Annotated in this window: 51 protein-coding genes and 3 pseudogenes (1 of these 54 only partly in view); 44 read left to right on the plus strand and 10 right to left on the minus strand. The window is 45.3% G+C overall.

Translation table 11 applies throughout. The annotated features are described in order from the left end of the window. Nucleotides 1–43: 43 nt before the first annotated feature. The 8 genes and pseudogenes from zwf to ACHHV8_RS02395 all read left to right on the plus strand — a co-directional run bounded on the left by zwf (nucleotide 44) and on the right by ACHHV8_RS02395 (nucleotide 7524). The gene (gene zwf, locus ACHHV8_RS02360; protein ID WP_395156403.1) at nucleotides 44–1564 is read left to right on the plus strand and encodes a glucose-6-phosphate dehydrogenase; all 1521 of its coding nucleotides are present in this window, start codon (nucleotides 44–46) and stop codon (nucleotides 1562–1564) included. A 111-nt stretch (nucleotides 1565–1675) separates the two neighbouring features. Continuing rightward, on the plus strand, nucleotides 1676–2008 hold the full coding sequence (locus ACHHV8_RS02365) for a hypothetical protein (RefSeq protein WP_395156405.1): 333 nt from the start codon (nucleotides 1676–1678) through the stop codon (nucleotides 2006–2008). 166 nt (nucleotides 2009–2174) lie between these two features. Further along, complete coding sequence (locus tag ACHHV8_RS02370) at nucleotides 2175–3239, plus strand: metallophosphoesterase family protein (protein ID WP_395156407.1); 1065 nt, start codon at nucleotides 2175–2177, stop codon at nucleotides 3237–3239. Nucleotides 3240–3291: 52 nt separating this feature from the next. Then, nucleotides 3292–4869: a peptide chain release factor 3 gene (locus ACHHV8_RS02375; RefSeq protein WP_395163404.1), complete on the plus strand. Its 1578-nt coding sequence runs from the start codon at nucleotides 3292–3294 to the stop codon at nucleotides 4867–4869. Between the two features lie 26 nt (nucleotides 4870–4895). Beyond that, nucleotides 4896–5435, plus strand: coding sequence for a CcdC protein domain-containing protein (locus ACHHV8_RS02380; protein WP_395156409.1), 540 nt, complete (start codon nucleotides 4896–4898; stop codon nucleotides 5433–5435). A 214-nt stretch (nucleotides 5436–5649) separates the two neighbouring features. Further along, a pseudogene (locus tag ACHHV8_RS02385) lies at nucleotides 5650–6099 on the plus strand (glycosyltransferase); the annotation flags it as partial. A 51-nt stretch (nucleotides 6100–6150) separates the two neighbouring features. Further along, nucleotides 6151–6749, plus strand: a pseudogene (locus ACHHV8_RS02390) (glycosyltransferase family 4 protein). Between the two features lie 16 nt (nucleotides 6750–6765). Continuing rightward, nucleotides 6766–7524: a YheC/YheD family protein gene (locus tag ACHHV8_RS02395; RefSeq protein ID WP_395156411.1), complete on the plus strand. Its 759-nt coding sequence runs from the start codon at nucleotides 6766–6768 to the stop codon at nucleotides 7522–7524. 61 nt (nucleotides 7525–7585) lie between these two features. Here ACHHV8_RS02395 and ACHHV8_RS02400 read toward each other — a convergent pair whose 3' ends face one another. The 6 genes from ACHHV8_RS02400 to ACHHV8_RS02425 form a co-directional block, all read right to left on the minus strand. After that, a complete protein-coding gene (locus ACHHV8_RS02400) occupies nucleotides 7586–9091 on the minus strand; it encodes an ATP-binding protein (RefSeq protein ID WP_395156413.1) in 1506 nt (501 codons plus the stop codon). 1 nt (nucleotide 9092) lies between these two features. Next, on the minus strand, nucleotides 9093–9824 hold the full coding sequence (locus ACHHV8_RS02405; protein ID WP_395156415.1) for a winged helix-turn-helix domain-containing protein: 732 nt from the start codon (nucleotides 9822–9824) through the stop codon (nucleotides 9093–9095). A gap of 257 nt (nucleotides 9825–10081) precedes the next feature. After that, nucleotides 10082–11728: an ABC transporter substrate-binding protein gene (locus tag ACHHV8_RS02410; protein WP_395156417.1), complete on the minus strand. Its 1647-nt coding sequence runs from the start codon at nucleotides 11726–11728 to the stop codon at nucleotides 10082–10084. A gap of 111 nt (nucleotides 11729–11839) precedes the next feature. Beyond that, complete coding sequence (speB, locus tag ACHHV8_RS02415) at nucleotides 11840–12817, minus strand: agmatinase (RefSeq protein ID WP_395156419.1); 978 nt, start codon at nucleotides 12815–12817, stop codon at nucleotides 11840–11842. Nucleotides 12818–13009: 192 nt separating this feature from the next. Beyond that, nucleotides 13010–13621 (minus strand): transglutaminase-like domain-containing protein, encoded by a 612-nt coding sequence (locus ACHHV8_RS02420; RefSeq protein ID WP_395156421.1) that lies wholly within the window; start codon nucleotides 13619–13621, stop codon nucleotides 13010–13012. A gap of 87 nt (nucleotides 13622–13708) precedes the next feature. Next, nucleotides 13709–14272: an ANTAR domain-containing response regulator gene (locus ACHHV8_RS02425; protein ID WP_395156423.1), complete on the minus strand. Its 564-nt coding sequence runs from the start codon at nucleotides 14270–14272 to the stop codon at nucleotides 13709–13711. Between the two features lie 364 nt (nucleotides 14273–14636). On the opposite strand from ACHHV8_RS02425, the gene ACHHV8_RS02430 reads away from it, so the two are divergent. The 6 genes from ACHHV8_RS02430 to ACHHV8_RS02455 all read left to right on the plus strand — a co-directional run bounded on the left by ACHHV8_RS02430 (nucleotide 14637) and on the right by ACHHV8_RS02455 (nucleotide 19896). Next, nucleotides 14637–15641 carry an ABC transporter ATP-binding protein gene (locus ACHHV8_RS02430; protein ID WP_395156425.1) on the plus strand — a complete coding sequence of 335 codons (1005 nt, stop codon included), beginning with the start codon at nucleotides 14637–14639 and terminating at the stop codon, nucleotides 15639–15641. An 18-nt stretch (nucleotides 15642–15659) separates the two neighbouring features. Further along, nucleotides 15660–16658, plus strand: a complete 999-nt coding sequence (locus ACHHV8_RS02435) for an ABC transporter ATP-binding protein (protein ID WP_395156427.1) — start codon at nucleotides 15660–15662, stop codon at nucleotides 16656–16658. Nucleotides 16659–16682: 24 nt separating this feature from the next. Continuing rightward, nucleotides 16683–17633 carry an ABC transporter permease gene (locus ACHHV8_RS02440; RefSeq protein WP_395156429.1) on the plus strand — a complete coding sequence of 317 codons (951 nt, stop codon included), beginning with the start codon at nucleotides 16683–16685 and terminating at the stop codon, nucleotides 17631–17633. Between the two features lie 16 nt (nucleotides 17634–17649). Continuing rightward, complete coding sequence (opp4C, locus tag ACHHV8_RS02445) at nucleotides 17650–18576, plus strand: oligopeptide ABC transporter permease (RefSeq protein WP_395156431.1); 927 nt, start codon at nucleotides 17650–17652, stop codon at nucleotides 18574–18576. A gap of 62 nt (nucleotides 18577–18638) precedes the next feature. Beyond that, nucleotides 18639–19013, plus strand: a complete 375-nt coding sequence (locus ACHHV8_RS02450; RefSeq protein WP_395156433.1) for an MFS transporter — start codon at nucleotides 18639–18641, stop codon at nucleotides 19011–19013. Then, the gene (locus tag ACHHV8_RS02455) at nucleotides 18904–19896 is read left to right on the plus strand and encodes an MFS transporter (protein WP_395156435.1); all 993 of its coding nucleotides are present in this window, start codon (nucleotides 18904–18906) and stop codon (nucleotides 19894–19896) included. Before ACHHV8_RS02450 ends, ACHHV8_RS02455 begins: the two co-directional genes overlap by 110 nt. Here the strand turns inward: ACHHV8_RS02455 and ACHHV8_RS02460 are convergent. Further along, nucleotides 19883–20194 carry a hypothetical protein gene (locus ACHHV8_RS02460; protein ID WP_395156437.1) on the minus strand — a complete coding sequence of 104 codons (312 nt, stop codon included), beginning with the start codon at nucleotides 20192–20194 and terminating at the stop codon, nucleotides 19883–19885. The two genes, ACHHV8_RS02455 and ACHHV8_RS02460, sit on opposite strands and share 14 nt — an antisense overlap. Nucleotides 20195–20389: 195 nt before the next feature. Between ACHHV8_RS02460 and ACHHV8_RS02465 the strand changes: the two genes are divergently transcribed. The 4 genes from ACHHV8_RS02465 (at nucleotide 20390) to ACHHV8_RS02480 (ending at nucleotide 24685) form a co-directional block, all read left to right on the plus strand. Continuing rightward, complete coding sequence (locus ACHHV8_RS02465; RefSeq protein ID WP_395156439.1) at nucleotides 20390–21487, plus strand: LacI family DNA-binding transcriptional regulator; 1098 nt, start codon at nucleotides 20390–20392, stop codon at nucleotides 21485–21487. Nucleotides 21488–21585: 98 nt separating this feature from the next. Then, the gene (locus tag ACHHV8_RS02470; protein WP_395156441.1) at nucleotides 21586–22746 is read left to right on the plus strand and encodes a Gfo/Idh/MocA family protein; all 1161 of its coding nucleotides are present in this window, start codon (nucleotides 21586–21588) and stop codon (nucleotides 22744–22746) included. Nucleotides 22747–22829: 83 nt separating this feature from the next. Continuing rightward, on the plus strand, nucleotides 22830–23552 hold the full coding sequence (locus ACHHV8_RS02475; RefSeq protein WP_395156443.1) for a ThuA domain-containing protein: 723 nt from the start codon (nucleotides 22830–22832) through the stop codon (nucleotides 23550–23552). A 29-nt stretch (nucleotides 23553–23581) separates the two neighbouring features. Then, nucleotides 23582–24685 carry a Gfo/Idh/MocA family protein gene (locus tag ACHHV8_RS02480; protein ID WP_395156445.1) on the plus strand — a complete coding sequence of 368 codons (1104 nt, stop codon included), beginning with the start codon at nucleotides 23582–23584 and terminating at the stop codon, nucleotides 24683–24685. A gap of 137 nt (nucleotides 24686–24822) precedes the next feature. Here the strand turns inward: ACHHV8_RS02480 and sspI are convergent, their stop codons facing one another. Further along, nucleotides 24823–25026, minus strand: coding sequence for a small acid-soluble spore protein SspI (sspI, locus tag ACHHV8_RS02485; protein WP_395156447.1), 204 nt, complete (start codon nucleotides 25024–25026; stop codon nucleotides 24823–24825). Nucleotides 25027–25068: 42 nt separating this feature from the next. On the opposite strand from sspI, the gene ACHHV8_RS02490 reads away from it, so the two are divergent. The 8 genes from ACHHV8_RS02490 (at nucleotide 25069) to ACHHV8_RS02525 (ending at nucleotide 34021) form a co-directional block, all read left to right on the plus strand. Continuing rightward, a complete protein-coding gene (locus ACHHV8_RS02490; protein ID WP_395156449.1) occupies nucleotides 25069–25860 on the plus strand; it encodes a potassium channel family protein in 792 nt (263 codons plus the stop codon). Between the two features lie 9 nt (nucleotides 25861–25869). Then, the gene (locus ACHHV8_RS02495) at nucleotides 25870–26685 is read left to right on the plus strand and encodes a TrmH family RNA methyltransferase (RefSeq protein ID WP_395156451.1); all 816 of its coding nucleotides are present in this window, start codon (nucleotides 25870–25872) and stop codon (nucleotides 26683–26685) included. A gap of 296 nt (nucleotides 26686–26981) precedes the next feature. After that, a complete protein-coding gene (locus ACHHV8_RS02500; RefSeq protein ID WP_395156453.1) occupies nucleotides 26982–27338 on the plus strand; it encodes a helix-turn-helix domain-containing protein in 357 nt (118 codons plus the stop codon). A 3-nt stretch (nucleotides 27339–27341) separates the two neighbouring features. Beyond that, the gene (locus ACHHV8_RS02505; RefSeq protein ID WP_395156455.1) at nucleotides 27342–27527 is read left to right on the plus strand and encodes a hypothetical protein; all 186 of its coding nucleotides are present in this window, start codon (nucleotides 27342–27344) and stop codon (nucleotides 27525–27527) included. Between the two features lie 606 nt (nucleotides 27528–28133). Then, nucleotides 28134–28790: a hypothetical protein gene (locus ACHHV8_RS02510; RefSeq protein WP_395156457.1), complete on the plus strand. Its 657-nt coding sequence runs from the start codon at nucleotides 28134–28136 to the stop codon at nucleotides 28788–28790. Next, nucleotides 28787–30862, plus strand: a complete 2076-nt coding sequence (locus ACHHV8_RS02515) for a coiled-coil domain-containing protein (RefSeq protein ID WP_395156459.1) — start codon at nucleotides 28787–28789, stop codon at nucleotides 30860–30862. The genes ACHHV8_RS02510 and ACHHV8_RS02515 overlap by 4 nt, the downstream gene beginning before the upstream one ends. After that, complete coding sequence (locus tag ACHHV8_RS02520; RefSeq protein WP_395156461.1) at nucleotides 30862–32541, plus strand: hypothetical protein; 1680 nt, start codon at nucleotides 30862–30864, stop codon at nucleotides 32539–32541. The genes ACHHV8_RS02515 and ACHHV8_RS02520 overlap by 1 nt, the downstream gene beginning before the upstream one ends. A 163-nt stretch (nucleotides 32542–32704) precedes the next feature. Beyond that, nucleotides 32705–34021 carry a hypothetical protein gene (locus ACHHV8_RS02525; protein WP_395156463.1) on the plus strand — a complete coding sequence of 439 codons (1317 nt, stop codon included), beginning with the start codon at nucleotides 32705–32707 and terminating at the stop codon, nucleotides 34019–34021. Nucleotides 34022–34373: 352 nt separating this feature from the next. Here the strand turns inward: ACHHV8_RS02525 and ACHHV8_RS02530 are convergent. Beyond that, a pseudogene (locus ACHHV8_RS02530) lies at nucleotides 34374–34808 on the minus strand (transposase); the annotation flags it as partial. 307 nt (nucleotides 34809–35115) lie between these two features. On the opposite strand from ACHHV8_RS02530, the gene ACHHV8_RS02535 reads away from it, so the two are divergent. After that, complete coding sequence (locus tag ACHHV8_RS02535; RefSeq protein WP_395156465.1) at nucleotides 35116–35484, plus strand: Mu transposase C-terminal domain-containing protein; 369 nt, start codon at nucleotides 35116–35118, stop codon at nucleotides 35482–35484. Next, a complete protein-coding gene (locus tag ACHHV8_RS02540) occupies nucleotides 35472–35711 on the plus strand; it encodes a hypothetical protein (RefSeq protein ID WP_395156467.1) in 240 nt (79 codons plus the stop codon). The genes ACHHV8_RS02535 and ACHHV8_RS02540 overlap by 13 nt, the downstream gene beginning before the upstream one ends. Before the next feature lie 143 nt (nucleotides 35712–35854). On the opposite strand, the gene ACHHV8_RS02545 is transcribed toward ACHHV8_RS02540, so the two are convergent. Continuing rightward, complete coding sequence (locus ACHHV8_RS02545) at nucleotides 35855–36373, minus strand: helix-turn-helix domain-containing protein (protein ID WP_395156469.1); 519 nt, start codon at nucleotides 36371–36373, stop codon at nucleotides 35855–35857. 323 nt (nucleotides 36374–36696) lie between these two features. On the opposite strand from ACHHV8_RS02545, the gene ACHHV8_RS02550 reads away from it, so the two are divergent. The 16 genes from ACHHV8_RS02550 to ACHHV8_RS02625 form a co-directional block, all read left to right on the plus strand. After that, nucleotides 36697–36969 carry a hypothetical protein gene (locus ACHHV8_RS02550; RefSeq protein WP_395156471.1) on the plus strand — a complete coding sequence of 91 codons (273 nt, stop codon included), beginning with the start codon at nucleotides 36697–36699 and terminating at the stop codon, nucleotides 36967–36969. Between the two features lie 37 nt (nucleotides 36970–37006). Next, nucleotides 37007–37801, plus strand: a complete 795-nt coding sequence (locus ACHHV8_RS02555) for a hypothetical protein (RefSeq protein ID WP_395156473.1) — start codon at nucleotides 37007–37009, stop codon at nucleotides 37799–37801. Beyond that, nucleotides 37773–39854 carry a hypothetical protein gene (locus ACHHV8_RS02560; RefSeq protein ID WP_395156475.1) on the plus strand — a complete coding sequence of 694 codons (2082 nt, stop codon included), beginning with the start codon at nucleotides 37773–37775 and terminating at the stop codon, nucleotides 39852–39854. The genes ACHHV8_RS02555 and ACHHV8_RS02560 overlap by 29 nt, the downstream gene beginning before the upstream one ends. Before the next feature lie 4 nt (nucleotides 39855–39858). After that, nucleotides 39859–40794 carry a TniB family NTP-binding protein gene (locus tag ACHHV8_RS02565; protein WP_395156477.1) on the plus strand — a complete coding sequence of 312 codons (936 nt, stop codon included), beginning with the start codon at nucleotides 39859–39861 and terminating at the stop codon, nucleotides 40792–40794. Nucleotides 40795–40871: 77 nt separating this feature from the next. Continuing rightward, entirely contained in the window at nucleotides 40872–42647 is a 1776-nt protein-coding gene (locus ACHHV8_RS02570; protein WP_395156479.1) for a TniQ family protein, read from the plus strand. Between the two features lie 14 nt (nucleotides 42648–42661). Next, the gene (locus ACHHV8_RS02575; RefSeq protein ID WP_395156481.1) at nucleotides 42662–44707 is read left to right on the plus strand and encodes a TniQ family protein; all 2046 of its coding nucleotides are present in this window, start codon (nucleotides 42662–42664) and stop codon (nucleotides 44705–44707) included. Continuing rightward, nucleotides 44694–44903 carry a hypothetical protein gene (locus tag ACHHV8_RS02580; RefSeq protein ID WP_395156483.1) on the plus strand — a complete coding sequence of 70 codons (210 nt, stop codon included), beginning with the start codon at nucleotides 44694–44696 and terminating at the stop codon, nucleotides 44901–44903. The genes ACHHV8_RS02575 and ACHHV8_RS02580 overlap by 14 nt, the downstream gene beginning before the upstream one ends. An 83-nt stretch (nucleotides 44904–44986) precedes the next feature. Further along, on the plus strand, nucleotides 44987–45436 hold the full coding sequence (locus ACHHV8_RS02585; RefSeq protein ID WP_395156485.1) for a hypothetical protein: 450 nt from the start codon (nucleotides 44987–44989) through the stop codon (nucleotides 45434–45436). Nucleotides 45437–45458: 22 nt separating this feature from the next. Then, nucleotides 45459–45785: a hypothetical protein gene (locus ACHHV8_RS02590; RefSeq protein ID WP_395156487.1), complete on the plus strand. Its 327-nt coding sequence runs from the start codon at nucleotides 45459–45461 to the stop codon at nucleotides 45783–45785. A gap of 301 nt (nucleotides 45786–46086) precedes the next feature. Continuing rightward, nucleotides 46087–47535 (plus strand): Wadjet anti-phage system protein JetA family protein, encoded by a 1449-nt coding sequence (locus ACHHV8_RS02595; protein ID WP_395156489.1) that lies wholly within the window; start codon nucleotides 46087–46089, stop codon nucleotides 47533–47535. After that, nucleotides 47513–48121: a DUF4194 domain-containing protein gene (locus ACHHV8_RS02600; protein ID WP_395156491.1), complete on the plus strand. Its 609-nt coding sequence runs from the start codon at nucleotides 47513–47515 to the stop codon at nucleotides 48119–48121. Before ACHHV8_RS02595 ends, ACHHV8_RS02600 begins: the two co-directional genes overlap by 23 nt. Next, on the plus strand, nucleotides 48090–51488 hold the full coding sequence (locus ACHHV8_RS02605) for an ATP-binding protein (protein ID WP_395156493.1): 3399 nt from the start codon (nucleotides 48090–48092) through the stop codon (nucleotides 51486–51488). Before ACHHV8_RS02600 ends, ACHHV8_RS02605 begins: the two co-directional genes overlap by 32 nt. Before the next feature lie 38 nt (nucleotides 51489–51526). Beyond that, nucleotides 51527–52837, plus strand: coding sequence for a Wadjet anti-phage system protein JetD domain-containing protein (locus tag ACHHV8_RS02610; protein WP_395156495.1), 1311 nt, complete (start codon nucleotides 51527–51529; stop codon nucleotides 52835–52837). A gap of 179 nt (nucleotides 52838–53016) precedes the next feature. Next, nucleotides 53017–54846: an ATP-dependent nuclease gene (locus ACHHV8_RS02615; protein WP_395156497.1), complete on the plus strand. Its 1830-nt coding sequence runs from the start codon at nucleotides 53017–53019 to the stop codon at nucleotides 54844–54846. Then, entirely contained in the window at nucleotides 54846–56609 is a 1764-nt protein-coding gene (locus ACHHV8_RS02620; protein WP_395156499.1) for a UvrD-helicase domain-containing protein, read from the plus strand. The genes ACHHV8_RS02615 and ACHHV8_RS02620 overlap by 1 nt, the downstream gene beginning before the upstream one ends. A gap of 79 nt (nucleotides 56610–56688) precedes the next feature. Next, nucleotides 56689–57671, plus strand: the start of a protein-coding gene (locus ACHHV8_RS02625; protein WP_395156501.1) for a sacsin N-terminal ATP-binding-like domain-containing protein. It continues 3244 nt past the right edge of the window; 983 of the gene's 4227 nt are visible here — the first part of the coding sequence; it begins with the start codon at nucleotides 56689–56691; the stop codon falls past the right edge of the window.

Here is a 57671-nt window from a genome sequence, read left to right on the forward strand (position 1 = left end):
GGGCGATATGCCAAAAAATACATAAAGAAAGAATGAGGAGAACATGACCAATACCGTGTTTTTGCTGTTCGGAGCTACGGGGGACTTGGCTCGTCGTAAATTGTACCCGGCTATTTACAGCTTGTATCGCGAGCGCAAGCTCGGAGACCGCTTTGCCGTAATCGGTCTGGCCCGCCGCAGCCGGACCAACGAGCAGTTCCGCGAGGATGTGCATGAATCCATCAAGGAATTTGCCCGTTATAATGTAACGAAAGACGAGAAGTGGGAATCGTTTGCGGAGCATTTTGAATACATGTCGCTCGACATTAATAATGTAGAGGGCTTTAGAGCGCTGGGCGATCTGACGTCGAAGCTGGATCAGAAATTCGATATCGGCGGCAACCGGCTGTTCTATCTGGCCTTGGCGCCGGAGCTGTTCGGCAGCGTATCGCATAACCTGCAGGCTGGAGGCTTGCTGGAAACGTCCGGCTGGACGCGGCTGGTGATCGAGAAGCCGTTCGGCTACGACCTGCCTTCCGCAGAGAAGCTGAACGCCGAAATCCGCCAGGTGTTTGAGGAGAAGGATATTTACCGCATCGACCACTATCTCGGCAAAGAGATGGTGCAGAACATCAATGTGGTGCGCTTTGCCAATGCGTTCTTCGAGCCGCTCTGGAATAACAAGTATATTGCTAACATCCAGATTACGCTCAGCGAAACGGTCGGCGTTGAGGAACGCGGCGGTTATTACGACCATTCCGGCGCGCTGCGGGATATGGGCCAGAATCATATGCTGCAAATGCTGGCAATGATGGCGATGGAGCCGCCGAGCCGCCAAACTCCCGAGGATATCCGCGACGAGAAGGTCAAGGTATTCAGGGCGCTGCGGGGCTTTCAAACGGCATCCGAGGTGCGCGCCAATACGGTTCGCGGCCAGTATGCTTCCGGTAATGTAAAAGGGAAGCAGGTTCCCGGTTACCGCGGGGAAGAATCGGTGAATCCGGAATCGACGACGGAAACGTATTTTGCGGCAAGGGTATTTGTCGATAATTTCCGCTGGGCCGGCGTTCCGTTCTATATCCGTACGGGCAAACGTCTGCCGGTAAAAACGACCGAGGTGGTCGTGGAATTCAAAAATGTGCCGAACAACGTATACTTGTCCAAAAAGCACAAGCTGGAGCCGAATCTGCTCGTGTTCCGCGTGAATCCGATGGAAGGTATTTATTTCAAAATGAATGCGAAGCAGCCGGGCTCCGAGGGGACGATCATTCCGGTAGCGATGGACTTCTGCCAAAGCTGCCAGGTAGGTTTAAATACGCCGGAAGCGTACGAAGGCCTGCTTTATGACGCCGCGCGGGGGGACTCCACTTACTTCACCCGCTGGGACGAGGTGGCTCTGGCTTGGAAGTACGTGGACAAAATCGCCTCCGCTTGGGGCGAGCGTACGGACAATCTCCATCTGTATCCTGCGGGAACATGGGGGCCGGATCAGGCGCAGCAGCTGCTGTCCGAGGACGGCTTCAAATGGTGGCCGGTCAACGGTCAGGACGAGGGCGAGGTTGCCTGGGAGTTCACGCAGCGGTAATGGATCGCACCGAATAGCAGGTTACCGTACGCGCACGGCGATTATCGACCGTTCGAAATGGAAGGTTACTGTGCGGTGATAATCCATCGCTTGCGCGGAATGGAAGGGCCCGTGCAGTTATGGATGGATGCGCGGCGCGGGGATAAAATCTCCCGGCCTGGACGGCTGAAGCCGAAGGGCCGGTTCGGGTTCAGGGCAGAGCCTGCTCCTTCCGAAGCGGGAGCTGCGTATTTGCTTGCAGGAGGCGTTTGGAAGCCGCGCTGCATATACTGGCAGAGCAAGCCTGGGGCGCGGATGCGGAGCGCGCTTGCGGCACCATCGGGCTTCAGTGCTCATGGGCCGGTGGCGGATCAGCGGGCAGTCATAGATAGAAAAGGGCCGTACTTACCGGGTACGGGCCCTTTTTTTGGTGAACAGGGCCCGCCGCTTCCGGCAAGCGCTTGATTGAAGACGGGCCGGACGAGGCGGCGGAACCGGGGTTATTTGCCAATATGAAGAATTCGCGATGAAAGCCGTGCGCGTCTTCTTATTAGAAGCTATAATAGAGAGGGCTCAACCGGAGACCGGGTATGGATAAATAGAGAAGCTAGAAGATCAGGGGGAATTCCACATGTCACGACGGGCTTTTATCCGTTGGCTGCTCGGGCTGCTGGTACTGATTGCCGCGGCATTTACCGGACTGATGAAGGTGCTTCAGCGTTCCGTGGAGACGCAGAGCGAAGCGAAGGCGGGCGAGGAGCTGGTGTTGCCGAAGCCGGAGACGACTACGACGGCCGCTGCTGCGGGAGCGCAGGACGAACATAGTCCGTTGTTCTCGTTTATGATTTTGAGCGACCTGCATATCTCGGTCTACGATCCGAATACGATCAAGCACATGAAGCAGGCGCTGGACGATATCAAGCAGTTCGAATCGCCGATCGAAGCCATCATGCTGACGGGCGACTTAACCGATTTCGGGGGAACGGACGGCTATAAAGAGCTGCAAAAGCTGCTGTCGGCCTATAAGCTGCCTCCGCTGTACGCCAACATGGGCAATCATGATTACTACGATATTTGGGTCGACAAGAAAGGGGCCTTCAACAAGGAAACGGCGCCGAACGGCAAGACGGATTGGCAGGCGCGGGAGCGGTTCCAGAAGTTTTTCGGGCTGGAGAAGCCGTATCATTCGGCTGATATCAACGGTTTTCCCGTGCTGCTGCTCTCGCAGGAGGCATACGTTCAGGAGAAGCCGGAGGTGGGCGAAGGCGCATGGTATTCCGACGACCAGCTGAATTGGTTCAAGGACCAGATGTCCAAACACAAAGACGGCAAGCCGACGTTCGTCATGGTGCACCAGCCTCTGCCGCCTATCGGCTCCGACGGAGGCAGCCATCAATTGATCCGCGCGAAGCAGTTCCGCGAAATTTTGAAGCCGTATAAAAATGTGTTCGTGTTCTGCGGTCACCGGCACCAGGATTTCCAGAACGGAACCGAGCATTATGTAAAGGAAACGTTCCACTTTTTCCATAACTCTTCGGTCGGCCGGGTGCTGAACCGGAGCTTTCAGAATGAAGCGAAGGAAAAATCGCAGGGTCTTTATGTCCAGGTATATAAAGACCGGGTAACGGTTCGCGGGCGCGAGTTCAGCAACCGCAGCTGGCTGAAGGAAGCGGATTGGAATATCAAGCTGACCTAAGCGAAAGCTAATGATGACAACCATTTGAGGAAGGACTAAGAATCTCATGAGCATGAATACACAGAATAAAATGAAGGAAGAGGTGCTGAAGCGCCGTACTTTCGCCATTATTTCCCACCCGGATGCGGGGAAAACGACACTGACCGAGAAGCTGCTGCTGTTCGGAGGCGCGATTCGTCTGGCGGGTACCGTAAAAGGCCGCAAAGCGAGCAAGCATGCGACATCCGACTGGATGGAAATTGAGAAGCAGAGGGGGATCTCGGTTACGTCCAGCGTAATGCAGTTCGATTACGAGGGTCATCGAGTGAACATTCTGGATACGCCGGGTCACCAGGACTTTTCCGAGGATACGTACCGGACGTTAACCGCGGCGGACAGCGCCGTCATGCTGATCGACTCGGCCAAAGGGGTCGAGGCACAGACCAAAAAGCTGTTCCAGGTGTGCCGCAAGCGCGGGATTCCGATTTTTACATTTATTAACAAAATGGACCGCGAGGGGCAAAATCCGTTTGATCTGCTGGAGGAGCTGGAGCAGGTGCTTGGCATCCGTTCCTATCCGATGAACTGGCCGATCGGCTCCGGCAAGCAGTTCCGCGGCGTTTACGACCGCAAAATGACGCAGGTGGAGCTGTTCCAGGGCGACGACCACAAGGAAATTCAAGTGGAGAAAGTAAGCGGCTACGACGATCCTTTGGTGAAAAAAATCGCCGGCGAATTTTTCTATGAGCAGCTGGTCCAGGATTTGGAGCTGCTCGATGTGGCCGGCGACGAATTCGATATGGAGAAGGTGCGCAGCGGCGAGCTGACGCCGGTCTTTTTCGGCAGCGCGATCAATAATTTCGGCGTGCAGACGTTTCTCGAGAATTTCCTGGAGCTGGCGCCGACGCCGACGCCGCGCCGCAGCACCCAGGGCGAGATCGATCCGACGAACGAGAAGTTCACCGGTTATATTTTTAAAATTCAAGCGAACATGAATCCCGCGCACCGCGACCGGATTGCGTTCCTGCGCATCTGCTCCGGGAGGTTCGAGCGCGGCATGGCGGTAAAGCATGTCCGTGTCGGTAAAGATATCAAGCTGGCGCAGCCTCAGCAGTTTCTGGCGCAGGATCGGGATATTGTCGAAGAGGCGTATCCGGGCGATATTATCGGGTTGTTCGACCCGGGTATTTTCCGTTTGGGCGATTCCTTGAGCCAGGGCGGCAGTATCGAATTCGACGAACTGCCGACGTTTTCCCCCGAGCTGTTCTGTAAAGTAACGGTGAAAAACGCGCTGAAGCATAAGCAGTTTCAGAAAGGAGTCGACCAGCTGACAGAGGAAGGAACGATCCAAGTGTTCCGCACCATCGGATTCGACGATCTGATTCTCGGCGTGGTCGGCCAGCTGCAGTTTGAGGTATTCGAGTACCGGATGAAGGCGGAGTATGGCGTGGATGTCCAGCTGCAGCGGTTGAACTTCCAGTTCGCCCGCTGGATTATCGATGACAATATCGATCCAAGCAAGTTTCGGATTAACTCCCAGCTGGTGAAAGATAAGAAGGAGAATTACGTCGTGCTGTTCGAGAGCGAATATGCGATGCGGTCGGCGATGGAGAAATACCCGAACGCGAAGTTTCTGGAGCAGGCTCCTTAAGAAGTCAACCCAGGAGGTAGGCGGCTATGCAGCATTTGGGAACGACGGTCGGCATGACCGTGCTGATCGGCTTCATCCTTTACCGGAGATTTAAACGGACCGTCGGCTTTCAGAAGCTGACGCGTTCCCGCTTTTGGTTTCGCATTGTCCTGTTCAGCCTGGTCGGCTGTATCTTTCTGTATCTCGGCTTCCTGCATCCCTCGAATTTGATTGCCGACGGGATCGGTCTGCTCTGCGGCCTGGTGCTGAGTCATCTGGCCGTCAAGCATACGCAGCTCGAAAAACGCGAGGACGGCTGGTATTACAGCACCCATCTCGGCGTTCAAATTGCGGTGCTGCTGCTTCTGGTCGCCCGGGTAGGCTACAAAGTGCTGACCATGTATACGATGTCGCCTGAAGCTATCGCAGCGGCTAACGCGGATCCGGCCCAGCAGTTTACGAAGGACCCGTTAACCGCAGGCATCTTCTTCGTCATGGTCTCGTTCTATATCCGCTTCTTCCTTCATTTACTGGGCGAGACGAAAAAGCTCGAAGCCGAGCTGAGCCCTGACCGTCCTGAGCTGTAGCCTGCTTTTATTGCAGGCGGCCGGAGACCGGAGCTTAGCTCGACCTTCATTAAATCCCCCCTTTCCCGTGATCGTTTCGATCGCAGGGAAGGGGGGATTTGTTTTGCCTGCTTAACCGTTTGAGGGAAGGATGGGCGCCTGCCCTTAACCATCACCGGGGGAAAAGCATACAATATGGTGTTTCAACTACCTCGAAGGGCAGGCGTGTTATGCCATGCGAATCTTGATTATAGCACCAGAGCAAATTCCGGTACCGCCGGTTCTCGGGGGTTCCGTGGAAATATGCATTTTAGCCATCGCCAAAAAGCTGGCCCGCCACCACCAGGTAACGGTGATCAGCCGCAAGCACGGCAATTATTCGAAACGCTCGGTCATTGACGGTGTGAACATCGTGAGGGTTCCGACAGGAAGCCCCAAAACCTATTTATCCCATGTCAAAGCTTATATTAGCAATAAACATTACGATCTGATTCAAATCGATAACCGTCCCCGTTTTGTCCGGGACGTCAAACGGCTGTTCCCGCATACGCCGGTCTCGCTGTTTCTTCATTCGCTCACCTTCGTATCCTCGCCGCGATTATCCCGCAGAGAAGGGAAAGCGTGCTTGAGCAAAGCGGATATCATTATTGCGAACAGCGCTTCTCTAAAGCGGGAGCTCGCCCGAAGGTTTCCCGGATCGGCAGGGCGGATTCATAAAGTATGGCTTGGAGTTGACGTGAAGCGGTTTCGTCCGGCAAGACGTAAAAAATCCGGCCGGTTTACCTTATTATTCGCTGGCAGGCTTATTCCGCGCAAGGGGATTCCCGTCCTGCTGAAAGCGGCGCGCTCGGCCCGCAAATGGGCGAAGCGCCGGATTGCCGTGCTTATTGCCGGAGGAGCTTCGAACAAAGCCTACGGGCGGCGGCTGCGATCCCTGTCTCATCAGCTGGGTGTAAATGCCAAATTTCTCGGGCCGTGCCGCACCGCCGGATGCATAAAGTGTATGCGAAGGCCGATTGCTTCGTATGCCCGTCGCAAAAGCACGAAGCGTTCGGATTGGTCAATGTGGAAGCGATGGCCTCCGGCATTCCGGTCATTGCCTCGGATAACGGGGGCATTAAAGAGATTGTAAAGCATCGGCGCAACGGCTTGCTGATCCGCAGCTATAAAAGTCCGGAGGCTTTCTCCCGGGCGATTGTCAAGCTCGCCAACGATGCCAAGCTTCGCCGCAGACTGGGCGGCAAAGCCCGCAAGGATTGCCTGAAGCGGTTCAGCTGGCAGGCGACGGTGACTAAGCTGGAACGGGTATACCGTTCTGCCGCAGCCGGGAAATAAAGGAAAGGTGGATGACATGAGCAGGTGTAGAAGAGGGCGGCATATTACAAGCAAGTGGAGAAAAACGCGCGTGCTGTGGATGAAACGCGCATTGCGGTCGAATATTCCGGAGACGAGACGGATGACCCGGGATTCATTGAAGTCGATGCTGCACCGGTATCGAATGGTTTATATCAAGCCGGATGTCGGCACTTACGGCAATGGCGTGATGAGAGTTGAGATCCGCGGGAATGGAACCTACAGCTACCAGAGCGGACTGCGGGCAAGACAGTTCGCTTCCTTCAATCAGATGTTCGATTCCATTCGCAAGCTGACGCGCCGGCGGCGGTATTTGGTACAGAAAGGGATTCATTTGACCAAGTACCGCAAACGGCGGTTTGATATCCGGGTCATGGTCCAGCAGTCGCCGAGCCGCAGATGGGAGGCGACAGGGGTGATCGGGCGTGTGGGGGATCCGCGCAAGGTAGTGACCAATGTGCATAACGGAGGTAAAATTACGCCGATCGAGAAGCTGTTGGCCGCTTATATGCCTGAACGGAAGAAGCGGATTTTCGTATCCCGGCTCAAGCGCCTCGGCATGATGGCCGCCAAGCAGCTGCATTCCCGATTCCGTGGAATTAAAGAAATCGGGCTTGATGTAGCGTTGGATCAGCGGCTCCATCCTTGGGTGCTGGAGGCCAACACCTGCCCGGACCCGTATATCTTCAATAAATTGAAGGATAAGCGCATTTTTGGCCGGATTGCGCGTTATGCCAGGGCTTACGGGCGGTTATAACGGGAAGAAAAAGCCGGGAACAAGGCGGAGAAGGTGCAGGCGAGCCGAATAGGCCGCCATCTCAACCTTCCTCCGCCGGTGTTCCCGGTTCGCTGGTTGCGGCGGGGAGGCTTGCCGGTTCCTGCGCCTTGGGCAGAAGAATGCGGATCGTCGTTCCCTCGCCGGGGGTGCTCTCCGCGGCAATCGTGCCATGGTGCGCCTCGACAAGCCGCTTCACGATGGACAAGCCCAGACCGGTCTCACTGCTGTTTTTCGACCGCGACGGGTCCGCTTTGTAGAAGCGGTCCCAGATGAGTGAAAGCTCTTCGGCCGTCATCCCCCGGCCCGTATCCGAAATTTCAATGCGGGTTTCCGTCTCGTTCTCCGAGCCTTTCAGTTGGATGGAGCCGAATTCGGTGAATTGCAGGCTGTTTTTGACCAGATTGATCAAAATTTGGGTAAGACGGTCATAGTCCCCATAGACCATCAGATCGGGATCGCACTCGATCACGATGCTGAGATGCTTCGCTTCGATAAGAACCTCCAGCGATTCTACGACAATGTCCAGCAGGTCCCTCAGCGCATTGCGTTTCTTGTGCAAAGTAATCATACCGGCTTCAATCTTCTCCATATCAAGGAGCTCGTTGATCAGACGAATAAGCCGGAACGTTTCTTTTTCGATGATTGCGTAATATTTCTGTTTGTCCTCCGGGTCGGCAACGAGATCGTTCTTAAGCCCTTCGATAATGCCGCGGACCGAGGTCAGCGGAGTGCGGAGCTCATGCGTCATGTCCATAATAAAATGTCTGCGCCGTTTCTCGTACTGCTGCAGTTTGTTGGAGGTTTCCTCCAATTGAATGGCCATGGTGTTGAAGTCAGCCGACAATTCCCCAAGCTCATCCGAGCGCTCAACCGGCAGCCGGGAGGAATAATTGCCGGAAGCGATCTGATGGGTGGCCCGGCGCAGCGCCCGGATGCTTGTGCTCATATTTCGGGAGATCAGCCAGCTGACCAGCACGGCAAGCACGAATACGATCAGCCCAATATAAATCAAGGCCTCGTTAAAGGTCTGCAGCGTAACGTCATAGCCTTGAAGAGGGGAGAAGACGAATAAGTACAAGTCGCCTTTCAGGTTTTTGGAACGGATCGGCTTCGGGACGACAACGAGCGGCTGGTTTTCAATGCTCGTGACAATGAAGCTTTCATTGTCCTGCATCGTAAACATATGCTGCCGCATCTCGTTCAAAAACGGCTTTGTCCGGAAAGGTGCGGGCATTTTCGGATCGCTGTAGACGATGTCTCCCGTTTTATTTAGGAAAATGAACGAAATTTTTCTTTCGCTCAGCAAATTGCGGTAGGCTTGAATCGCGGACGTCGGCTCGATATCTTCGCGGACCAGCAGCCTGACGATGCCTTTGCCGGCGCTGCTCAGCTCGCTGGTTTCGATCTCAAGCGCCTGCTGTTTCATATAATAGACGAATCCGGAGGCGAGAACGACGAGGATAAGTAAGGATACGATAAGATGACTGACGAACTGCCTTGCGAAGAAAGTAAAGCGGTAACGAAACCGCGGTATGCCTTTACCCATGTTATTCCTCCAGCTTATAACCTACACCCCACACCGTAACGATCAATGAACAATCCGGCACCGAGATTTTATTGCGCAGTCTTTTAATATGTACGTCAACCGTTCGCTCTTCGCCTAAATAATCATAGCCCCAGATGCTTTCCAGCAGCTGCTCGCGGGTGAACACTTTCTTGGGGTATCGGACGAAAAGACAAAGAAGGTCGAATTCCTTCGGAGTTAAATTCGTGATGGTATGGCCTTGAATAATGACGGCCCGGGATTCGAGCTGAATGGTGACATGCTTATGCTTAAGCGTCTGGAACTCGCTCTCGGTATCTTCGCCGCCGCTGTCTTCGGCAGAGCCGTCCTGGCTGTCCTCGGCCGCAGAGGGGCTGATCTTGTAGCGGCGCAGCACCGCTTTCATCCGGGCGATAAGCTCCATCGGACTGAACGGCTTGGTCACATAATCGTCGGCTCCGAGGTCCAAGCCTAAAATCCGATCCTGCTCCTGATCGCGTGCGGTCAGCAGAATGACAGGCGTGTCGTGATTTTGGCGGTAATCCCGGCATAGGCTGATTCCGTCCTTGCCCGGCAGCATCCAGTCGAGGATGACGAAGTCCCAGGCCTCTTGCTCCAGCCGTTGCTTTGCGCTTAACCCGTCATGAACGAATGTAGTTTCATATTGTTCTTTTTGAAAAAACATTTGCAGCATTTCACATACGGAAAGGTCATCTTCAGCGACAAGCAGCTTCATGCTTCACACGCTCCTTGCTCCATGACTTAATAAATTCAAGCATAGTCGCTTCGGAAGGGAATAGCAAGATATACAGAGGGAACGAGATGGTGAAAGCGGGCGATACAGAGACGGGGGCGTTGTAAGCAGCGGGTTCAGCGGATCGGGCCGTCCCTGCTGTCTGCCGGACAGCTTGTATCTGGCGCAAAAAAAGGCCCAGACCTCGAGAGCTGCTATCATGAGTTAGCTTTCGGGGTCCGGGCCTATGCGGAGAGGGTTTATCGTATACTCCATTTGTTCACGTCGTAATGCATGCCGTAGATCGTGCCGCCCTTGCCGTCAATCGCTTTATTGAGGGCGATCAGGTTCTTTTCGGAGTAAATCGTGATCAGCGGGACATCCTCCTGAATAATGTTTTGCAGCTCTTTGTAGATCGCGAAACGCTTGTCCTTGTCGGTTTCCTTCATGCCCAGAGCGAACAGCTCGTCTATCCGCGGATTATTGTATCTCATATCATTCAAGGCTGCGCTCGATTTGTAGATGTTGCTTGAACCGTCCGGGTCGATGATGGAGCTGAAGCTTGAGATCAGCAGGTCGAAATCTCCTTTGACCGCCCGCTGCACGGCTGTAGCGAAATCGAAGTTCACCTGCTTCACCTTGATGCCCACGGCCTCCAGGTTCTGCTGAATGATGTTCCCGGACATTTCGCGTACGGCATCTCCGGTCGGAACGATAAATTCCAATGTTTTATTGGAATCCCAGCCGGCTTCCTTGAGCAGCTGCTTCGCTTTTTCGGGATCATAGCTGTACTTCAGAATATCTTTATCGTAGTACGGGTGGCTCGGGGCGTACGGGCCATTCTCCAGCTCGCCGATTCCTTTCATCAGCTGATTGACGATAGCCTCCCGGTTGATCGCATAAGCCATCGCCTGCCGGACTCTTTTGTCAGCAATTTTGGTCGTGTTAATCTCGATCGAGTTGTAGCGTCTTGTGGGCTCTTCCGTCGTTTGGATATGGCTCATGCCTTTGATGGTTTCCCATTCCTTCGGCGGAATGTTGCCGGGCCCCTGGCCCGCATTCATATCGATTTCCTGCGACTGCAGCTGGGCGACCATATTGGCGGCCGGCATCACTTTGACAACGACCTCTTCGATCTTCGGCGCGCCGCGGTAATAGTTCTTGTTCGCCGCCAGCTGGACGATGCCGTTCTCGAACTTGTTAAATGTATAGGGGCCGTTCGTTACGTTCGGATTTTTCCAGAAGGCCTGGCTGTTCAAAGCGGCCGGATCGGCATTCTCGAACACATGCTTGGGGATGATCGGGAAATCGCAGAGCCGTTCCTTCACCAGATTCGGGTCGACCGGGTTCGCGGTCACCAGTTCGAACGTCTTGTCGTCGATGACCTTGATGCCGCTAAGCTTCGTAACGCCTTCGGGCAGCCGCCCTTTCTCATTCAAGCCTTCGAGGAAGCTGATATAGTTGCGGATGGTAGTCAATGTCTTCGGATTGGCGACCAGATTGGCGGTAAACTCAAAATCCTGCGACGTCACCGGCTTGCCGTCCGACCAGTTGGCGTCCTGCCGCAGCTTCACCACATACGTTTTGGGATCCTTCTGCTCGAAGGATTCGGCCAATTGCAGCTTGAACTCCAATGGATTCGTCATTTTCATCAGCGTATCGAATAAATAGCGGTTTACGAAAATGGCCGCATTGGAACCGGAGGCATCCGTATCGATCGGATTGAACATCAGCGGCGGGTTGGTCATGCCGATGGTAATACGGTTCGGGTGGTTGGCCGGCGCGCTGGCCGCAGCAGCGCCTTCCGCTCCTTTGGCGCCGCTCCCCTGCTTCGAGCTGCAGGCGGTAGTCAAGGCCAAAATGCCGGCGATGAGTACGAGCGAAAATTTTGTGGTTGTTCGATTCACGGGTGATGCCCCCTTATTCAATATAAATGCGGTGTGTCCGGCGCTCCTGAAACGTCGGCTGTCGGGATGCCGTGGAGCGCCGGTCCCAGCTGCAGAAGCCGCGTGTGCGTATTAGCCGACGGTGGTTGTACTTGCTTCAAGCTCGATTTGGCTGCGCCGGTTCAGAGCCAGCAGGGTGATGAATTCGAAAGCGATATTGGCGGCATTCAATGCCGTCACCTTCGTGAGATCCCGGTCGGGCAGCACCTCCACGAGATCGAAGCCGATAATGTTCAAGCCGGCGAGGCCGCGGAGCATTTGCTGCGCCTCATAGGTAGTGAAGCCTCCGACCTCCGGCGTACCGGTTCCAGGGGCGAATACCGGATCGAGGAAGTCGATGTCGAAGGTGAGGAAGACCGGATTGCTGCCGACGCGCTCCTTGATCTTGGCGCACAGCTCCTCGATGGAGAGGCGTTTGACATCGTCAGTGGTCAGCACCTCGTAGCCAAGCGCCCGGGAATCGTCCAAGCCGCTCAGGCTGAACGGAGTGCCGCGCATCCCCATTTGAATCGAGGTGGAGGCGTCGATATAGCTTTCCTCGGCGGCATAACGGAACATCGTGCCATGGGAATGCTTGCGGCGCTCGTCCATACTTTTACCGGTATCGGTATGAGAATCGAAATGAACGAGACTGACCGGTCCGTAGACGCTGGCGGCCGCTTTCACGTGAGGGTAGGAAATGGAATGATCCCCGCCGAGCAGAATAGGCACGACGCCTTTGGCGAAGATCGGCTTGAGCTGATTTTCGATTTCCTCATAGCTCAAGTCGATATAGCCGGGAACAATTTTCAGGTCGCCGTAATCGATCCCGGATAAAAAGTCGCTGGTATCGATTCCTTTCGCCTGGCTTACCGGGCGGAGCCGCTGGGACATTTCACGGATCGCGGAGGGGCCAAAGCGGGTGCCTACGGCATAGCTGACGCCGGTATCGAATGGAACCCCGATCACGGCATAATCGGCATGGTCCAGATCCTGCGTATACGGCAAATGCATGAAGGTGCGGATACCTGAAAATAACGGGACGCCTTTTTCGATTAATGGACGATACATGAAAACCACTCCTTTGATTGAATGAGATGTATAAAAATACAGAAAGCCGCCTTTCTCCCGAATAGAAGAAAGACGGCTTCATTGCCGATTCACAGGTTTGGCGTCATTGACAAACCGGAATAACATATCAAGTTGTTTATGTGACATACTCTAACATGTATGTAACAGGGAAGTCAACAACAAAATTTTGCGTCAGATCATGTCTTCATCGGGAAGCGATGTGGGAAGATATTGCTCGTACATAGCGATGCCGCTCCGGTTGGCGGTCAGCGTGCGGACGATAAGCGGGTGCGGGTCGCAATAGTTCGCCGGGTAATCGATCTCTCCCAACGGTTCCCTTACAGGAAAGGCCAGCTGCTCGGCATCCAGCGAAAATTGAGCGTTCACGCCGGGCTTGTTGCCGCGGGCATCCAGACGGATCCACCTGTTCAACGGACGGAGAAAGACTGTATTGAGCGCGTGAATACAGAAGCCGGATTCCGGGGTATCGAACAGAGTGAGCCGTTGATAGCACAGCCCCGAAGGAATGCCGCAGGCACGCAGCAGCGCGGCGAGCAGATGGGATTTGGCATAGCATATGCCATGCCCTTCGATCAGCGTATCGGAAGCGGTGGCAGTTATCGTGTCCAGCCGGGCGTCGTAGGAATGCCGGATCCGGTCGCGTACGAATTCGAACAAGATTCTCGCGGCTTCAACCTCGTCATGCGTTTTTCCGGCAGCTGGGGGGACAAGCCTAAGAACCGTTTCCTGGATGGGCTCACTGTTATAGTCAAGCCAAAAGGACGGCCGTAAATAGTGTTCCATGGGGGCCTTCATTCGGGTCAGCATAGGATGGGGAATACTCCTCTCACATTCGCTAATGTTGGATAGACGAGGGGCTCGCCTTTCTTCTTAACGTTCCATCAGCGGGCCGTATAAGTCCACGATCGTGCTGCTGATGGCCGCCATTTTCTTGCGTTCCTTCATCGCCTTATTGCGTAAAAATTTGAAGGCTTCATCCTCCGACATGCCTGTTGTTTTGATCAGGATGCCTTTGGCGCGTTCGATCAGCTTGCGCTCGTCGAGCTTTTCTTGGAGCTGCTCGATTTGGCGCAGCACGGAGCGGCGGTTCTCGTAATTATTGAGTCCGACGACGAGAGCCCATTGAAGCTCGGAAGGGCTCATGCTGCAGGTAAGAATGCCTTCGATAGGGTGCTCGATAATGGAGATGAAGCCGGGGCTTTGACACCACCACCAGATGGGGAGATCGAACCGCTTGATCAGCAGCTCCAGCCACGAATTCAAGCTCCGCTCCATACAGCCGAGAATCACCCCGTCCATGCCGCCGGCTTGCAGGGGAAGATCCTCAGGCACATAGACGGAGATGACGTCCAGTCCGATAGAATTCAGGCTTTGGATAGGGCTGGAGGTCGGCCGATAGGAGGCATCGGGAAAAAAGACTAATAACGATTTCATAGGCAGCAACACCTTCGGGATGGATTTTCTTATGCATGCCGGACGATAAGTGTCGTGTCACGTCTTTCCTGACTCAGCAGCGTTGCCTGTTAGGCAAGTACACGTTTGGAGACAAGAATATTGTTATGTTATATATCATGAAACCAACATGAAAAAGAGTCAACCCTTTTTTTGCAAGCAGGTTATTGACACGTTCCAGAGATTGGTGTTAGTATTTATGACATAAAGTTAATCGAATAGGAATTCCGGTCTGTCAATGATGCCACGCCGGAATAGGCAATGGAGCCGCTTTTCTCTGCATAGGGAAGGCGGCTTTCTGTATATTCAGGGTTAAACAATACTATTGCTGGGGAATGGTGATCTCATGAAAAACGTACTGGAAGTCGATAGCTTGCGCACCGTATTCCGCACCGAGCGCGGCGAGGTCACCTCGGTCGAAGAGGTTTCATTCCAGGTGAAGCAAGGCGAGACGGTAGCGGTGGTAGGGGAATCGGGCTGCGGCAAGAGCGTAACCTCGCTCTCCATCTTAAATCTGCTCGGCACGAACGGTCATATCAAAGAAGGCAGCATCAAGTTCGAAAGCCGGGAGCTCACGAAGATGCGGCCCGAGGAGCTGCGAAAGCTGCGGGGCAAAGAGATTTCGATGATTTTTCAGGATCCGATGTCTTCCTTAAACCCGGTGTTGACCATAGGGAATCAGATGATAGAGACAATCCTTCAGCATGAAAGGGTCAGCGTGCAAGAAGCGAGAGAACGGTCTATCACGCTGTTGACTCGGGTAGGCATCGCACGGGCGGAAGCTTTGATGAAGCAGTACCCCAATTCTCTGTCCGGAGGGATGCGGCAGCGGGTGATGATCGCTATGGCTTTGGCTTGCAAGCCAAAGCTGCTTATTGCCGACGAGCCGACGACCGCGCTGGATGTGACGATTCAGGCTCAAATTCTCGCGCTGATCAAGGAGCTGAAGCAGGAGTTTCACACCTCTGTCGTCCTGATCACGCACGACCTCGGGGTAGTGGCCGAGATGGCGGACCGGGTGCTCGTCATGTATGCGGGCCAGGTGGTGGAGGAGACGGATGTGTTCACCCTATTCGAAGCGGCGAGGCATCCCTACACGCAGGGGCTGCTGTCATCCATTCCGCATCTGGACAGCCCGGACGACAAGCTGTCCAGCATTCCGGGCTCCGTGCCCTCCATTCATGAAATGCCTGCCGGCTGCCGGTTTCAGGCCCGGTGCGCCCTTGCAACGGACAAATGCAGGAGCGTCAATCCTCCGCTGTTCGAGGTGGGGGGAGAGCACCGCGTCCGCTGCTGGCTGGCCGAGGACGATCTGGCGCTGACCGCATTCAACGCCGGTTCCATACATTAACTCAAGAGGGGGAGACCTATGAGCGCCATTCTGCATAAAGCCCATATCAGCACGGAGCCGATTCTCAAAATCGAGCATCTGAAAAAATATTATCCTATTAAGAAAGGCATCTTCTCCAAAACCGTAGGTCACGTGAAGGCTGTGGACGATATTGACCTGCTTGTCTTTCCGGGAGAAACGCTGGGCGTGGTGGGGGAGTCCGGCTGCGGCAAATCGACGCTCGGCCGAAGCATTGTAAAGCTGGAATCTTTGACGGAGGGTCAGGTGTTCTACAAAAATCATAATGTGCATGAGCTGTCCGAGCAGGAAATGCGCAAGGTGCGCTCGGAAATGCAAATTATTTTTCAGGACCCTTATTCTTCGCTGAACCCGCGCAAGCGTGTAAGCGAGCTGCTGATCAAGCCGTTAATGGTTCATGCGAAGCTGACGCAGGACGAAGCGAGGAAAAAGGCATCGGAGCTGCTGGATATCGTAGGCTTGTCCAAGCATGCGCTGAACAAATTCCCGCATGAATTCTCGGGGGGCCAGAGGCAGCGGATCGGGATTGCCCGGGCCGTCATTTTACAGCCGAAGCTGATCGTGTGCGATGAGCCCGTTTCGGCGCTCGACGTTTCCATACAAGCGCAGATTCTGAATTTGCTCAAATCGCTGCAAAACAATTTTCAATTGACGTATTTGTTCATTGCCCACGGGCTGGGTGCAGTCAAGTTTATGAGCGACCGGATCGCTGTGATGTATCTGGGCAAAATCGTTGAGCTTGCGCGTACGGACGAACTGTTCAGCCGGCCGAAGCATCCGTATACGAAGGCGCTGCTGGACGCCTATCCCGCGCCGAATCCGCTGCAGCGCGACAAGGAGCGCATCATCCTCACCGGCGATGTGCCGAATCCGGCGGCGCCGCCCTCGGGCTGCCGGTTCCACACCCGCTGCCCGCTGGCCCAGCCCCGCTGCCGCGAGGAGCAGCCGGAGCTCCGGGGCGGAGCGCATCTGGCCGCATGCCATTTCCCGCTGGCTTAAGCTTACGAATGGAGGACGAGAGACATGCTGGATTATACGATTCGACGACTGTTGATTGCGGTGCCGGTTCTGCTCGGCGTGACGTTCCTGAATTTCTTCATCATCTACCTGGCGCCGGGCGATCCCGTAGATTTATATGCGAACCCGGACGTATCGGAGGCGGATAAGCTGCTGCGGCGCGAGGCGCTCGGCCTGGACGATCCGCTGATCGTTCAATATTTCAAATGGCTCGGCCATCTGCTGTCCGGCAACCTGGGCACCTCGTTCAGCTCATTCCAGCCGGTGACGCATATGATTGCAGAGCGGCTGGGCGCGACGCTGCTGCTGATGGGAGCGGCGTTGATCATCGCTTACCTTATAGCGATTCCGCTCGGCATTCTGAGTGCGGTGAAGCAGTACTCCTGGCTGGATTATATCGCCTCCACCGGTTCGTTTCTGGGTGTGTCCGTACCGAGCTTTTTCCTCGGACTGGGCGTTATCTATATTTTCGGCGTCAATTTGGGCGTTCTTCCTACCGGCGGCATGAATACGATCGGCCAGGAGGGAGAGATTGGAGACACCTTGAAGCACTTGGTGCTTCCGGCGCTGACGCTCGGAACGTCAATCGCGGGCGGCATGGTACGGTACGTCCGGTCCAGCGTGCTGGAGGTGCTGGGGCAGGACTATCTGCGGACCGCCCGGGCCAAAGGGCTGCCCGAATGGAAGGTCATCAACAAGCATACGCTCAAAAACGCGCTGATTCCGATCATTACGATCGCCGGGATGGACATCCCGATGCTGATCGGCGGCGCGGTCGTGACGGAAACGGTCTTTCAATGGTCGGGAATGGGACAATTGACGATCCAAGCGATCCTCTCTCGCGATTATCCGGCGCTGATGGGGATCAATCTGGTGGCGGCGGTTGCGGTGCTGCTGTCGAATTTATGGGCGGATCTCATGTATGCCTTTGTCGATCCGCGAATCAAATACAATTAGTAGAGAAGGTGTTCATATGCCAGCAGTATCATGGAGAGAACAGGCAGAGAAGGGTACGGTACCTGCCGTCGAATTAGCTGTGAAACCGGCGGCGGAGCGGCAGGAGAGCTACTTGCAGAACGTGATCAAGCAGTTCTTGAGGCACAAAATGGCGGTCGCGGGCCTGCTCGTATTCGTCATTCTGATTCTTATGGCGGCATTGGCGCCCGTGCTTGCGCCGTATGATCCCAGTACCATTCAAGACGAGTTCAGTGCGCCGCCATCGGCCAAATACTGGCTGGGCACCGATCAGGTGGGCAGGGACGTGCTCAGCCGTCTGATCTATGCCTCGCGCATCTCCTTATCCATCGGTCTCGGCTCGGTCGCCATCTATGTCGCCATCGGTACCGTCATCGGCGCTGTAGCGGGGTACTACGGGGGCAAAGTCGATATGATCGTCAACCGGATTATTGACATCTTCATGTCCTTCCCTCACTTGATGGTGATCCTGGTGCTGGTTACGATTATCGGACCCGGGTTATCGAATATTATTCTGGTGCTTGGTCTGCTGGGCTGGCCCGCCGTAGCGCGGCTTGTCCGGGGGAGCGTGCTGTCGATCAAGCAGATGGAGTTTGTGAAGGCCGCGCAGGCGCTCGGGCTGAGCAAGCGGCAAATTATTTTTCAGGAAATATTGCCGAACGCGATGGCTCCCCTGCTGGTGAACGCGACGTTCGGGGCGGCGACGGCCATTTTGTCGGAATCGTCGCTGAGCTTTCTCGGGATGGGAGTTCAGCCGCCTACGGCGAGCTGGGGCAACATGCTGACGGCAGCGCAATCGATTACTACGCTGAAGAGCGAGCCTTGGCTGTGGATTCCGTCGGGTCTTATGATCGTGATTACCGTGCTGGCAATCAATTTTGTCGGAGACGGGGTAAGGGATGCGCTGGATCCGAAGAAAAAATAGCCGTTTCCCCGCAAACGCAAGAGATTCACGGGAACGTCGGAAAAAAGGTGGAATGGCATCGTATGAAAAGAAGGCTTCAACTATTCTTTCAGGCGTATCCGAAGGATGCGCTCTATTTTATGGCCGCAAGCTTCATGAATGCTACAGGCAAAGCGATTTTGTGGCCGCTGACGACCTTGTATGTGCATCAGGTGCTGGGACGGTCGTACGGGGAAGCGGGGCTCGTTCTGCTGTACCAGGCGTTGGCGGGCATTCTGGGTGAGTTCGCCGGCGGCGCGCTGTATCATCGGCTCGGACCGAAAAGGCTGATCATCGGTTCCATGGTCCGTGCAGTCGGCGCTGCTCAGCTCTGTAGTCTGGACTCACGACTATTGGCTGTTTGTTCTGCTGCTCAGCTTGAACGGCTTTATGAACGGCATTGCGCAGCCCTCTATTAATGCTTACGTGGGCTTTCGCTGGAAGGAGCACCGCCGTAAGCTGTACAACGCCATCTATGTGGGCAACAACACGGGGCTGGCGATTGGAGCGGCGCTGGGCGGGCTGATCGCCTCCATTTCGTTCCCGCTGACCTACATGGTAACCTCCCTTTCTACGCTGGCCTTTGCCGTCTTCTTGTTCTTCTTTATGCAGGCGAAGCAAGAGGAGGAGAGTCCGGCAGCTGCAGCAGCCATACCGGGGAGCGGAGGGGTGAAGCGGGAGGAAAGCGTGCTGCGCCATCTGACGCACTTCCGCATTTATTTGTTTCTGGGGCTTGGCGCGCTGTTCTATTACATTTCCTTTACCTTATGGAGCAACGGGATTGCGCCCTATTTAACGGAGCGGGGATATCCTCTGACGATGTACAGCCTGCTGTGGACGATCAACGGCATTGTCATCTTTGCCGGACAGCCGGTAACCGGATGGATCAAGGCGACAGTGGCCAAATCGCTGGTAGCCCAAATCGTGATGAGCTCGCTGTGCTATGCGCTGGGACTCGGCTTCATCCTCGGGTTTCATCAAACCTACATCTTCCTCGCCGTAGGAATGGTTATCTGCACGATTGGCGAAATGCTGCTGCTGCCCGCCATCCCTACCTTTTATTCGGAGCGGACAGGACGGGCTGCGCCATTCTTCATGGGACTCTCGGGCGGCTTCGGCAACGTGGGCCGTATGACCGGCCCGACGATTTACGGGAACGTATACGATCACTGGGGGATCGTGCCCGTCCTGCTTGTCGGGACATGCGCTGCGGTCATCTCGCTTGCCTTATTCCTGATCCACGCCTCCCTGCACAAGGAGAGCAAAAGCAAGCTGGGCAGGGGCGAAGTCATGACGTATTGATTCCTGCCGCATTGGTTGGGATCTCAGTCCGGTCCGGGCTGGCTGGCGAACCGAAAAGAGAGGAGGGCGCTGCAGCCGGCGGCGTCCTCTTTAGGTTTGCTTGGGCCATGCTCAGGCTGCGCGTTTTATCGGCGCTTAGTTCCTGGCCGAGCAATGACTGATGGGCGTACTCGCCGGGCCGTTTCTGCAAGTAAGCGGCGGTTTTTGGCCCTTTGGCGCCAAGCCGCAGTAAGGACGGGGCGAGCGGCCGCATTCGATGAATTTTCCGCTCCAGGAAGCGCATGTTCTGCTTTGCCATGATGACAAGCAGCCTCACTGAGAGATCATAGTGACATTCGGCAATGATGCCTTTCGGTGAGAAAAAGGAAGCATTGCTTAAAAATCCGATTGACAGATAAGCTGCCGCGTGAGAAAATGTACGCGTGTACATTTTACGTGTAAATCTATACCATTACGTTCTTGGGGCAGACCCGGAGATCATGAATATACAGCTGTGCTGCAGGTTTGGCTCGAGGACGGCCGCACCATTATAGAAGGGAGGGTCCAGGTTATCGTTACAAGAAAGGAAGTCGCTGAGCTGGCGGGAGTATCCGAAGCTACCGTATCCCGAGTGTTCAACGGCGTAGGGCCGATGAAAGAGGAGACGAAGCAGCGGGTGCTGGAAGCAGCCAAGACCTTAAACTATCATCCCAATGCTATTGCTCAGAACTTTGCCCGCCGCCGCAGCGGCAATTTGGGCGTAGTTCTTCCTTACGTACCGAAGGTCCATTTGTTTTCAACGTATTTCTTCTCCGAGATATTGAGCGGCATCGGCGCCAAGGTGAAAGAGATGGGGTACGATCTGCTGCTCCTGCTTCGTTCTCCGGATGAAGAAAGCGATTACATCGATATGTTTCGCGCGCAAAAAGTAGATGCCTGCATCATTCTTGGTGCAACCGACACGCCCCGCGAGCTGGAGCAGCTTAAAGCGCTGGAGGAAGGGGGACATCCCTTCTGCCTGGTGAACCAGCATTTTGAAGGGGAGCGGTTCAACGAGGTCGACGCGGATCATCAAAAAGGCAGCTATCTCGCTGTCCGGCATCTGCTGGATAAAGGCTGCCGGCGGATCGCGTTTCTCAACGGATCGCCGCAGTTTTCCAGCAGCGGAGACCGGCTGGAAGGCTACCGCCAGGCGATGCGGGAGGCCGAGCTTGAACCCGGCGATCCGGGCGGAAGCCAGCCGCACTTGTACTACGAAGGCAACTACAGCCGTACGAGCGGCTACCGCGCAGCGGCCCGGCTGTTCGAGCATCGATACGAGATCGATGCCGTCTTCGCCGCCAATGACCGGATGGCCATCGGCTTGATGCAGGGGCTGCGCGAGCTGGGCTGGGAGGCCGGGCGCGATTTCGCCGTTGTCGGCTACGACAACTCCGACGCCGCGCGCGTGACCGATCCGCCGCTGACGAGCGTAGCCGTCCCCTTTTACGAGATGGGAAGTCTGGCCGCCGAGCGGCTGCTGTCGAGCCTGAACGGCGAAGCGCCGGCAGCGTTCCAGACGAAGCTGGATACCGAGCTGGTCGTCCGGCAGTCCTGCGGCAAACGGAGCTGAGCCGAGAGAGGCTCCCCTGATGCCCATGCTGCTGCAGGCTGTCCTGCACAATTCATTACCGCCGCTATTATGAATTTATGAATGGAGGAACAGACAGGATGAAGCAAATCAACATCGGGATGGTTGGATATAAATTTATGGGCAAGGCGCACAGCCATGCTTACCGCGATTTACATATGTTTTTCCCGAAGGTGGCGAAGCCGGGCATGAAGCTGATCTGCGGCCGCGATGAGGCCGGTGTCGCTCAAGCCGCCGAGCAGTTCGGCTGGGAGGGCTACGTGACCGACTGGCGCGAGCTGCTGAAGCGCGACGATATCGACATCATCGATATCAACGCTCCGAGCGATGCGCACAAGGAAATTGCGCTAGCCGCCGCTGCGGCCGGCAAGCATCTGTTCTGCGAGAAGCCGCTTGCGCTGACGCTCGAGGATTCCCGCGAGATGCTGCAAGCTGCGGAAGCGGCGGGCGTGAAGCACATGGTCGGCTTCAACTACCGTTTCGCGCCGGCGGTGCAGCTGGCGAAGAAGCTGATTGACGAGGGCCGTCTCGGACAAATTTATCATTTCCGCGCCTGGTTCCTGCAGGATTGGATCGTCGATCCGGACTTCCCGCTCGTGTGGAGACTGCAAAAGGAAATTGCCGGCTCCGGCTCTCACGGCGACTTGGGCGCCCATTTGATCGACCTGTCGCATTATTTGGTCGGCGGCATGACCGAAGTGATCGGCATGAGCGAAACATTTATCAAGGAAAGACCGATGCCGACTTCGATGACCGGTCTGAGCGCCAAAGGCAGCAAGGATGCGCCGCGGGGTCCGGTTACCGTGGATGACGCTACGCTGTTTATGAGCCGCTTTGAGAACGGCGCGCTGGGCAGCTTCGAGGCGACGCGTTTTGCGCCGGGCCACCGCTGCACGAATTCCTTTGAAATTAACGGCAGCAAGGGCAGCGTGAAATTCGACTTCGAACGGATGAATGAGCTGCAGGTTTATTTCACCGACGATGCGGAGGATGTGCAAGGGTTCCGCCGCGTATTGGCTACCGATCCGGCGCATGCATATATGGATGCCTGGTGGCCGGCGGGACATACGATCGGCTATGAGCACACCTTTGTTCATGAAGTCGTCGAGCTGATGCAGGCGATGGAAGAAAACCGTCAGCCGGTGCCGAATTTCGTGGACGGCGTGAAATGCCAAGAGGTGCTGGAAGCGGTGGATCTTTCTATTGCGGAGCGCCGCTGGGTAAGGATCGAAGAGGTTTAAGAGTTACGGGCGGATATTGTCTGCTTTAATAAATTAGCGCATGGCACAGGAAAGAAAATATAGGGACAGGGAGCGTGCACACAATGAAAAAGGCATTAGTCGTTCAAGGAGGCTGGCAGGGTCATCAGCCGAAGGAAGTATCCGAGATTTTCCGTACCGTGTTGGAGGAAGAAGGCTTTGAGGTAGAGGTATCGGATACGCTGGAATCGTTCGCCGATGCGGAAAAGCTGCTGGCGCTGGACCTGATCGTTCCTGTATGGACGATGGGCGAAATTTCCAAGGAGCTGGCGGGCAATGTATCCAAAGCGGTGCAAAGCGGCGTCGGCTTGGCAGGCTGCCATGGCGGCATGTGCGACTCCTTCCGGAACAACGTGGACTGGCAGTTTATGACGGGCGGACAATGGGTTGCTCATCCTGGCAATGACGGGGTTGAGTACACGGTCAACATTTGCAATACATCCAGCCCGCTGGTTGAAGGCATTGAAGATTTCGAGGTCAAAAGCGAGCAGTATTACCTGCACGTCGATCCGGCCGTCGAAGTGCTGGCAACGACACGGTTTCCAACCGTAGAAGGCCCGCATTCCTTGAACAAAGCCGTGGATATGCCGGTAGTCTGGACGAAGCGCTGGGGCGTCGGCCGCGTGTATTACTGCTCCCTTGGGCACCAAGCGAACATCGTTGACATGCCGCAGGTGAAGCTGATGATGCGCCGCGGCTTCCTTTGGGCGGCTGAGGGCAAGGAATTGGCATCGGCCGGAGCACAAGCAGTGAACGCAAAATATACAGGGATGGGCGACAGCAACTAACCATCGAAACGGGAGGAACTCGAAATCTTATGGAAAAAGTCAGAGTAGGAATCGTAGGCTGCGGTAAAATCAGCAGTATTTATTTTAAAAATTGCAAGCAGTTCTCAGCACTGGAAGTCGCAGCTTGCGCCGATTTGAATGTAGCCCGTGCGCAGGCAAGCGCGGAAGAGCACGGTATTGCCAAAGCTTGCTCCGTTAACGAGCTGTTGGCCGATCCCGATATCGATTTGGTCATTAACCTGACGATTCCTGCTGCCCATGCGGAGGTCTGCATCCAGGCGTTGGAGGCAGGGAAGCACGTCTACGTCGAGAAGCCGCTTGCGGTAACGCGCGAGGAAGGACTGCGTATCCTAGCTGTAGCCCGCAGCAAAGGGCTGCTCGTAGGCAGCGCGCCGGATACGTTCCTCGGCGGCGGCATTCAAACCTCGATCAAGCTGATCGAGGACGGCTGGATCGGTACACCGGTTGCGGCGAGCGCCTTCATGATTGGCCGCGGGCACGAGCACTGGCATCCGGATCCCGAATTTTACTACGCCAAAGGCGGCGAACCGATGTTCGATATGGGTCCCTATTATTTGACAGCCCTGGTAGCTATGCTCGGACCGATTTCCCGCGTGACCGGCTCGACCCGGATTTCCTATCCTGAGCGTACCATTACAAGCGAACCGAAATTCGGTCAGACGATCCAGGTAGAAACGCCTACGCATGTAGCGGGCGTGCTGGATTTCCATAGCGGCGCCATCGGAACGATTATTACGACATTCGATGCCTTCGGCGGCAGCCAGCTGCCAAGAATCGAAATTTACGGAAGCCAAGGTACACTGAGCGTTCCCGATCCGAATACGTTCGGCGGACCCGTTCTGCTTCGCCGCGCCGATGCCAAGGAATTTACCGAAATTCCGCTGACGCACGGCTATACGGAGAACAGCCGCGGACTCGGCGTTCTGGATATGGCTTATGCGATCCGCAACGGACGTGCGAACCGGGCTAACGGCGAGCTGGCCTATCATATTCTGGAGGCTATGCACGGCTTCCATGACGCTTCGGATCAAGGCAAGCATTATGTCATGCAAAGCACTTGCGAGAAGCCAAAAGCCATGCCTACCGGACTGGTTAAAGGTTTGTTGGATTAATAGCGAATTTATCCATCCCCCTGGAATAAATAAGAACCGCGTTCCAAATACGAAGCCGGCTTGAAGCCGCTTCGTTTGGAGCGCGGTTTTTTCCTGTTGTCTCTCTTGAAGGGCCGGGCAAGGACCGCAGGACGGGACTAATGCAAATGGTCCTTTAACGTGGACACCAGCTGGTTCTGCACGTCCGATCCGCTGTTCTGCCAAATAATTTCGAAAAGCACGCCAAGTCCGGGAAGCACCTGCTCCTGGCCTCCGATGGAGTCTTCAATGACTCCGAAGAGCTCCTCATCGCTTTTGTCCGTTACTCGCTGAATGATGGCTTGCCTTAGGTTTAAATTCATGGATACTGTCCTCGCTTTTCATTCGTGGTTTACCTGATTACTATGCTCCATTTAAGTCTGGTTCATGCCTGCGTTGTGATCGAATCGGACTATGATATAATAGGACTTACAGGAAAAACTATAGCTGAGCGTAAAAAACGGCCATCCCAAGAAAAGCACGAAGGGGTAGATCACGTGAAAAAACAATTCGCCGTCATCGGTATGGGCCGGTTCGGCATCAGTATAGCCAAAACTTTATCCGAGCTCGGTTTTGAAGTGCTGGCAATAGACAGCAGCGAGCAGCGGACACAAGAAGTTGCCAATATCGTGACGCATGTCGTCCAGGCGGATTCGACCGACGAGGATGCGCTCCGCGCTCTGGGGCTGCGCAACTTTGATGTCGTTATCGTGGCGATCGGCCAGGACATCCAATCGAGCATTCTGACGACCATTATATTGAAGGAACTCGGCGCGCGCAAAGTGATCGTCAAGGCTCAGAACGAGCTTCACGGCAAGGTAGTCAAAAAAATCGGCGCCGATAAAGTGATTTATCCCGAGCGCGATATGGGGATGCGGGTTGCGCATCATTTGATCTCATCGAGCATCATCGATTATATTGAGCTGTCGGACGATCACAGTATCGTCGAGGTGCGAGCCTCGCGGGCGATGGTCGGCAAAAGCCTGCGGCAGCTGGACATCCGGGCCAAGTTCGGCTGCAATGTCATGGGCATCAAAACCGGCGATAAAATGAACATCGCGCCTGCCGCGGAGGATTTGATCAAGGAAGACGACATTCTGGTCGTCGTAGGCAAGAATGTAGATTTGCAAAATTTCGAAAAAACGTTCGCGGAGTAAATACATACTATGGTACAAGAAACGGTTATAACATCCGTCCACAATTCACGCGTGAAGACCTGGACCCAATTATTAGAGAAAAAAGGCAGGGACAAACTGGGACAGTTTGTTATTGAGGGCATTCACCTGGTGCAGGAGGCCTTAGCGTCTTCTCTGCCTGTTGAAACGATCGTGTTCGCGGAGGAGCGCGCTCACATGCTGCCTTCGGCGCTTTTGGATCAGGCGCATGCCGCCGGTATCGAATGCGTGGCGGTCACTGAGACGGTGCTCGCCAAGTGCACCGATACTCAAACGCCGCAGCCGGTTTTTGCCGTGCTGCCCAAGCTGGCGTGGGAGTCCGGGCAGCTGCTCAACGCGCAGGCGGGAGCCGGGCTGGTCGTCGTCGTCGACGGCATCCAGGACCCGGGCAACCTCGGCACCATCATCCGCAGTGCGGATGCGGTAGGAGCCACGGGCGTGCTGCTTGGGCGGGGCACCGTCGATCTGTACAACCCGAAGACGGTGCGTTCCACGATGGGTTCGCTGTTTCACCTCCCGATTGCCCAGGGCAATCTGCTGGAGGTGCTGCCCCAAGCCGCGGAGCAGGGCGCGGCGATTGTGACGACGAGCCTGCAGGGCTCGACGAGCTGCTACGACTTCGATTTCACCCAGACGGTCTGGTTCGTGATCGGCAACGAGGGGCAGGGCGTTTCCGCCGCGGTGGCCGATTTGGCTACGCAGCACATCCTGATCCCGATGCGCGGCCAAGCGGAGTCGTTGAATGCCGCGATGGCCGCGACGGTTGTGCTGTTTGAGGCGATGCGGCAGCGGGGTTTTAACAAATAAAAAATCCCTGATGTGAGTTGTAACGTAAATTGAGACTGATTATAAGATAGTTTGAGACTGTTTATAACATCAAAACAAGACAACCAGATGGCATCAAAGCCCTTGTAATACAAGGATTTGCTGCCATTTGGTTTATATATGAGCTTGAAAATTTTTAAGATGAATGTAAAAAAAATGTACTTTTAGACCCGGTAAAATTTTATATCCTAAGTTCAGACAAACAGAAGGATCGTATCCACTTTCGTTGAGGATTACTCACCATTATTAGGGGAAGAATTAGAAAGGATGGGTTTATTATGATCGGTGAAAAAATAAAGGCTTTTCGAAAATTACATAATTTAAGCCAAGTTGAATTTTCAACAGCTCTTGGAATATCACAAGGTAATCTAAGTGAAATAGAAAAAGGTAATAGCAAGCCTTCTGCTGATACTTTGATTGCATTAAGAATCAAGTATGGTTTTGATTTGAATTGGTTGTTGGTTGAGGAAGTTCAAAATCGATCTAATTGTCAGGAGGGGGATTACGACGCATTCTCATTAACTCCAGTGGAAGCTGACCTTATTTCAATGTACAGAAGGCTCAATTCAGACTATCAAGAAAATGTTATTGAATTTGTTGATTATAAATTACAGAAGAAGAGTAGGGAGTTCTAGACTATGGGATGGTTAGATAAAAATGAGGGAGTTATTTTAAAAATATTAACAGCCATTTTCGCCGGATGGGGAACCGGTTTAATTTTTGCCGGAGAATATGTTCAGGCAATCGAAAGTTTATTAATTGGCACTTTAATTTATGGTTTATATCGAATGAATTTAAAGCTTGAGAAAAAGTGGTTTGATTAAGCAAAAACTAACCCTCGCAATAGCTCCCGTGAGTTTGTTATATCGTTACCTTAGTTTAAAACTTTCCATCCAAGGGGTTAATACTTCTGAATCGACTTTCTTTCCCAATTTTTAAACCTTTTAAACCTCTTTATTTTTGCCGAAGAAATAAAGCGCCTTGGAACTAACCCCAAAGCGTGAGATCAAAATACCTTCAAGACTGATCGTGACTATCGAAAGATGCTCATATCATCTTGGAGGTCTTTTTCATGGCAACTAGTATTTGATACTGGAAAAAGTAAAGTCTATCACATTTCTTTGCATGAGGTGCGGGGCGGCCATCATTTCGAGGTTATTGCCATGAGATTTGGGGAATTCTATTAAGTTGATGTTGTTAGCTTGAGCTATCCCGTTTCTACTAAATAGTACGAGATTTCATTGAACTGACACACATCTTTGTAAATGTAATTAATAAATCATTTAGAGCACTAGTAGGAGGAGAAAGAAGGGAAAAGTTGAATAATATCAAAGATGAAACTATTTTCCTATAAGTCAATAGTCATATGTTGAGTATTCGAGTACTGATCGTGGTAAAAATAAAAAGGTTAATAGGAGATTCAGATTTGTATGGATATAGACTATAGCAAAATTAGGGTATACAAGGATCGTATCAGGATATTTTTTATACTCTATTTTTTTGGAGAAGATTATCAAGAGTCAAGTCGTCCCAATTGTTGTAAAGTATTGCATTCTGAAGTGAGAATTCAAAAAATAGATTTTCTATTAAGAAATCCAGATTACCTCGCTTATGAATTACTGGAACTAATAAGGACAGGAAGTGTGAATAAAACAGAAATTAGAGATGTGATAAAAAAAATATTCGTCGATAATGAACCGGAAGTACGTAGATTAGAAATGGAAAAGTTCTTTTTTGGTGCTTATGAAGACATAGACCAAGTTATTGCATTTTTGATATCGTGCGGGTTTATTGAATATTCAAGTGAACGTGATAAAAGCTTAAGAGTAATTAAAAAGAGTTATTATGTTACAAATGAAGCCCATGAAAAAATGATTGAAAATCTTAAAAGTCTTGAAGTGTTAAACTGGTATGTTAATAGATGTGGGGTAATTAAGAAGTATTTTGGTGATTATTCTGGCTCAAATTTAAAAGCCCTCCAATATCAAATTGATGAATATAGAAATACTTCTTATAAAGAGTATATTAGCGATATCCAAGAGCTCGTAAAAAGTCAGTTTTTCGAGGAGTTTGGTGAGAATCTATGAATAAAGAATTAGAGAGACTTATTAGTAATATAGTTGAAGGAAATAAGCATTTAGATATTAATCAAGCAAAAACTCTTATTGAGTTTAATTCTGCATACGAAGATATGCCAGTTTCAACAGGAAAAAGATTGATTATTAATTATCTTGAATTTAATGGCCAAAAGAAAAATAGTGATAATTTCAATTTTAAAAAGAAATTTGAACAGGGTGTTAATATAATTATCGCAGACAACTTGAGAGGAAAATCAACAGTCTTTAAGGTTCTAAAGGCAGCCCTAGTTGGAGACGCTAACAGTATTAAAGCTGATGTGAAAACTTGGATAAAAAACATTGCTGTAGGATTCAAAATAAGTAATCAAGACTACTTTATAATGATCTCTTTGGAAACAAGATTTAAAGGTATACTTTACAATGTTCCATGGGAGAAGTTTTCTTTAGAAAATTCTGACGGTAGCAATATTGTATTTGAGGCGAACAATAACAAAAAGTACAGTGAAGAAATACAAAAGTTTTTCTTCAACCAATTTTCCTACTATTCTTTAAAGTGGACGCAAAAGTCTTCTGCAAAAGACAGCAATGAGCTAGTGGAAGCAGGCGCAAGCTGGAAAACATATTATAAGTCTATTTTTTTGGAATCAAAAGATAGTGTGTCTTTCTATGGGGGACAGGATCAAAAGGTTTTTCAAATGTTGTTAGGTTTTGAATATACTAATTGGATAAATCATCTAAGTGTCAAGAGAGATATGTTACAGTTTGAGATGAGCAAGAATAAGGAATTTGAGAACCAGAAGGATAATGCCGAGAAAACCGAAAAACATGAAATTGAACTCAAATTGGAACAAATTCAAAGGAAACTCGATAAAATTACCAACAGTTCGCCAATGCAAGAGTTAACTAGACTTCAAAAAGAATATAACCGAATTATTAAAAAAATGAATACTACTAATACAGAAACACTGAAGGCGAATCAAGAATCTCAAAGAGCTATTAAAAATCAATCGGAAATATTAAGAAAACTGGAGGAGTATGAACATGAGGAAAGAAGAATCCATAAGGAAATAATAAAGAACAATCGCCTCCTAAATGATTTATTAGAATACATAGAGATTGGACAATTTTTTTCAAATCTAGACATCAAATATTGTCCGAGCTGTAACAACGAGGTACATAATCATCATTCTGAAATTGATGGAACTTGTCCTTTATGCCACGAGCATGTAAAAAATAATGATAACAAGCAAATTTATGTCCTGAAGATTGAAGAAATTAAAACATTATTAAAGAAGTTAGACGAAGAAAAGGTTCTAATCAAAGAGAAGAAACAGAAAATAAATAAAGATTTAGAAAAAGCGAATCGGGAAGTAGTAGGAATACTTGACCAGCTTAACTTACTCGAAAGCGACGAAGTTGAGATGGGTTCTGAACTTGCTAAAATTATCAGTAATATTAATTTAGTTCAGCAGAACAGTAGCGAAATGTCAGAAGAAGAAAAAAATTTAATTGCTGAGCGAGCAGTGCTGCTCTACAAGAGGAATAGTATTAGTGATTATAGTCCCAATCAGATTATAATAGAAAAGATGGAAGAGGAAATAAACTTAATAAATTCGGTAATTAATTTCTTAGATATTGGAAGATATGATAAGAGTAAAAGTATATTAGATACTTTGGCAAGCTTTATGTTGAGAGAAATCAAAGAATTTGGACTTGAATCAATTACAGATATTACGATCGATAATAAATTTAATGTAATATATATTCAAAATGGTATAGCCATGAAGTTTGACGATATTGCGGAGGGTGAGCAATTAAGAGTAAAGCTTGCTTTTTATCTAGGTCTTATACAATTGGACATAGAGAAAAACTTTGGACGCCACGCCAGATTCCTCATTATTGATAGCCCTAATAAAGAGGAAGGAGACTCGAAATATTTGGAAGGATTAAAGGATGTTCTCATAAATATCCATGAAAGATACAATGAAAATCTTCAAATTATTATTGGAACCGCAACTCGTGAGATGGAAAATGTCTTAAAGAATCAAACTGTCTATCATAAGGGAGAATATGTGTTCTAATGGAAATCTGTGTGGAATATTTTGGCTGGGAGTTGAAAAAAAAGATACATTTTTGGGATGAACTTTTTTCCGCTGAGTCTGAGAGCTTAAGTGAAAAAGATATTGTTAATTTTACGAAGAAAGTTATTATGGATTCTTATGAAAAAATATATTGTAAAAGAAGAGCTCTACAAGAGTTACTTATAATGGTTCACAAAGGGAAAGTAAAACCAAGAAGAATAATTGGATTATTACTAGATGAATGGGAGGAAGTTCAGGAAGTTAGTCTAGAATGTTTAAGACTTAAGTATTTAACCATATTTCACCAAATTGAAGCTGGAGATATAAAAAGTGTGCTTAAAGAAAAATTGAAAGATCAAAGTCATGAAATAATGTCTGAAGCAAACTACCAGCTCGGGTTAATTACTATATTTGAAGCTAATGACTCATTCTCAAAAGAAGATTATAAGCTTAGAATAACCGAAGCAGAAATGCTATTTGAAACAGCAGAGGCAAATGAAGATAATAGAATTGACGCGGAAATATTTAAATCTATCTGCAGATATCTAATAGATAGTTTATCTTTTAAGTCACGATCAACTGATGAAATATATAAACGAATTATGACATTGATTTGGGAAACAAGATTACTTTCACTTGATGAATGCATAAGTGCGGTTTTTATTGGGATAAGCAGAAGCATATCAAAACTGCAAATGTTAAAACAAAGCAATCCAGAATACTGGATAGATTATAGAAAAGAATTTAATAATTTATGCTTTCAATTTTATGAACTGAAAAACATGGAGTATAAAGCAAATCCGTTTTATGAAAAGTTAGTAAGAAATACGAGCGAAAATTTAATTGAGAAAATTCTAGAACCCATATTTAAGTTTAACTATAAGGCAACCCTCTCGAAAATTGATGTCTTATTGATTGATAGTGATGTTCCTTCTTCCGAGAAACAGTTCCTAGATTATTTGAAAAAAGTGATTATTAAAGATACGATTTCTGAAAATGATACAAGTTTTAGTTATATAAAAGAAATGTACCCGATGCTTAATGAAAAAGACATAGAAGCTCTATTTAACGGTATACGTGAATCAAATAAGAATGCTGCAGTATGGGATTTTTTGAAAAATACTAAGCGTTATTCGTATAACTGGTTGCTAAATTCAATTGTTCTTGCATGTATAAAATTACAGGGAAATCATTTATATCGAGCGACGACTGAAGATGATCGGAATGGATTTATAAAAAATATTTTGGAGGCGATAGGATTTTCAACCAAGGATCAGACGAGATGGGGAGTTTCGAATACAGGAAAAACATCGGGCGAGGTTGATATTCTAGTTGAAGAAAACAACTATCCATATTCAGTAATTGAGGCACTTAATCTTTCGTCTTTGGATTCTAATTATCTAAACCTACATATTAATAAAATTTATAAATATGATACAACTGGTCTTCCAGTTAATTTTATCGTTAGTTATGTGACAGTAAAGGATTTCGGATCATTTTGGTCGAAATATAAAAATCATATTGCTGATCATCAGTATCCATACGGTTTAGAAAGTGTTGATTATAATATAGAAAGTGAATTTGACTATTCCGGTATAAGGGTTGCTTTGACAAAACATATCAGAGACGGTAGTCTAACTCAGTTATATCATATTTGCGTAAGGATTTACGAAAAATAGCGTACAGATGTTGAGGGTACATCTGTACGCTATTTTTAAATTGATTTTTTAAAAGACATTCCTAGGTAATGTATGTCAAGAATTCTATGTAAGTGTTGTCCAAAGAAAGTAAAAGTTCTAGACTGGGAGAGTAGACTTGTAGACTGGGAAAATATAGAATTAGATGAGAAGACCATTAAACAAAAAAAAGTTAGAATTTAGAAACTCTAATATTGAGGTGCTTTATGTGAGTGAATTAATCAAGTATAGACATACACTTTATGAAAAATTTGAAAACATTAATAGTAAATATGATTTTTGGGAGTTACAAAAAGAACTGGTAAATGCAATTATTAAGACGGAAGAGGAACTCAACAAAGGTGGAGATGAGAAAGATGAATGGATCTATCATCTAGATAGACTTTATTCCATAGGTGACGCAATAGTTTGGTCAGTGCTAGAATCATTTACTATAAGACAACTTGGCAAGTTCGAATCTGGAAAAACTAGCCTCTTAGCTCAAAAAGAAGTTATTTTTGAAATTATAAATAAATTTGATCGTGAGGCTAAAGAAAAGGCATTTATCTTAGCTGATATCACTCGATGTATAACCACAGGTGATGTAATTGAGGTGCAGTCGAGTGATAAGATTCACATAATCGAATGCAAGACATCGACTCCAGACAAGATTGATGATATTTTGAGAGGAAGAATAGGGCGGCAATTTTCAAAAAATTTCTGGCTACAGGACTATTTGGAACGAGGGTTTGGGAAGTTTTTTAAAGCAGACCTGATAACAAGAACTCATGAAGTGGATGTATCAGGATATCAGGATCACTTTCATCTACTACCTGAAATTATTGAAAAGTGCACGGCGAATGATCCTGGAAGTAGTGCCGTACTAGCTGAACCAGGGTTAGTTTATATTGCATCTAGGTATGATTGTGAAGATGGTATAGACCCTGAATATATCAAAAATAAATTGTGGGATTTTAAAAAGCCGTATATCAAAGGAATTTCTAGTTTAATCGAGGAGCCAAGAGATACCATTTTCCATAAGCCACCACTTGCGTTTCCTATTCCATTAAAATATAAAAAATTGCTAAATGAACTTGACGTAATTATTCTTTGCATCCTTGATGAGGCTTTACTTAAGGACAAGTTCCTTAGTAGAGGTTATGAATATACTAGTACGGATGAAGGCCTTCCCCGATTGGGTAAAAATGGTGTTGTATTTGAGTTCCATGTGAGATTTATTAATGAGATTATGCAAAGTTTTGAATCGATAGATAAAATAATTACTCAAATGATAAGTCTCTATGATTCAACGAGCGAAGGATTATCTGATTCCGAGCAAAAATATATCCAAGAACGGCCAAAATCATTAAAGGACTTTGTTGAATATTTGGACGAATATTATGAATTAACTCTAGAAACCAATGAAAGTCCAGGAGTTATATCTATAGGGGATAAAAAATTAATAAGAAAACGTGGAAAATAAATATTCGTTTCACATAATAAGCGGCATGCATCAAATATCCGACTATGGGTACTATGTGGATCCAGAAAATAAAGTAGACCGGGGAGCTAGGCTAACAAGAAACGTAGTTCTATGACAACAGCGACAGTCCAATATTTTATCTTTCAAGTCTTAGTCTCCCGCAGTTTAAATTATTAATCCAGTCTATCCTGAAATAACTTTACTTCATCATCGGATGATGCCGAGTTAGAGGCAGGGGCGTCTATCCTGAGAATATCACTCTGTAGAACACCTATAAAAGGCAACAAGAAAGTGACCCTCCGGCAAACAAAAAATGGCCAGGGGTTTTAGCAACGAATTGTCCGAATAACGATCAGGAAACCGCCGTATTCACAGTAATAGATACACCTAATGACTCCAGTTTCTTAATGGAATGCTTGATGATCACGTCCCGTTTTCGTTCCTCGTAGTAGGTTGGACCGAGCTCGATGAAGGGTTGTCTTCGTTTAAGGATATAGTAAAGCATAGACAATATACTGTGTGCTACTGCGACCGTCGCTCGATTTGCTTCCCGGCGTGCGGCAATTCGGTGATACTGGCTGGATAAATACGTCTCTTTCGTTCTAGCGGCGGCCTTCGCAGCTTCAACAAGCGTACTTCGGAGCTTCTTGTTTCCTTTTCTCGTCTTGCCGGACAATCGTTTTCGGGCGCTTTCGTTCTGACCCGGACACTGCCCTGCCCAAGAACATAAATGGGCGGCGGAAGGATACTGATCCTTATTGGAGCCAATTTCAGCTAGCACGACCTGTCCATAGCCGGTAGCATTTATCGTTAGAATGAGTTATCAACGAAGAGTTTAACTCAGGTGGCAGGTCACTTAAGTAGATATACAATCCATATTTTTGAATGAAAAAAAAGTTAAAGAGCAAACTATACTAATTTTGTCGATCAAAGATTACCGAGGAAATTATTTATCTGCTCAATCATATATCTTGCTGTACTCTGTGAGATCTTGCCGCTCACAGAGCTTTTTTTATTTATATTTAGATTTATTTGTTTATTAATATCTAAAAAGGGATATAACTAATGATAGATTCTTAGAAGGGAGTTAAAAAATGATTAAAGAACGATTATTGATAGCTAGCCAAGCAAGAGTTACAGCTAAGGGGATTTATTTTAGAGGGCTTTATTATTCCTGCACGCGAGCATTACGCGAACAATGGTTCGAGAAGGCAACGCATAAAAAGAGTTGGAAAATAACGATATATTATGAACCCGGACAATCAGAGGGCATATACATTTGGGATAGTGAGAGAGGATTTGAATTTTGTAACCCGGTCATGCCTCAAAACACTTGGTCACATTATCAACTGCAACGTTATTATGAGTCACTTCAAAAGCTAAAATTGTTAAAGAAACAGAAGTTTGTTAACAAGAAAAGACGAAATGTTTATAAAAAGAAGGACATTTTATGGAAGAGTTAATCGAGGAAATTGAGCAAATCATTACAATGTATAAACTGAATCTGGAGAGACAAAAGAAGTATTACGATTACCCGTTTACCAATAACACGGCACATTACTACCAATTGATGATGATTCAAAAATCATTAGAGGCTTGGACATCCTGTTTAGAAAAACTCAAGAAATACAAAAAAGACCGGTGGGGCCGATCGAGCCGCGGAAAAGCAAGGAATTCGAAAAAAGAATAAAACTCGAAAAGGAAGGTGTCCCCGGATTTATTACCCCGAGAACAATTGAAGAGATGTTAGTCTATATGAAGCAACTTGAAAGTAGAATTGAACAAGTTGAAGGGGAACTCTTAAGTTGCCAGAGAGTACAGCTTCATTAATTCTCATCTAAAAATTTCTCCGTTATTAGCCATAAAAAATTTAACATCAAGTTCATCCTCTACCTTGTGTAAAACTTTTTGATTAATCTCTCTAATTTTTGCGATTGTACTTGTTATTAGCATCACGAGGAGCTCTCTCTCGTCGCGGGTTAATTCGTTATTTTGTAATGTGATCCCATATGCTGAATTTAATAATTTAACTATGTCAAAAGAGACATACTCATCAGGAACTTGTGAAAAGAATTTGTTTGTTTGATCTTTATTATCTTCCCCGAGGACATTCAGCCTTGTAGCCATGTCTAGTTGATCGCTGAAAATATCATCCACTCTTCCATGGAGGTAATCGGTTGAGGTATTAAAAACTTTTGCCAACTTTGCAACATGTTCATTGTCAGGAGAACTATAACCACGTTCCCAATTTGAAATAACTTGGGATGATACACCAATGAAATTGGCCAACTCCATTTGTTTCCACTTTTTGTTTGTACGTAAGATACGAATACGTTCACCCATTGTAGACATGCTTAAAGCCCCCATAAAGAAAACTTGGATCGTATTAAGAAGTATTCATAGAACTGAATATAAAACTGAACACTTTTGTATTGCAAAATAAGTATAGCATAAAGTAACGAATTTGTAGAGTTTCTTGTTGACAAACAATGATATGGTTAATAATATAATAAAAAGATGCGTTAATTAAATTAATTAATAACGACTTAATTTATTTTATGATGAAGTTTTATTATTGACCGCGAGCGTCGTACTCGATGTACTCGTAGTTTCAAGTATGACCAACCATGACTTTCAACATCAAAATATTTATTTTAATAAGAGGGAAATCAAAAATGGGAAATCGGAATGAAAAAAACAAAATTATTGGTAGTTTTATTCTTAAGGAGAATATTTGTCCCATTTGCGGCGGTCCAGTTTACATAGATGATGGTCACGGTGCAATGGAAATGCAAGAATATTGTGAAGTAGATCGTAATCATTATCGCTTTTTCATGAATCTGTTTGTTACTTCGATAGTTGTTAATGGAGAGAAATTCGAAGATTCACAAGAAGGATATAATGCAGCATGCAAGTACATAGAAAACATAATTACGAAAAGAAATTGATCGGCTATATCAATTTGTGCTAAGGGGGGTTAGGAAAATGGAACAGTCTCATTGGTCAGATAAAACCTGGATTGAGGAGGACAAGCTATTCCAGCCTAAGCGCAGAGTAGACAATAAAATCAGTTGGCAAAGGCCTCACCTTATAGGTGGCTTTCGTAGTCGTAAAATGAAGAGAAGAGTTGAATATCACTCATTAAACGAATGCTTTTTTTATTATTACTTAGAACTGGATAAATCGACTATCCGATATTACGTTCAGCCGATTGAAGTTTCCATACCTGTAATATCAGCAGTTGAAAGCAACAAATCATGGAAACACGTTCCGGATGTATTAGTCTTCCGAAATGGTAGTAAACCTTTACTGTATCAGATCAAAGAATCCCCAGAAGATGTAGGAGGCAGTTTTAATCAGTGCAACAAGCGGTGCGAACTATTAGCTTCGAATCTGGGGTGGAATTATGATGTGATTTATCCAAAAAACTTGCCTGATATAGTATTGAGAAATATTAATTATCTTCATGGAAATTTGCGTGAACGCAGACATTATACAGAAGATCTAATTAATGATGTTTTATTTAAACTTCGTTTTGATCAACCAATCACTGTAGGTGAACTAGCAAGAAGCTTTTATCCTAAACACCATCCTAACGATGTCAAACCACTCATTTATCATCTTATAGCTGTAGGTAAAATTGAAGTGAATGTTTTTGAAGAAGTCGGAAGCCACAGTCTAATTCGAATTTCTTCTGATACAAACGGTCACCCAATTGGTCGACTATTGTTTGGCGAAGGGAAGACAAAGTATGAAAATGAATCTGCGCTTAAACAGTGAAATTCAGTATTTAGGGCGAAATCATAAGATCGTCGCGTTAAAAGGTAGTACTGTCGTTTTGCAAAGGTCGGAAGGTGACCTTGAGACTTACGAATTTAAGTTGGAACAGATAATTTCGGATTCAAGCTTTTGCGGAGGGCATAAGGTAGGAAGGAAAGAGAAAAAAGGAAATTTTGAAATCCACCTTGATAAGCTCGATAAGGAAAAGCGGGATGAAGTTTCTTGGAAATATAATCTTATACTTCCTGTATTGCTTCTAGAAAAAATAAAAAATGGAGATGTAAAAGCATTAATTCAATTTAACGAGAGGTTCAATAAAGAATATATAAACAAAAATGAAAAAATAAAAACCTTATCCCAGGAAGAACTGATAAAGAGAATTCTTAAGAAATTGAAGAAGAGTAATAAATCGGTTAGCCGTTCAACATTTATGCGTTATCTAAACAAATATAGAAATTATCAAAAAACGGGGGTAACTGGGACAGCAAGCGGTAGTGAATGTTTTATAAGGGCAAACGATAAAGAGTACATACAAAGAGCAGATACATACGCAATTGAAATATGCAGTCCTAGGAATCCAGATGAAGTTGTTGACATTATATATACGAAATATCCTGTGGAATATCATTCAATAATAAAAAGTGCTATCGAGAACAAATACTTATCCACTCGCAAGTTAAAGGTCAGTAAAATAGAAGAAATTTTAGAAACCGAGTGCAGTAAAGCTGGACTTAAAAAGATACCGTATATAACTGTTCGATCGCTGATCAAGCAGCTAAGTGAAAGAACGGTTTCCATTTTTAGACACGGCAGAAAAGGTATGGAGGCGTATATGCCAACTGAACGGGGATATTCAGAAAAAGCTGCTTTATACCCACTCCATATTGTTCAAATTGATCATACTAAACTAGATATAATCGCTGCATCTGAGGTAACAGGTCAGCCGATAGATAGGCCTTTTATAACATTGGGAATTGATGTTTTTAGCCGGTCAATATGGTGTATGCATCTCTCATTTGATGACCCCTCCTCAGCAAAGGTAAGAAAGGCTATTATACAGGGACTATTTTGTAAAAGATCAAAAGAACGTTACAAAACAACTAATGAGTGGCCAATTTTTGGAGTTCCATCAGTTATATATCTAGATAATGGATCTGATTTTACTAGTGAGCATGTCAAGAAGATGATTGACGAGACTTTGGAATCCGAAGTCAGATATCGTCCTAGAAAAACCCCTCATTATGGTGGGGTTATCGAGAGGCTTATGGGTTCTATAAATAATGTGCTAAGCGAATTACCGGGTTACACAGGATCAAATATTATGGATAAGGGTGATAGGGATCCCTCGAGCGAAGCATGCTTAACGTTAAAACAAATCGAACAATTTATTATCAAATGGATAGTCGATGTTTATCATTTTAAGGAACATAAGGGTTTACCACTTGAATGTAACGTTCCTGTCTTACGTTATCAAACAGGATGCGAGGAACATGGCAATCCGGATTTCTTCCCTCCAGAGGATGAGGAGATTATATCTCTTTCTTTGCTTCCTACTTCAAGGCATCCTTACACTAGATTTGGAATTACAAAGGATCATATACAATATAAGGCCGATATTCTTTCCCACCTAATAGGTAAACGAGAGACTCAATACAATATTAAGTATGACGACGATGATCTTACCTATATTTACTTTCAGTTACCTGGTACAGGGGAATATGTGACCGTTCCGGCAGTGTACCCATCTGCAGGTGTGCTTGAAGGTCTAAATCGGTACGAATGGAACAAGGTTAAGAATGATTTAAGAGCAAAAGGTTTATTATCCAGAAAAAATAAAATGACGGATGCATTGGTGGAGCAGGGACGTAAAGAATTGCGTGAAATGGTTGAAAAAACATATACCCAGAAGAAAACATCTAGAAAAATGAGTGAAAAGATAGGCTTTGATTTTTCTACAGTTGCTGGCAGTTCGCAGTCTCAACAGAGCACATCGGAAAAATCAATTAAAAGCTTATTGCAAGTTGCGAAACAAAAATATTCACAAAGGAGATAATTAAATGACAATCCAGCTGGAGATCGCGAACCGGGTAGCAAATTTAAACATAACGCATCCGAAAATAACAAAAATATGGTCATTTCTTGACTCAATTCGAACGCAAAATAAATACAAGTTGGGATCCTCTAAGTCAGGGAAAAGGCATATTTCAGTAATCGGTCCATCAGGTGTGGGAAAAAGCCAGATGGGATTGCGATACGCAGAGAATAATCCGGGACACACTGAATTAAGTGAAGATGGTTTAGAGGAGGTGGACATTAGGCCTGTGGTTTATTTAGAATTGCCTGACCCATTCACAATAAAAGAATTATATCAGAACATATCTATTGCTCTTGGATTCCCTGAGATACCGAAGCGAATTACAATAGGAGAAGCTCAGCGACAGACATTTACCTTATTAAAAAAGCAAAAAGTTGAGGTACTTATATTAGACGAGCTTGATTATATATTAACGTCAAATGTACCCTATAAAGCCGCAATGAATGCCATTAAAAAAATAGCCAACAAGGCAAATATAACATTGGTATTAATGGGGACACCAGAAGTAGAATCTACTCTTATAAAAATTAATTTTCAAAACTTTCGAAGATACCCCAAATATTATATGCGTCGATTCGATAAATGTGATGAAGAGTGGTGCAACCTATTGAAGGCTATAGATGAACAAATTGCTCTCCCTGAAAAACTAGGATTAGGGGAGGTTGAAACCGGCCTCCCAGAATTGTTGTTTGGTATGAGTAAGGGGTTGCTCGGAATTTTGATACCTGTAATACAAGAATTCTTTTCTTTGTTGGGACTGTTCGAAAAGGATTTCAGAGATGTTTCAAAATTGCAGTTTAATGAAGAGAGCATTGATAAATTACTCGAAGCCTATGAAAATATTAATGGTGATCTAACCGAGGAGGAAATGGAAACAATGCTCCAAAAAGGGTATTGATAGATATTCTTTTAGTTTAATAGGCTGTCTTTCAGTGAATAATGAATAATAAAATTCACTGGAAGGCGGTTCATTTTATGAAAAGACGACTTGGCCATAATGAATCATTATTCAGTTATTTTATTAATTTATCACACTCTTTTGGAACGGATGTTCTCGTTTTATTAGAAACAATGAAACTGAATGAAAAGTTTCGGTTGCATTCTGGTGATTTAAAAAGAATAGATTTTTATCCAATGAGCTTGTTAAATGCATCGAAAATTACTGCAATTACCGGATTAAGTTATGAAGAAGTGCATAGAAGTAGTTTTGCAAATGTTATAAGAACATTTAACGAATCAGCAAAAGGTGAGAGCAGCCGAATACTAAATAAAATAATCAGAGACAAATTATCTTATTGTCCGGAATGTCTGAGGTCTTCGAAAACCTATCCTTTGTTATGGAAGATTGACACAATAGATACCTGTATCATACACAAGAATAAGTTAAACAACTGCTGTGGGCATTGCAAAGAAACAATTGCTTATCAAAGCATTCGTGAAGTAAACCGCTGTCCTCATTGTAGTAATAGACTATCGGAGGTTATCGGGAGCAAAGAAGAGATCTCGGAAGTAGAAATGGAACAACAGGTATGGTTTACAGAAAACTGGGAGTATCTACTTAACTATACTGGAGAGAGCCTCACAAATTCAGAAACAGCCTTAAGACTACTTTACATCTTGAATGAGTGCCAAAGTTACTTTAATAGAAAGATTATCGTGGCAAAGCGCTCTCAAGGCTGCGTGGAGCATCTGCTCCAATGTGCACGAGGAACATTGCAAAAAAGAAGATCTGTGCATCTCTCAAATTTATTATTTACACTATATAAAATGAAGACGCATGTTAAAGATTTTCTGGTACTTTCTGTTCCACAGGAGTTTGTAGATTCACTTCACGAGAAGAGCATTGGACATTTAGCGAAAATGACAGCTTGTGAAGCGCCGTGGTGTGAAAAGTATGGAGAAGTTGGTGAATTAGTACCTACGGGCGTTCTAAATACAACGAAAAGCGGAGAGCATCTATCGTATTATATGGTTTGTAAGTCATGCGGATGTGAATATGCCTTTAATGAGGGAAAGAAACTTGTTGAGAGAGGTTATTTTATCAATGCCTATAAAATACTGAAAACCAGAGACATTACAAGACTTACATGGCCGGAGAAGGAAAAAATATTTGGACTTAAACGAGACCGTATCCGTCGTGTAATGGCATATTTTCATAACCAAAATGTGATAGTAAATGATATTCATAAGGGGAAAATTGATGCGGTGTTACTGGAACGATTTATACGAGCCTTCTCTGAAGGAGTGAGCTTAGAAGAGGTACGATACTGGAGAGAATGGCAAAATTACGAACAGTTTTTGTTGCATCGATATCATTCTTCGGTCATTAAAGCCTCAGTTGAGTCCTCAGGAAGGCAAAAAATTAATGCTACTGATTCCTTCTACAAGAAACGGATTGAAAGCACTTGTAAGAAGTTAATAAAGGAAAACATTACTATTAACCTTCCAAATGTTGCATTAGCCGCGGGCACCTCTGCTACAACAATCAGGAACAAGCAATGCTCTGAATTGGTGGGGATTTATAGAAAAAGGCAAGTTAAAGCAATGCGTCAAAATAGGATTAGATTAATGGAAGAGGAAATAGATGCTTACTTTGCCGCTCATTCTGACGAAAGAATATATACACAGAAACTTTATGCAGCTACTAGTGTTGATTATCTATATCTTAAACGTTACGCGCCCTGGTTACTTGAAAAAATCGAACAAATGAAATTAGAACATAATAAAGAAATATTTGCAGTAGCATCATAATTGGGGGAAGGCATATGCAAGATGAAAAAAGATATGCTGTTAGGCCAAAGATTGAGGAGGGAGAGGCGCTAACCAGTTATTTATTTCGGTTAGCCGAGGCGAATGGAACGTCTTTTTTACGAATCATACATACAATAAATACACAAGATTATCTCAAAATATACTCTAAAAGATATTATCACGTGGATTTAATACCGTACAGACAAGTTGATGTTTCTTTATTAGAAAGCCTGTTGGGTATGAGTCATGATGAACTTCTCTCTCACACCTACTATCCTGCAGTTGTAAAGATTTACGATAACCCTTTGAATGAAATAGACGACATATCCTTCCGGCTAAGTTTGCTAATAGAAACTAAAAAAAGAAAATTTTGCAGAAAATGTTTGTTGGAAAATAGAGGATATAAGTTGATTTGGCAGATTAAAGACATCGAAATATGCAAAATACATAACATTCCCATTGAATCTGTATGCAATAATTGCGGTAAAATCCAACCTTTTACAAGGGAACAAATGATGATACCTTCTTGTGTTTCCTGTGCATATCCGCTTAGTTTCGGTTATGAAGATTGCGTAGTAAAAGAGGTTCAGCAACAATTTTCCATGCAGTTAAAAATATATGAGGTGTGGGAGCGACTATTGCGACGCAAGGGGGCAATATCGTCCCGAATTGACGATTTTAACTTGCAACAAACGCTAGCTTTGAAGATGTTGTATCTTTCACAATCACAAGAGAATAAATATAAAATGAGCAGGATTAAATATATAACTAAGGGTGAGATTAAGTTCCTTAGGCGTCTAATTAGGGGAGAGGATTCTAAATATCATTCAATAATTGGCATTTTGATTCGCTTTTTACTAAAAAGTAATTATTCCATTGACGAATTTCAAACAGTTGATGTAAGTCAAGAGTTTATTCAGTCCTTGTTTGAAGATCAACGAAAAACTGAACTTGGACCTTGTTCTACGCCATGGTGCCAATTTAAGGGTATGACTACCACCATGTTCGAGTATAGTCAGTACAGTAAGGCAAGTGTAACACACCATACATCATCAATCTGTACTTCATGTTTTATTTCATATGGGTATGATAAAAAAACTGGAGAGTGGAGTGAGATAGGAAATACTATTAATTTAGTTTCAAATATTATTTTTCCATTATTGGAAGTTGGAGTATCAAAAAACAAGATGGGTCAAATGTTAGCTGGGATTTCGATACATAAGATTAATATTATTATCGGTTATATGTATAATCAAAAATTAATTCCAAAAGATTATAAGTTTTTATCGAACTTGAATTTACAAACCGAAGAAGGACTTGTAAATAAATTTAAAATATTAAGAAAGCATGTTGGCGGATTTAGATATAGAATGGTCGCCATTGCGAATAAACTATTTGGCTGGAGCGCACTAGAATTTTACATATACTATTATACATCGGAAGTACAAATGTATTTAATTCATAATGAAAGAAAGGAAGAGAAGGAGCCACGAGTCCATAAAGACTTAGATCAAAAACTTGTCGAGTACCAAGAAATATGCAAGTTAGAAAAGAAGACATTCTCGTCAAAAGATTTTTATGAGAGCTATGGAGTATCACATGGTGTCTTAGGCTACTATAATTTATTTGATGAGGTTGCCGCGGCACGCGAAAAACAGAATGAGCAGCTTAAGTCAGATGAGATTCAATTTTATTGGTCTACAGCTAGAGAATATACTGAGAAAAAGTTGAACGAAGAACAGCCTTTCAATTGTGAAAGCGTATATGCAGCTATTGGAAAGCGAAGAAAGTGGCTTAAAGAGAATTGTCCAGATTTCGCAGAGTGGATTCATCAACAGGTGGGTGTTTCAAAGCGACAACAAGCTGAAATACGATTGCACGAAGCAAAGAGAAAAATAAAGGAAACTATAAAACAGTTGATTGAAAATGATATCAATGTGTCAAAGACCAACATTACTAAATATTCTGGAATAAACATGTGGGGTAAAATAGAACTTGGAATGTACTATCATAGTCTTATCGAAAATTTAGGCGAGGCCGAGTATAGTGATGCAGGATGATGATTTTTCAGTTTCAAACGATTATATTTTGCAGCTAGAAAGAGAAATATCTCAGCTTGAGAAAGAACTTAATGATGATACTGACAATGCATCATTGAACGGGAGAATTAGTGGATTAAAGAGGGCGCTTCTTATTTATAGAATGCTGCTTAAATCCAAAAATGTAGTCCATCAAATAAACATTGAGATTGACTAGCTCTAGATTTAAACAATCGAGCTAAATGATTCATGTTGACGTCGTATTCCAGCTTTAGTAAAAGAATTCGAGGTAAATTTATTATGAAGATATATGGATTATACGGTAAAAGTGGGACGGGCAAGAGTCACAAAGTGCAAGTACTGGCAAACAATTTAGGAGTTAAAGCAATAATTGATGATGGAATATTAATTGTCGAGCAATCTCATGTCGATGGGGTCTCTGCAAAATGTGAAAGGTATCTCATCCATGCCGCGATGAAGAGAGCTATATTCCACTGGGATGACCACAAAAATGAAGTCAAGAACTATATCCATAAAGCTAACATATCTAAGCTGGTAATATTAGGTACATCTCAAAAAATGATTAGGCGAATTATCGATCGATTGGAACTACACGCAAATGTTGAATGGATATCTGTTGATTCCTTACAAACAGAGTTTGAGATAAGCTTGGCAACAAAAAGACGGCAGGACGGATTTCATGTTATTCCAATTAAGCCGGTTAATGTTTCAAAAACATATAAAGGTTAGTATGCGGAAGAAAAGTTTCTGTATGAAACTAGAACATTGGAGATTATCGTTATCTGTCCTTTCAAGGGGGAGGATACTTCTGAAAGATGACATTGCATTATCCATAATAAAATCGATTTTGCTAGATATTCAGGGAAGGTATGGACTCGATAATTATGTATTTGGTTCAACTGAGAGATCAGAAATAAATGCCACTATCGCGATGTTTGAGACTTGGAGACAACTGATTGCACTGGAACTGCACAATCATGGAATGATAAGTGAGAAATATGAACCGCTTACTAAAGAGGAACTTAAGCACATGAGTTTCTACGATGTTTTGGAGCTTCGTGATTTTTATATGAGATAAAGCTCAATTGCTTTCCGCTTGAAGGTTAACCCCATCAGATTAATGATGGGGTTGTTTGCACTGAAAAACAGTAAGTTATAATCAATACTCCAATGTATAGTTCTGTAAAATGTAGGCACTATGGACTATAAACGAATTGAGGTAAGCAGGGAAATTGGGGAAAATGTAGAATTATAAGGATTAAGTAAGCACTAAGAATGAGACGCTGGCTTATAAGGGGGGGATTGAACAATGAACTCCCTAAAGATCCTGGCTAGCACATGGAAAACTTAACGTACCCTAAGGAAATGGGTTGAAAGTCATGAAATTATTTGATGTGATTCCCGAAGGACTGTTTCAACTATTGACGGGATCAAATAAACAGATTTATGCGGAAATATTATTGCTACTCTTTGAAAATACCCAGTCTGAGCGGTTTGGAGTCCGATATGAGGTGATGCGGGATTTGATTCAAGAACTGCTGGAAACTCGTTTGGAATTAGGGGAATCTATCAGCGATTTGGATGAAGAGGAAAAACCGCCGATTCAGCATGGGCTTGAGCAAATTTCTCTCGAAGAAGTAACAAGGGCAAAAGCAAACGCGATTCTTCGGCGCTTGGAAAGAATGCGGTGGGTGGATGTTGAAACACGCAGTCAATTTGATCGCTACCTGGTGCTACCTCATTATGCCAGTAAACTTATCGGACTATTTAAAGAGCTATGTGAGGCAAAAACGGTAGAATATCAGCGATTTGCCTTTCTCATTTACCAGTCTCTCACTGGTGAAGCAGCGAAGCAGCAGCCTTGTTCGGCAGTCCTCAGCGCGGCGGAAGTAAGCAGGCAGTTTCGGCAGGAACTCATAACTTTGTATAATAATATGAAATCCCATATGGAACAAGTGGTTCAGAAAACCACAATACAAGACGTGCTGGATCATCATTTTGAACAGTATAAGTCTCAAATTATCGATAAGAGTTATCATCGGCTTAAAACTTCCGATCACGTAGCAAAATATCGGATGCAAATACTGAATACTGTACAGCAATGGCTGTTGGATTCCACATTGTTAGAGGAAGCGGTTCTCGACGGCGTAAAAAGCGGCCTTTATGCCGTAATTGAGGAAGCTGAACGGGCGGTTAAGGAAGCCCTTTTTTTTATTGAGGATACATTTCTTGGTTTAGATGAATTGTTTTATCAAATTGATGTCCGTCACAATCAATATTTGCGATCTTCGTACGAGCGGGCACGCTATTTAAGCCAGCAGAATGAAGGAACAGAGCAACAGATTGCAAGGCTCCTTGAAATGCTTAACCGAAATTCACCGTTAGATGAGGAAGATCGGATTTTTTCCGTTCGTCAGACGAGAACTCTCACAGAGTACTCCCTCTTGCCTCCCCGGCGAAAAAGAGCGCCGCATCAACCTGAAGTCCATGTTGTTGTCGATATTCCAGACCATATACGAGAGGAACTGAAAGGAAAAAGCGTCGAAAAAATAAGAAAAGCCGTTACCCGTAAGAAGGTAGACGATTATGTATTGCAGAGATTAGAGGGTAGAACGGAGATGGAGCTGCTTGAATTGGCGCCAAAGACTGCTGAGGAATTTATTTTACTCGGATATGTATACTTGTATGGAAATGATGGAGGCTCCCGTTTTAATATTCGACGGAAAGCTGAGCGACAAGTGCTTTTGATTGGAGGATATCGGTTTGATAATCATACTATCGAGCAAAAGAGGGGGCCAAACAAAGATGATGTTTCAGGAATTGGCTGACTCGGAACGGGTGAGGTTAAGGGAAGCTATTAATCGGCTACTTGAGGTAAACTTGCTTGTCAAGGATAAAGAACGGGAGATGTACGCAGTCATCCGTAGAAACCGTGCAGAGCTATCTGCCTATTTTCAATTTTTGGGTTGGGAGTTGACAGTTGACGAACGTCATGAATGTGTCTACTTGCACATTCAAGATAGCCGTCTCAGGAGAAGGCTTGACCGGGATCACACCGTATGGTTGCTAGTACTCCGTCTTTTATATGAAGAGAAACGTCAAGGATTAACATTATCCGATTATCCGATGGTTACTTTGTATGATATTCGAAGTAAATATGAAACTTTCCGCTTAGAATGGATCAATCGCTCCGTACTGGATAAGCTGATCCGATTGTGTATTCAGTTTCAATTACTTGAAACGCTAGATAATGATAACCGAACCGACGATGCACGGTTTAAGCTGTTTCATACGTGGATGTATGTAATTCAGGTAGATGAAATAAAGCAACTCACTGAACGCCTTGAACGGTATGAAACCGGACAGGAAGGAGGCATTTTGGATGAAATGGATGACACGGTTGCGATTGATTAACTGGCATTATTTTAAAGATACGCCTATGGAATTTGGCAAGCAGACGCTTATCACCGGCCAAAACGGTGCAGGCAAATCTACGATTATCGACGCGCTCCAGGTTTTATTTGTGGCCGATCAACGTTTGATTCGCTTTAATGCCGCCACTGACGAGGCGAAGCGGAGTTATATCAATTATTTAAAAGGGAAAATTGGCAGTGACGACCGTTCTTTTCTGCGTGATGGGGATTTTACCACATATATAGTGTCCGAATTTTATGATGAGAACAAGCGGGAATCGTTTGTTATCGGGATTGCTGTAGATGTGTACCGAGATCGTTCTTATGAGGAAGAATATTTCATATTGGCCGAAACCAAACTGGAGAATCTGAGGTTCGTTAATGATCGCGGTGAACTGTTGAATCGAGAAGAGTTCCGCCGCCGATACGGACCAACTTCCGTGACAGCGAGCGGAAGAACTGGGCGGAACAAGTCGTTGTTTGAACGTAACAAGTCTAATTATTTGAAAGCACTTTTGGCAAGGATGGGCGGACTTCCTGATCGATTCTTTAAAGTTTTTACCAAGGCGTTATCGTTTAAGCCCATTCAAAACATCCGAGATTTCGTTTATGACTATATTCTTGACCGACGTGAGCTTCAGTTGGAATTGTTGAAACACAATTTTGAGCTTCACGAACGCTACAAACTTGAACTTGAACGTTTACAGGAACGTAAGGTACAGCTTGAGGGTATTCAGGAGAGCTATCGGTTATATGTACGGTACGGGGAGACGGTTAAGGAACAGGACTACGTGATTCGTCGTTTAAAAGTAGAGTACGAACGCGAAAACAAGGTTCAGATGGAACAGAACCTCCTCTACGCGCAGAATCAGTTGACGTTGACCTTGGAAAATATTGAGCTCGCTGATACAAAGCGCAAGGAAGCGAGCGAGGAAAGCCAAGTGGCTTACCAACGTTGGCAGAATAATGCGGCAGAAATACGGAAACGGGAGCTTGAATCGCGAGTTGAAGAAGAGGAAGAGCAACTGGAGGAGCTTATCCGCCTGCGGCAAACGTATGAACGACAGCTGGAACAGGAACTGGAGCTTATTGAACGGCTTGCGGCTTGGCCCAACAATGAATATTGGATTATAGAGCCTGGAGACAGGTTGGCTATGGCGAAGCATCAAGAGAATTTAACGCATTTATTGGAAATCGTCCGATTCGGGATTGTTGAAAGCCAGGAAGATGAGGAATGGCTCGTAAAATTTAGTGAGATGGGGGCTGCCCTATCGGGTTGGCATCACCGTCTTGTTATCGGCGAGTCCCGATTATCGGAGGCTCTCCAGGTTAATGAAGAACAGATTCACGAACTCGAACAGGTTATTAGGGAACTGGAACAAAAGCGGCGTAGCTATGCAGAACCCGTGCGTCAGTTAAAGGCTCTTCTTGAAGAAGGATTGAAGGGTAGATCATCTGTATGGATCTTTTGCGAAGAAGCTGAGCTTATCGACGAGAATTGGAGAAATGGTATTGAGGGGTACTTGAATACTCAACGATTTGATCTTCTTGTAGAACCAGAGTATGTTGCTGAAGCCTTTGGCATATACGAACGGGAAAAGTGGAAGTACAAGCTGGAAGGTGTCGGGCTGGTAGATACTGAAAAGGAAAAAAGATATCTCGGCTCAGCCGAACCGGGATCATTGGCTCGTGAAGTAGAGACTGTTCACCCTGTCATACAGGCTCACGTGGAGCATTTGCTTGGACGGGTAATAAAAGCTGCCAACGAACAGGAGCTTCGTCGTCATCGCACTGCAGTGACACAAAGTTGCATGGTATACAGCAATTTAATTGCTCGTCAGATGCCTAAGAAACAGTATGAGATTCCGTACATGGGAGCGAAAGCGATCATTCGTCAGTTGGAGATAAGGCGGACAGAACTTGAACAATTGAGGGAACTACATACCAGGAGACAGCTATTGCATGGAGAATTTCAAATATGGGTTCGTCTGTTAAAAGAAAAGGAATCGCAGTATACCCGTCTTGCGGGAAACATTGGCCTTATGAGACAGATCGCGGCGCTATCTCATCAACTAGAACAAGACCGTTCGAGCTTAAACACTTTGGATCTTACCGAATCCCTGTATCTAAAAGATGAATATGAGAAATGGCGACATTCGGAACAGGAATGGCTGGACAAACTTGGGCAAATTCGAGAGCAGAAAGGGAAGCTGGAGTCGGAATGCAAGCAAGCAGCCGCCAATGTTTTTATTCATGAAAATAAACTTCGAGAAGCAGAGGAAGGTTGCCATCAATGGATAGTCGAATGGGGATTAGAAGGCGAACAGCGTGCCTTGCAGCGTTACGAAGAAGCTGAGAAGCAAACGATACCCACTTGGCAGAAAATACAGAACTATAATACTAGTTGGAAGGGTCAACAGACGTTGCGAGATGAACAATTCAAAATAGTAGTTAAACTTCGTACTCGTTACAACGTGGACCATGCTAGTAATGCTGATGTTCAGGATCAGGAAAATACGGCATATGACCAGTTATATGAAAATATTGCGCACTTAAACATTCCGGAGTATCAGTTAAAAGTGGAAGCTGCCCGCACGGAATCAGAGGAAGAATTTAAATCTCACTTCATATTCAAGCTGCGGGAAGCAATTGGGATGGCCCGTCGAGAATTCGAACAGCTTAACTTTGCCTTGCGAAACTTCCCATTCTCAGATGACAGATATCACTTTGAGGTTACTGCGAGTGAGCGATACAAGAAATTTTACGATGCGATCATGGATCCATTGCTAATGGAAAAAGGTTCACTGTTCGATTTTCCTGATAACGATAGAACTACAATTCTTCATGAATTATTTGAAAAATTGGTTCGAGGAGAAGTCGGTGAACTGGACGAGTTTACTGACTACCGCCAGTATCTGGACTTCGATATTATAGTTACCTCTGGCAACGGATCAAAATCGAGGTTTTCACAGGTGCTGAAGGAGAAATCTGGGGGAGAGACACAGACTCCTTTTTATATTGCCATTCTGGCTTCTTTTCATCATATGTATTCTAACAATAAAACATCTCGTCTCGTTGTCTTTGATGAGGCCTTTAACAAGATGGATGAACAGCGAATCCAGTCGAGTCTTCGACTAATTAAACGATTGGGACTTCAGCTAATCGCTGCGGTACCCGATGAGAAAATGCAGCATATGGCACCTGAAGTTTCAACCACATTGTTTGTCACCAAATATAATTATCAGTGCTACGTGGACATGATTGATCGTTTGGAAGATGCGGAGGAACATAATGATACAGAGATTAATCCAACCGGAACATCTTTAGGGATTCCTGACGTTTCTAACGGACAAGAAACATTATTTTAGAAAATCGCTCCCATGTATGAAGATTGGAGAGATAATGTGTGGATCAGATTGGAATCGATAGACAAGAGGAGGAGTTCAAGCAATATTTTTCCCGAAAGCTTTTAAGCGTGCTTCTGGATAAATATGAACAGAGCCAATCCTTTCAAAGTGGAGAGCCAGGTAAACAAAGGCCGCAATTCGTCATGTCTAAAAGTCCGTTTAATTTGGATTATACCGATGAAATGGATTTTATGAAGCGTCAATGGATGAACGACGTCATGATAAGATTGGAATTGCAAGGAATCATAGCTTTGAAGTGGGTCAAGTTTCGCAGTTTTCAAGAAGTTGAACGGATTTATCTCAATTGGGATATGATTGCCAAAGCATATTCACTTTCAGAGAAGATGCCGCTCCGAGATAAGTTTAATCGCTTGAGAGATATATTAGAACCACTTTTACTGCATCCGTGGTCTTGGATTGCAGAATGGGCAGAAAAAGTTCGGATAGGTCTGCTTGAAGGAAAGGCGTCATATCTCGATCTAGACAGTCCTTCAGGTTATGCTGATCTAGTGCGGGCGCTGCTCCAACTTCCGAAGCTTGGCGAAAAAGTGATTTCTTTGAGATTGTTTAGTCAACAGGTTTTTCAAGATTCCAAACATTTGGAACGGGAAGTATTGAAACGGCTACTATCCGTGGTGAAGCAAGCTTCAGCGGAACAGAGGGAGACAGATGAAGAATGGCTTGATTTGATCGGACTGTCCCGAAATCCACAGTATGTTTATCTGTGTGGCCCTCTCCGCCTTCGGATAAAAGACGAGGGTTGGATATCGACAGAAAAATTGATGGGCGGCGTCGGATTATCTAGCCAGACAATTGAACTTGTAAAAGATATCTCTACCGAAGCAGGCCGAATTATTACGATTGAGAATTTGGCCAGCTACCATCAGTGGATTGAACAGCGAGAACATTATGCCTCCGAAGAGTTGGTCATCTATACGGGGGGATTTCCGCATCGTCTCTTGCAGTACTTTTTAAGTCTGCTGTCATTGGCAATTTATAAGTCTGATCGCCCTAAATTTATCATGCATTGGGGAGATATCGACTTAGGAGGTATCCGCATTTTTGAGTTTTTAAGAAACCAGCTGTTTCCCTCTTTAGAGCCATTATGGATGAATTCCGCCGTGCTACTAAAGTACGAGCAACAAGCTGCTCCAATATCTAATGAATATGCATCTCAAATTCAAGCCGCGCTGCACGATCCACGGTACTTGGGATGGACTCAAGTATTGCAGACCATGTTGGAGTGTAGAAAGCGTCTGGAGCAAGAAGGTATTTCTGAAATCGAGTTTAATCTAAACGAAAAGTTTTAATTCGAGATTATGACTAAGAGACTAGTTCTTACATGACTGGTCTCTTTTTTATGGCTGAGTACGACGAAAACCGAATATCTTCGTCAATTTACAAATATCGACAAAACAAAGCAGGATTTTCATATATAATTAAAGAAGAAGTCTTGTAAATAGTTGGAATTGGCTGGAGGGTATTACATATGTACATATCTAACTTGAGCATTAAGAACTATAAATCCTTTGTGGACTTTACAATAGAATTCAACCAGGGACTGTCAGTAATAATTGGCGAGAACAATATTGGTAAATCAAATATGCTAGATGCATTGTCCCTCATATTTATATCGAACAACGGTTGGAGACGCCGACAATTAACTCAAGATGATTTTAATAATGAATTAGTAGTTCATGGAGTATGGCCTTCGATTAAAGTTGAGGTTACATTATCTGAAATAACTACTGAAGATGAAATGGCACTTGCTTATAAGTGGCTAACTAAGGAACCAGGGCAAGCTAAATTAACATATATTTTTAGGCCAAAAGGTAACTGTAAAAAAACACCACCAGTCAATCCGACTTTAATTAAAGATTTAAAAATACCAATTGATCAATATGAATGGGTTATTTTTGGTGGTGAAAAGGAAACAAATGATATATTTGATCATCAGATGCTCCAACGATTCACTTTTGAAAGTGTGGATGCTTTAAGAGATGCTACATCTGATTTAAGTAGATCTTCTAGTAAGTTACATAAAATTATTAGCTCCTATGACCAAGACGAAATAAATAAAGATGAAGTGATCCTGAAAGCCCAAGATTTAAATAAACAGATTAAGTTATCCAGTGAAATAGATAAAGCTCAAGCAGCGATTAATGATTATCTACAACAAATAACAGGTCATCTATATCAACGTACTGAAATTCAAATGGCAGAAAGTAGTTATGAGCAATTACTTAAGAATTTAAAGGTCTTAATAGGTCCCAACAGTGGCAACGTACACTCAGTTGAGACTAACGGATTAGGATATAATAATTTGCTTTTTATTAGTCTTTTGTTGGCGCAATACTTTAATAAAAAGGATAAAAAGGGCGTTGATTACACGTTTCCAATTTTAACAGTTGAAGAACCCGAAGCGCATTTGCATACCCATTTACAAAGGTATTTAAGCAACTACTTCTTCAAGGAGTCTTTAGCTGGCCAAATTCTTGTAACTTCCCATTCGACCCACATCTCATCATCCGTTAATTTAAATTCATTAATTCTGATGTATAAAGAAGGCGGAAAAATACAGTCAAAACAAATAGGCAGTATCTTTGATAAAAAGACAGAACAATATAAACGCCACCTTGAAAGATGGCTTGATGCTACAAAATCCAATATATTTTTTGGGCGAAAAACCCTTTTGGTAGAGGGAGTTGCTGAAAGGTTGCTTATTCCCAAAATGGCAGAAATATATTGGAATAAGGGCCGCAAGAAAAACGAGCCGGTAAAAACTTTAGAAGGCTATGGGGCATCAATAATATCTGTCGATGGTGTCGCTTTCCGACCGTTCTTACATCTTTTTGGACAAACTGGTCTAAACCAAAAATGCGCAGTATTGACTGATAGTGACCCGGAAAAGCGGGAGATATTTGATCCAGTGTCTAACGAAACACTCAAGGTTGATGTGTTCCCAACTAAACAGACTCCTGCCAATCCTTGCCCTAGAACTGCTAACTTAATAAATGATTTTAAAGGACTACCTAATGTATTCATTCAAACAAACCTAAAAACATTTGAATATGATCTTATACTCGAGAATCATGACTTTTTTAAAAAATTAATTGCGAAGTACGAATTAGGTACAAAAGACGAAAGGGAAAAAATTGAAACATTAACTGGCCATGAATTTGAAAAGGAGGCTTTTCTAATTGTCGCCGAGACTAAGGGGAAAGCCGCTCAATATGTGCTAGATGAATTAGTATTAGGAGAAGAAATAAAAATTCCAAAATATATCACAAATATTTTGGATTTTCTTTCGGAGGATTAATGAAAGATTCCAAAGAACTAAGAAAAGAAATTGCTACTCTTCCTGTAACTGAGAGTATTATTGTCGCGGCTGGTCCCGGGAGTGGGAAAACGAAGCTACTAATAGATCGCCTCGTTTATTTGTGCAAGCACACAATCAGACCTAATTCAAATATTGCTTGTATTACGTATACAAATGCGGCTAAAGATGAAATACTTGAACGACTTCAAAAAGAAAATGAGTTCTCCTTGCCGCAGGGAACTTTCATTGGGACAATACATTCATTTTTAAATGAGTATTTGATAGCTCCCTATAGCTATTTACTTTCGCAGGTTGGACAAACCTATGAATTGTTACCTCGTGGTTTCTCTAAATATTATGTTAATAGTATCTCAGATTCAAGAAAATTTAAAATACCAGATAACGTTATTGCACTAGAATCAATCGGATATGATAAAACCGGTGATTTAATTTGTTTTAGGTCGAACAAAATTACAAAAGGTGAAATGTCAATATTAAAAAAAATGATACATGATGATCATAAGATTGACCAACAAGATACAATATATTTTGCGTTTCAACTTTTATCTAAGTTCCCGCATCTTAAAGCTGCACTAACTTCCCGCTTTTCAGCGATTTTAGTTGACGAATATCAGGACGTAACTTATTACCAGGATCAGATCTTTCAATTATTAAATGCTACTTCCTTCTTTTTCGTTGGGGATCCTAACCAATCGATATTTAGTTTTACGGGGGCTGAACCAACAATATTTGAAAGTAGGTTAAGTAATCCTGGTGCATTTAAGCAATATACTCTCACAAATAACTTCCGCAGTACAACGGCAATTGTTGATTTCAATAACAAGAAAGCTACTTTTAAACAATTGCCAAATGGAAGTAACGTGGGCATACAGCAAGACGTTATTCTTCTAATGGATAAAGCTGATATAAAACAAGCGGTTGAAGCTTTTCATGAGCTTAGGATAAAAGTTGGTTCGGAGCAGGAGCATATTCCATTTTTAATTCTGTCTAGGAAACATGAAAAGCTTACAGAAATTCAACATAAGATTAATGGACATGAGATTGAACAGGCTCCATTTCTCAATAAATTAAAAGAAATTGATTATAGACGATACGAAATCGTTAATCAATTACTGAGGGCAGTACTCTTGAACAAATCTCAGGAATATGGAAAAAGTATTGAAGCAATTGAATTGGCATTGGCCCGTATAATTTTCAACAAGAATCCCAATTTTATTAACCTTTCTGAAATAAAGTATGATCGCATGGTATGGAGGAAGTTACAGGTAGGAGTATTTGCTTGGATAAATGCTCAAGAATTCAATGTAATGACTATAGATAGCTTTTTTAAAGCATTAAAGGGGCATCTAAAGGATTTTTCTGAGAAGAGATTAGGGATTAAAATAGGTATTAAACTCAAAAGCCTTGATTATGATTGGCCAAGCCAAAAGAGGGACATCAAAAAGATAACAGTGCAACAAGTAATGAATCAAATCATCCTAGATCCGAACGAGGCAGAAAGAGCCTATTTAACAACAATTCACAGTGCCAAAGGAAGAGAGGCTACCTCCATCCTAGTTATTGCTGAAGATTTAAAGGAGCTTGAAAGATGGCTTAAAATAAATGATAAAGAAGAGGCCCGTGTAGGATTTGTAGCTTTTACCAGAGCAAGAAGGTTCCTTTGTGTTTGGTGTCCGGGTTTAACCGAGTTTGGAGAAGGCAGCTTGGGAGTTCCGGGATTTAAGTGGGCACATCTCGGATAGTGTGTCTGCAAGAAGATGCCGCGGCAGAGCGACAAGTTTCTAAAAAGTTATTCCAAATTATAAGTAGGAGTAATATCCCATGGAAGAGAAGAAATTCGTACAAGATCTATATGATGATAAAACAAAAAATGATAGTAATTCGAAATCACTAGCTAGACTTTTAAATGTACTTACAAAAACTGTTTTTGGAGATGCAAACCGATTTGTTTTTGAATTGATACAGAATGCTGATGACTCTCCCAAGGACAAGGGCCGTAGAGATGTAGAAATTGAATTTAGGCTTATAAATAACAATTTGATATTTAGTCATAATGGAAAGCACTTCACTAAAGAAGACGTGAGTGGTATCTCCGACGTGGGTAGTGGAGACAGCGGTAAAACAAAAGATCTTGAAAAAACGGGGTACAAGGGGATTGGTTTTAAATCTATATTTGGAACGTGTGATAAAGTATATATCTTATCCAATAAGTTCACCTTTAAATTTGATAAACACTATGATGTGTGGAAGAATACACAAGAGTATCCATGGCAGATAATTCCCATATGGTTTGAAGAAACTGATTTAGAAAGCGAACTTAGAGCAGAGCTCAATAAGTCAAAGGTTACCACAATAATTTCGTTAAGTGATAGAGAAAAGGTTAAGAATGAGATACTCCATGTTTTAGAAGATCCAAGAGTCATGTTGTTTTTGCGCCATGTTAGCCAAATCACTTTTTTTGATATGAATAAAAAATTATTGGAAATTAGTTGTAAACAAGTTGGTGATGATTCGAGGGAAATATTTGTTAGTGGGCAAATGCGCAGTAAGTGGATCTATAAAGAATTTGTTGTTCCTGTAGATGAAGAGACAAAAGAAAAAGTAAAATTGCTTGATGCTGCCGTATGTCCAGATAAACTGAAATTTTCATCACATACCAAAATTACATTTGCCGCCTCTGTTTTTAATGATGAAATACAAGAAATATCTGATGCTCTATTTTATTCTTATTTACCAACGAAGGCTAGAAGTGGATTTAGCTTTTTGGTTAATGGTGATTTTATTACAAACGCTGAAAGAACTCA

Source organism: Paenibacillus sp. TAB_01, from assembly GCF_043945595.1.
In the GTDB taxonomy this organism is placed as follows: Bacteria; Bacillota; Bacilli; order Paenibacillales; family NBRC-103111; genus Paenibacillus_S.

Bases quoted from the DNA above. Each gene is read 5' to 3' on its own strand.
- zwf (WP_395156403.1), top strand. From the start codon at position 44: ATGACCAATACCGTGTTTTTGCTGTTCGGAGCTACGGGGGACTTGGCT.
- ACHHV8_RS02370 (WP_395156407.1), top strand. From the start codon at position 2,175: ATGTCACGACGGGCTTTTATCCGTTGGCTGCTCGGGCTGCTGGTACTG.
- ACHHV8_RS02375 (WP_395163404.1), top strand. From the start codon at position 3,292: ATGAATACACAGAATAAAATGAAGGAAGAGGTGCTGAAGCGCCGTACT.
- ACHHV8_RS02380 (WP_395156409.1), top strand. From the start codon at position 4,896: ATGCAGCATTTGGGAACGACGGTCGGCATGACCGTGCTGATCGGCTTC.
- ACHHV8_RS02395 (WP_395156411.1), top strand. From the start codon at position 6,766: ATGAGCAGGTGTAGAAGAGGGCGGCATATTACAAGCAAGTGGAGAAAA.
- ACHHV8_RS02400 (WP_395156413.1), bottom strand. From the start codon at position 9,091: ATGGGTAAAGGCATACCGCGGTTTCGTTACCGCTTTACTTTCTTCGCA.
- ACHHV8_RS02405 (WP_395156415.1), bottom strand. From the start codon at position 9,824: ATGAAGCTGCTTGTCGCTGAAGATGACCTTTCCGTATGTGAAATGCTG.
- speB (WP_395156419.1), bottom strand. From the start codon at position 12,817: ATGTATCGTCCATTAATCGAAAAAGGCGTCCCGTTATTTTCAGGTATC.
- ACHHV8_RS02420 (WP_395156421.1), bottom strand. From the start codon at position 13,621: ATGGAACACTATTTACGGCCGTCCTTTTGGCTTGACTATAACAGTGAG.
- ACHHV8_RS02425 (WP_395156423.1), bottom strand. From the start codon at position 14,272: ATGAAATCGTTATTAGTCTTTTTTCCCGATGCCTCCTATCGGCCGACC.
- ACHHV8_RS02430 (WP_395156425.1), top strand. From the start codon at position 14,637: ATGAAAAACGTACTGGAAGTCGATAGCTTGCGCACCGTATTCCGCACC.
- ACHHV8_RS02435 (WP_395156427.1), top strand. From the start codon at position 15,660: ATGAGCGCCATTCTGCATAAAGCCCATATCAGCACGGAGCCGATTCTC.
- ACHHV8_RS02440 (WP_395156429.1), top strand. From the start codon at position 16,683: ATGCTGGATTATACGATTCGACGACTGTTGATTGCGGTGCCGGTTCTG.
- opp4C (WP_395156431.1), top strand. From the start codon at position 17,650: ATGCCAGCAGTATCATGGAGAGAACAGGCAGAGAAGGGTACGGTACCT.
- ACHHV8_RS02450 (WP_395156433.1), top strand. From the start codon at position 18,639: ATGAAAAGAAGGCTTCAACTATTCTTTCAGGCGTATCCGAAGGATGCG.
- ACHHV8_RS02460 (WP_395156437.1), bottom strand. From the start codon at position 20,194: ATGGCAAAGCAGAACATGCGCTTCCTGGAGCGGAAAATTCATCGAATG.
- ACHHV8_RS02470 (WP_395156441.1), top strand. From the start codon at position 21,586: ATGAAGCAAATCAACATCGGGATGGTTGGATATAAATTTATGGGCAAG.
- ACHHV8_RS02475 (WP_395156443.1), top strand. From the start codon at position 22,830: ATGAAAAAGGCATTAGTCGTTCAAGGAGGCTGGCAGGGTCATCAGCCG.
- ACHHV8_RS02480 (WP_395156445.1), top strand. From the start codon at position 23,582: ATGGAAAAAGTCAGAGTAGGAATCGTAGGCTGCGGTAAAATCAGCAGT.
- sspI (WP_395156447.1), bottom strand. From the start codon at position 25,026: ATGAATTTAAACCTAAGGCAAGCCATCATTCAGCGAGTAACGGACAAA.
- ACHHV8_RS02490 (WP_395156449.1), top strand. From the start codon at position 25,069: ATGCTCCATTTAAGTCTGGTTCATGCCTGCGTTGTGATCGAATCGGAC.
- ACHHV8_RS02495 (WP_395156451.1), top strand. From the start codon at position 25,870: ATGGTACAAGAAACGGTTATAACATCCGTCCACAATTCACGCGTGAAG.
- ACHHV8_RS02500 (WP_395156453.1), top strand. From the start codon at position 26,982: ATGATCGGTGAAAAAATAAAGGCTTTTCGAAAATTACATAATTTAAGC.
- ACHHV8_RS02505 (WP_395156455.1), top strand. From the start codon at position 27,342: ATGGGATGGTTAGATAAAAATGAGGGAGTTATTTTAAAAATATTAACA.
- ACHHV8_RS02510 (WP_395156457.1), top strand. From the start codon at position 28,134: ATGGATATAGACTATAGCAAAATTAGGGTATACAAGGATCGTATCAGG.
- ACHHV8_RS02515 (WP_395156459.1), top strand. From the start codon at position 28,787: ATGAATAAAGAATTAGAGAGACTTATTAGTAATATAGTTGAAGGAAAT.
- ACHHV8_RS02520 (WP_395156461.1), top strand. From the start codon at position 30,862: ATGGAAATCTGTGTGGAATATTTTGGCTGGGAGTTGAAAAAAAAGATA.
- ACHHV8_RS02525 (WP_395156463.1), top strand. From the start codon at position 32,705: ATGAGAAGACCATTAAACAAAAAAAAGTTAGAATTTAGAAACTCTAAT.
- ACHHV8_RS02535 (WP_395156465.1), top strand. From the start codon at position 35,116: ATGATTAAAGAACGATTATTGATAGCTAGCCAAGCAAGAGTTACAGCT.
- ACHHV8_RS02540 (WP_395156467.1), top strand. From the start codon at position 35,472: ATGGAAGAGTTAATCGAGGAAATTGAGCAAATCATTACAATGTATAAA.
- ACHHV8_RS02545 (WP_395156469.1), bottom strand. From the start codon at position 36,373: ATGTCTACAATGGGTGAACGTATTCGTATCTTACGTACAAACAAAAAG.
- ACHHV8_RS02550 (WP_395156471.1), top strand. From the start codon at position 36,697: ATGGGAAATCGGAATGAAAAAAACAAAATTATTGGTAGTTTTATTCTT.
- ACHHV8_RS02555 (WP_395156473.1), top strand. From the start codon at position 37,007: ATGGAACAGTCTCATTGGTCAGATAAAACCTGGATTGAGGAGGACAAG.
- ACHHV8_RS02560 (WP_395156475.1), top strand. From the start codon at position 37,773: ATGAAAATGAATCTGCGCTTAAACAGTGAAATTCAGTATTTAGGGCGA.
- ACHHV8_RS02565 (WP_395156477.1), top strand. From the start codon at position 39,859: ATGACAATCCAGCTGGAGATCGCGAACCGGGTAGCAAATTTAAACATA.
- ACHHV8_RS02570 (WP_395156479.1), top strand. From the start codon at position 40,872: ATGAAAAGACGACTTGGCCATAATGAATCATTATTCAGTTATTTTATT.
- ACHHV8_RS02575 (WP_395156481.1), top strand. From the start codon at position 42,662: ATGCAAGATGAAAAAAGATATGCTGTTAGGCCAAAGATTGAGGAGGGA.
- ACHHV8_RS02585 (WP_395156485.1), top strand. From the start codon at position 44,987: ATGAAGATATATGGATTATACGGTAAAAGTGGGACGGGCAAGAGTCAC.
- ACHHV8_RS02590 (WP_395156487.1), top strand. From the start codon at position 45,459: ATGAAACTAGAACATTGGAGATTATCGTTATCTGTCCTTTCAAGGGGG.
- ACHHV8_RS02595 (WP_395156489.1), top strand. From the start codon at position 46,087: ATGAAATTATTTGATGTGATTCCCGAAGGACTGTTTCAACTATTGACG.
- ACHHV8_RS02600 (WP_395156491.1), top strand. From the start codon at position 47,513: ATGATGTTTCAGGAATTGGCTGACTCGGAACGGGTGAGGTTAAGGGAA.
- ACHHV8_RS02605 (WP_395156493.1), top strand. From the start codon at position 48,090: ATGAAATGGATGACACGGTTGCGATTGATTAACTGGCATTATTTTAAA.
- ACHHV8_RS02615 (WP_395156497.1), top strand. From the start codon at position 53,017: ATGTACATATCTAACTTGAGCATTAAGAACTATAAATCCTTTGTGGAC.
- ACHHV8_RS02620 (WP_395156499.1), top strand. From the start codon at position 54,846: ATGAAAGATTCCAAAGAACTAAGAAAAGAAATTGCTACTCTTCCTGTA.